The organism is Granulicella sp. dw_53 (assembly GCF_018449545.1).
In the GTDB taxonomy this organism is placed as follows: Bacteria; Acidobacteriota; Terriglobia; order Terriglobales; family Acidobacteriaceae; genus Edaphobacter.
The window spans coordinates 1-57350 of the sequence record NZ_JAAVUR010000002.1; the positions used below are offsets into that span (position 1 = coordinate 1).

The following is a 57350-nucleotide window of genomic DNA, read 5'->3' on the forward strand; positions in this document are numbered from 1 at the left end:
GGGGGGGGGGGGGGGGGGGGGGGGGGGGGGGGGGGGGGGGGGGGGGGGGGGGGGGGGGGGGGGCGGGGTGGGGGGGGGGGGGGGGGGGGGGGGTGGGGGTTCCGGTGAAGATGCCCTGGCGCTGGCGGAGGGTGGGAACGGTGGAGATGCGGGTGATTCCGGCGAGGAAGCGCTGGCCCTGGAAGCCGCCGAAGAAGAAGAGCTTGTCCTTGAGGATGGGCGCGCCGACGGTGCCGCCGTACTGGTTGCGGCGGTACTCGGGCTTGGGGGTGGGGGAGCGGGAGAAGTAGTTGCGGGCGTTGAGGTCTTCGTTGCGGAAGAAGTCGTAGAGGGAGCCGTGGATCTGGTTGGAGCCGGAGCGGGTGGTGAGGTTGACGACGCCGCCGTTGAAGCGGCCGAACTCGGCGGGGACGTTGTCGGCTTCGACGGTGAACTCGCGAATGTTGTCGATGATGGGAAAGAAGGCGACCTGGCCGGGCTCGGGCTGGAGAGCGGAGATGCCGTCGAAGAGGTACTCGTTGGTGCGGGGGCGGCCGCCGTTGATGCGGGGAAGGAGCGTGCCGGGGGGAAGGGAGACACCGGGGGCGAGGGCGGCGAGCTGGACGAAGTTGCGGCCGTTGAGCGGGATCGCGTTAATGGTGGTGGAGGGGATGACGGTCTGGATGTTGCTGGTCTGGGACTGGAGGAGCGGGGCGTCATCGGTGACGGTGATGGTCTCGTTGGAGGCTCCGACGGTGAGTTGGAGATCGAGGCCGATGGTGGTGCCGGTGGTGAGGGTGATGCCGTCACGGATGAGGTGCTGGAAGCCAGGGGCGGAGACCTCGACGCGGTAACGTCCGGGCTGGAGGGCGAGGAAGCTGTAAGAGCCGCCGGAGGTGGTCGAGGTGGTGCGGGTGGCGGTGGTGCTGAGCTCGGTAGCGGTGACTTGCGCGGAGGGGATGGCGGCGCTGGAGGGATCGGTGATGCGGCCTTTGAGGTCGGAGGCGATCTGGGCGTGGAGCGTCGTGGCGAAGAGGAAGAGAGGCAGGAGAGATTTCAAGAGGCGTGGCACGGGGTCTCCAGGGATTTTTCGACAGGCGTGCGTCGGGATGCGGAGCTTTAAGTCTTTATACGAATCTATGCGAATCAAATCGTATGGTCAAAGATGTGCGCGATGGGGCGGGAGGGGTGTTGCGGAGGGATTTTGCGAGGCGGCTAGACGAGCTCGATCATGACATCGGTAGATTTGACAAGGGCTGCAGCGGTGTCTCCACGCTTGAGCTGCATCTCGCGGACGGCGTCTGAGGTGATGATAGCGGTGACACGCTGGTCGCCTATGGCCAGAACGACCTGAGCGAGGAGGCCGTCGATCTTGAGGTCGAGGACTTTGCCGACGAGCTGGTTGCGTCCGCTGACTTTGCGATATCGCTCACGAGAGCGGATGGGAGGGGCTTCCTGTTCGCGCTTGAGGAAGGGCTTGAGTGAATCGGCGGGGATGCGGTGGTGGCCACCGGGGGTGGGAGTAGTTGCGATCTTGCCGGAGAGGATCCACTGCTTGATGGTGGGGTAGCTGACGTTGAGCATGCCGGCGGCTTCGCGGGGAGTGAGGAGGGATTGGGTTCTTGTTGGTCTGGGGGGCATGGTTTTTTTCCGCAATAAAGTTAGATGCCTCCTTATGGTAATGGGGCTTTCGCTTGAAGGTTTAGTTGTCGAGGTGCTGGAACAGGGACCGTTCTATTCGGGGGATTGTTTAGAGGCTTTGCAGATGAGGGTTCGCGCTTGAATCAGGCGGTGTCCTTATCCTTTACTTCCAATCGGCTCCCCATCATTTGGGTGAGGTAGTCGTTCTCGTTCAGATCGTATTGACGTATAACGCCAGCCGAGTTCTGGCATATGATCTCTTTGCCTTGTGTGCCCCATCGCTTTAGTTTCTGTTGCGCCTCGGTATGGTAATCCCTGGCTTGACAGGCGACGTTGAGCCAGCAGTCGATGATCCAAAAGTTATTTCTGTAGCGCTTACCCTCGTTCATCATGAATGGGATTTTCGTCCAGTTCGGTCTCGTGCCGTCCACGGAGAGAGCAACAAATACGTGGTCTCCGGGCTCGTTTACGGAGATGTAGTAAATTTTCTCGAACTTGGAGCTGAAGGCCGAATCTTTGCGGCACAAAGACATTACGACTGACGCCATCTCTACGCAGTTTCCTGCTGCGAAGTTACTGCTGAAGAGTATGTCTCCGTATTTTGGACGAGTTTCTTCTTCGAAGCGGTCCCTTTGCGTGTTGATGAGAGGGTTAATTCGATCGGCGTTGCTATTTCTAGCAGCGTACTTCGGACTGGAAGTATCGATCCCCGCGGCATTCAGTTTCTGGATGTTGTAGACCTTGTTGGAGGACTTCTTTTGTATGTATTTGTAGAAGTTGTACTTTGGTGAACTTCGGTCTTGCTTCGCGTCTTCGGATCCCTCTCCCTTGTAGAACATCCTTGCGCGAAGCAATAACGCACTCACATCCTCTTTCGTAATGAAAGAGGCGTTTTGCAGCGTGGGGGTTGCGCTACCGTCATCTTCTGATTCAGGTGAAGGACTACGAGAAGAACCTGGAGGCATGCTTTTTTCCGATCAGCCCTGGTGGCGAAAAGTATCTCTACGACCTCCAGGAAGAAACACATCAAACTGACCGTTTATTCCGATCTGGTTGCTCTTGAATTTCGTTGTTGGCGTAGCGAGGCTTCGCCGTGTGAGCTCCGTTGGGTCTAGAAGTGGTAGAGGTGGTCGGCGCCGAGGATGAGGCCGAGGGTGATGATGGCGATGGCGATCTCTCCGAGGGCGCTGACGATGAGGGGGCTTGCGCCTTGTTTGAAGAGGTCGCGGAGGTTGGTGCGTAGGCCTACTCCGGCGAAGGTGAGGAGGAAGGCCCAGCGGCTGAGGTTGCCGAGGGCGGTGAGTTGGGGCTTGGTGAAGCCGAGGGCTGCGAGCTGGGGGTTGGTGCTGTTGCCCAGGGTCGCGAGGAGAGAGATGAAGAGGAAGCCGAGGACGAACTTGGGGAACTTCTGCCAGAGGAAGCGGCCTTTGTGCTGAAGCTGGGATTGGGTCTCGGCGTTGGCGAGGCCGCGGCGTGCCCACTGGAGGGCGTAGGCGAGGACGACGAAACCGATGAGGGCGTTGCGGCAGGTCTTGGCGAGGACGGCGTACTTGCCGGCGGCGTCGGAGTAGAGGGCTCCGGCGGCGGTGGCTTCGGCGGTGTTGTCGACGGCGAGGCCGGCCCAGAGGCCGTAGGCGTGGTCGGACATGTGGAGAGCGTGGCCGATGAGAGGGAAGGCGAAGAGGGAGATGGCTCCGAGGGCGAGGATGGCGGCGATGGCGGTGGAGGAGTCCTCTTCGTCGGCGTCGATGGCTCCCTGGGTGGCGATGATGGCGGAGACTCCGCAGATGCTGGAGCCGACGGCGAGCAGGGTAGTGAGTTTGGGGCTGAGGTGGAAGGCGCGTCCGAGCCAGGTCATGAAGGCGATGGAGAGGACGATAGCGACGAAGACGAGGAGGAGGGAGAGGCCACCGAGTTTGAGGATGTCTCCGAGGATGAAGCGAGCGCCGAGCAGGATGATGCCGGTCTTGAGCCAGAACTCGTAGGTGGCGACGCCGGGGCGGAAGATGCGAGGCAGGCCGACGGTGTTGGAGATGAGGACGCCGAAGAGGATGGCCCAGAGGACGTACTCGATGTTGGGGAAGGTGATGTGGTGAGCTTTGGTGTAGGTGTTGATGGCGTGCTCGACGAACTTGCCCGCGTAGCCCACGACAGCGAGGAGCGCGATGCCGGGGAGGAGGCCAAGGAAGGAGGTGCGCTCGACGGGGACGCGGCCCGGGGCGTGGGGTGGGTACTCGTCACGGAGGTCGGGGAGGGTGGAGTTGGTGGACATGGGGCTGCTCCGGAACAGGGGCTAGGGATTAGGGGTTAGGGGTTAGCTTGCTTTGGGCCGCAGCTTCGGCTTACCAGGGGATGGATTTTATTAGGCCTATGCGGATGAGGGCGGCGAGAGCGAGGGCCAGGAGGACGGCCCAGAGGTCTGTGGAGAGGCGAGGTGAGGTCTTGGCGGGTGTGGATGGCATGGGTTACTCCAATGGGTACGAGTGGCGTGGGCATGGCTGCGGTGGACGAAGCTATGTCTTGCTTGGTGTCTTCTCGATTGTTCGGGTAAGCGCACGGGGTGCTGTTCTATCGACTCTATCGACGACGACAGCGGGGGGACATGAGGTTCAGGGTTGCGGGTTGGCAGAGGACCGTCATGTGCGGTCCAGTGTACAGGAACTCTTTTCGCGATAACACAAACGACGTAGGAAGTTGCGCACAACGACCGGAGTGGGAGGGTGTTCTTTAGAGTGTGGCTTGCATCCTACAAAGAAGCGGCCCGGGAGGTAGTTTATGAAAGGCACAAACGTAAAGATCACGAAACTGATTGCGAAGCTGATGTCGGTCGGTCTGTTGGCTGGAGCGTTTGTGGTGGCGGCGCCGACGACGGCACAGGCTCAAGTTGCTGTGGGCGTGCAGATCGGATCTCCGCACTATGACTACGTTCGCCAGGGCTACTACAACCATGCGCGATTCGAAGAGGAGCGCCGCGAGATCGCACGGCAGGAGGCCTTCGAGCGCCGGCGTGCTTTTGAGGAGCATCTGGCGTGGCAGCGTGCGCACGATCTGCGATTTCATGGACGGGACGACCGTTTCCGGGGCGATGACTTCGGACGGCGTTAGATAGATTTCAAGGCCGAGTGTGCGTAGCTTGGCGATGATGTTCACGAGGCCGGTCAGGATTTTTCTGGCCGGCTTTGTTGTTGGTTATCGGGTGATCGCGGCTGAGAATTTTGGCGGTTGGGTTGGCTGACGAATGGGTTTATTTTCTCGTCTAATGTTGGGTAAAGGACGCTGCGGATCGACTTGCAGGTGGAGTCAACCCTTTGTTGTGCGGTAACATCTGAAACCCAAGACTATATGAACTTCAAGGCAAAGCGCGAAGGAAGGCGGCTCAGCACAGGGTGTCATGGGCTGGATTTGATTCTGCAGGGTGGCCTGCCGGCGGGGCAGATGTATCTGCTGGAGGGCGACCCGGGGACGGGCAAGACGACGCTGGCGATGCAGTTCATGCTGGCGGGAGCAATGGAGGGGGAGCAGACGCTGTATATCACCCTCTCGGAGAGCATGGAGGAGCTGCAGTCTGCGGCGGCGTCGCATGGATGGGGTCTGGAGAGGGTGCCGATCCTGGAGTTGACCTCGGATGAGTTGGCCGGGGACGAAGATACGCAGTACACGGTGTTTCATCCCAGCGAGGTGGAGCTGGTATCGACGATGCGTCGAATGCTGGCTGAGGTGGAGCGGGTGAATCCGCACCGGGTGGTGTTCGACTCGCTCTCGGAGCTGCGGCTGCTGGCGGGGGATTCGGTGCGGTACCGGCGGCAGTTGCTGGCGCTGAAGAGTTTCTTCGCGCAGCGAGCGATCACGGTGCTGATCCTGGACGACCGCACGGGAGACGGCAAGGACAAGCAGTTGCAAAGCATCGCGCATGGCGTGCTGCGGTTGCAGAAGCTACCGCGCGAGTACGGCGTGACGCGCCGCAATATCGAGGTGCTGAAGCTGCGCGGATCGGCGTATCGAGAGGGCTTTCACGACTATGCGATTCGTACGGAGGGAGTGGTCGTGTATCCGCGGGTGATTGCGTCGGAGCATCGAGACAGCTTCGTTGCGGAGATGTTCACCAGCAATGTACCGGAGCTGGATGCGTTGCTAGGGGGTGGCCTGCAGCGCGGGACGAGCAACCTGGTGATTGGGCCTACGGGCGTCGGGAAGTCGACGATTGCCGCGCTGTATGCGGCCGCCGCGACCACGCGGGGCGAACGGGCGGCGATCTTCACCTTCGATGAATTGGTGGGTACGTTGAGCCGGCGATGCACGCAGTTGGGCGTGATCATTGACGATATGACCGAGCCTGCGAAGATGTCGGTCGAGCAGATCGATCCGGCGGAGCTCTCGCCGGGGGAGTTTGCGGTACGGATTTTGAAGATGGTGGATGAGCAAGGGCTCCGGGTGCTGGTGCTGGACAGCCTGAACGGCTACATGCAGTCGATGGCTGGGGAGCAGGAGTTGATCCTGCATCTGCATGAGCTGCTGGGATGCCTGAATCTGCGAGGTGTGACGACGATTATGACGCTGGCGCAGAGTGGGCTGGTAGGAAATATGCAAGCGCCGGTGAATGTGAGCTATCTGGCGGACTGCGTGATTCTGATGCGGTACTTCGAGGCGTTTGGAGAGGTGCGGCAGGCGATCTCGGTGTTGAAGAATCGCAGCGCGGAGCATGAACGCACGATTCGGGAGCTGAGCTTCAAGGGCGACAAGATTACGGTGGGGGATCCGCTGCACTCGTTCCAGGGGATTCTAACGGGTGTGCCGAATCTGGTGGACGCGACGATGCCGGGGGCTGCGGTCGTCGGGGCAGCGAGGGAGTAGATGACCGGCGAGGGGCGTGAGGACGATCGGGTCTTGGTTGTCGCCCCGACGGGACGCGACGGTGAGTTGCTAAGCAGCGTGCTGGAGGAATCGGGCATCGCGGTGGAGATATGCAGCACGGTGGGTAAGGCCTGCGAGACGGCGCGCAAGGGCGCTGCGGCGCTGCTGATCGCGGAGGAGGCGTTGGGCGGCGAGGATCTGCTGGAGCTGAACCGCATTTCGCAGGAGCAGCCGGAGTGGAGCGACCTTCCGATTCTGCTGCTGGTGACGGGCGGGCGAGAGACGATTCAAAGCAGGGAGCGGGCGCGGGAGCGGGCGAATCTTCAATTGAACAATCTGACGCTGCTGGAGCGGCCGATCCGGGTGGCGACGATGGTGAGCTCGCTGCGGATGGCGTTGCGGTCGAGGGCGAGGCAGTATGAGATGCGTACCAGCCTGGAGCAGCGGGCGAACGTCGAGGAAGCCGTGCGGAGGAGCGAGAAGCTGGCAGTGGCGGGGCGGCTGGCGGCCTCGATTGCGCACGAGATCAACAATCCGCTGGAGTCGGTGACGAATCTGCTGTACCTGATCTCGGGGAGCAACGACGTTACGGAGATCAAGCAGTTCGCAGTGACGGCGGAGCAGGAGCTGGCGCGGGTGAGCGAGATTGTGACGCAGACGCTGCGGTTTCACCGGCAGCAGTCCAAGCCTATCTCGGTCTCGCTGGAGGAGATCATCGAGTCGGTGCTGGCGCTGTATGGGCCGCGGATGCAGGGAGCCAACATTCAGGTAAATCGAAGGTATGGGCCGACGGAGAAGCTGTATGTCTATGCGGGCGAGATACGGCAGGTGCTGGCGAACCTGATTCAAAATGCGCTGGACGCGATGCCGAACGGCGGCCAGCTGGATGTGCGGCTGAGAGCGGTGCAGCACGATGCGAGCTCGGGGAGGGCGGGGGTGCGGCTGACGGTGTCGGATTCAGGCGCGGGGATTCCAGAGAAGATTCGCGGGACGCTGTTCGAGCCGTTCGTTACGACGAAGGGCGCGACGGGTACGGGGCTGGGGCTTTGGGTGAGCCGCGAGATCGTGGGGAAGCACTATGGGACGATGCGGTTCCGGAGCTCGGTGTCTCCGAAGCAGCATGGCACTACGTTTTCGATCTTTTTGGCGGGGCAAGAGGGAGAGCGGGTAGAGAACGAGCAGGCGGAGATTGCGGGCGGGGTTCAGGTGGTCTGAAGGCGAATGGGGGTGTCGTCGACGGGTTCGGTGATGGCTACCTGCTGTTTGGTGACGGTGGCGGTGCAGAGTCCGCAGGCAGGGCAGGCCCGGCCCTTGCGATGCAGCACGGCGGAGACGATGAAGACTTTGCCGCAGGAGGTGCAGGGGACGGCGGCGTTGTTTCCGTACCAGTCTTCGTGCTGGCCGAGGGCGTTCTTATCCAGATAGCGCATTGAAGCTCCAGGGATGATTTTAGGGCTTCAGGGGCTATTGGGCTTCGGAGTCGGAGTTGTCGCCTTCTTCGATGAGGGAGGCGGAGCCGATGACGTCGAAGGTTAGGGGCTCTCCGGCGGTGGGCTGGAGGGTGACGCGGAGGGGCAGGCGCTGCCACGTTGCGGGCTGGCAGACGGGGATGAAGTGGTTGGCCTGGGGCCAGGGTCCGACGAGGCGCTGGAGGACGGGCCGGCGGGCTCCAAGCTGGGCGACTACGGCGACGAGGCCGCCTTTGGCGGTGGTGGCGATGCCGCAGTAGGCGGCGTAGTCGCGGAACCAGACGGCGTTGGAGATAGTTGGATCGAAGTCGGGGAGGTGGAGGGCGGTGATGTGTCCGGTGGCGCGGTCGACGAGGAGCCAAGGGCCGGGCTGCCAGGTCCAGTGTGGAGCGGACTCGGTGGGGAGGGACTCGTTGAGGTGGATGGCGCGGCGGATGGTGAAGCTACGGTCGGTGACGTCGTGGGGGTCGCCGGTGGTCCATTCCTTTTGGCGGTCGTCGACGAGGAGAGGACGGACTTTGAGGGTGGAGGTCTCGTCGGACTTGGAGTCGGGGGTGGCGTCGGGTTGGGTGTACGGTACGCGACGGACGGATCCGAGGGTGACGGTGTGGACCTTGGGGGCGGCGGCGAGAAGGGGTTGAGCGCAGGCGCAGAGGAGCACTAGCAGGAGCACAGGAGCGGAGCGGAAGATCTGCATTGAGGCAGAGTACGGGGTAGGCGATTGCAATTCAAGAAGCAAGCTGAAAATAGCCGATGTGAGAGCGATCGAAATGAAGGTGGGAAGAAATGGGTGATAGAAGGATAATTTCTACTGCGAGTAGGACGGATTTTCCAGAGGAGAACACTTTAAGTGAATGATGACGCCGAGATTGTTGCATCCGAAGCTCTCCACAGGGAAGGCCAGAGTAGTATGGTGAAAAGAGAGCGCGGTACCGAGTCCGGGGTGCAGAATCGCGTTCCCCCGCGTTATATCCCAGACGAAAACGAAAGGAAATGATCAATTTATGTGGAAACCAAATCAGCCCGGCAACAACACTCCCTCGAGCCCCGAGCCGGTGCGTCCGGTGACGCCAACGGGAACAACTTTTGAGGCGACCGCGGCACGTCCGACGGTCGGTGCAGGTGCAGCCTCGGCGGTGCCGACGGGTGAGCAGGCGACGATCGGCAAATCGCTGATCGTGAAGGGCGAGCTTTCAGGTTCGGAGTCGCTTTACATCGACGGTAAGGTAGAAGGCGCGATCAATCTGCCCGGCAACCGGGTGACGATTGGCCGCAATGGCCAGGTGGCGGCGAATATTGTCGCACGCGAGATTGTGGTTTTGGGCAAGGTACGCGGGAACTGCCAGGCGAGTGACCGCGTGGACATCCGCAGCGAAGGTTCGCTGACCGGCGATGTGATCGCGGCGCGAATTTCGATCGAGGATGGCGCGTTCTTCAAGGGTGGCATCGATATCCGCAAGCCGGGTGCAGAGGCCAAGGGTGCTCCGGCGCCTGTCGCTGAACCAGTGAAGGTGGAAGTTTAAGCTTTCGGTTTCCTTTTGTTGTGAAGTGGCTCCAGCTTCGGCTGGGGCCATTTTTATGGCAGATTCCGGATGATGGTGAAGATGGCTGAGATGGCCAGGAGGGAGTAGATGGCGTAGCCGGGAGGTTGCTGTCGTTTCGGTTGCCGGGATTGGTATGCGATGTAGAGCAGCGCTATGGGGATGAGGAGGGTGGTGAGGGGATTGAGGTGGAAGGCTTCGCGTAGGTGGCCGTGGAGGAGCGCGGCCAGGGCGCGGGTGGCACCGCAACCGGGGCATTGCAGGTGGAAGAGGGTGTAGACGGGGCAGCGTGGATAGAAGGGGTAGCGGTCCGGCGGGAAGCGGAGAAGGAGTGCTGCGACTGTAGGTATGGCAAACCAGGGTGCAGCCGCGCTCGCGAAGGTTGCGATGCGGCTGCGGGTTGGCAGGATCACAGCGTTCCCCGGTAGCGGAGGGTCTGCTTGGCTTCGTTGACCTGGTTGAGCTTGTACTGGAAGTAGATGCCTCCGAAGAAGAAGGTGAGGACGGGGCCGATGCGAAGGCCGACGGGCTCGACGCCGTTGTAGTGGCGCTCGAGGTCCTCACGCAGGCTGTAGCGGGCGATAAGCCGGATGATCCAGGCGATGACGATGGTGATAGCGCCGATGTAGTTGGGGCGGACGGGCTGACGATGCATGACGGCGAATGCATTGCCGAAGGAGGAGCCGAAGTTTGCCAGGAGGAAGACGGTCGCGATGATGTAAAAGATCAGTGCCTTGCTGATGGGTTCGATCCTCTTTGCCCAGGCGGCGAGGATGAGGTTCCAGACGATCTGGAAGAAGCCGCAGGTGAGGATATCGAAGAGGAGCAGGAGGCCCCAGTTGAGGTTAGGCGGATCGGGGTAGACGCCTAGCGGGGCGGCGTAGGCGACGGGTGCGATATACGGCTGGGTGGGGATGGCGGCGCCGGAGGCTGCGAGCAGTTGCGAGACGGGAACCCAGTTGGGTGGATCTTCGGGCTGGGATACATCGTGGGCGAGGTCGGTGGGGAGGACGTTGCCGGTGGCAACGTAGCGCTGGAGATCTTCGAGGGTGTAGGGACCGTAGAGCTGACCGTTGCGTGATACCTGATAGGACATCGTGACTCCTGAAGTCGGTGGGGCGTAAGTGTCGTAGACCGATGAAAACACGGCGCTGGATTCTAGACAACGGCTTTCGGAGTATCTGGTGGTGGAGCATGGGGTCGGGTCTTTCCAAGAGTCGAGTATTCCTTTATGGAAATAGTTTCCAAACGATACTTCAGCCCTGTATAACGGCTGCGGAGAGGTATGAACGATGGAGCGACTTGTACGAGGAATGGGATGGGCGGTTCGAGGGGTCGTGGCGTTGGGGATGTTCGCCGGTGTTGCTGGCAGCGCGCAGGAGTTGCCGCGGCTGGTCCAGGAGCAGGGACGGGCGACGCTGATGGTGGATGGCAAACCGTATCTGGTGCTGGGGGCGCAGGTGGATAACTCCAGTGGCTGGCCCGAGCGGTTGAAGCAGATATGGCCCGCAGCGGAACGGATGCGGCTGAATACGCTGGAGGTTCCGGTTTACTGGGAGCAGATGGAGCCGGAGCGTGGGCGGTTCGACTTCAAGGTGGTGGACGATGTGCTCGCGCAGGCTCGGGAGCATAAGGTGCGGCTGGTGCTGTTGTGGTTTGGGACGTGGAAGAACGGCAAGATGCACTATGTGCCGCAGTGGGTGAAGCAGGATGTGGTCGGGTATCCGAGGATGAGGACGAAGGAAGGCAAGGCGATCGATGTGCTGAGCCCGAATGCGGCGGCGAATCTGGATGCGGACCGGACGGCCTTCAGTGCGTTGATGAAGCATCTGCGCGAGGTGGATGCACAGCATACCGTGGTGATGATGCAGGTGGAGAACGAGTCGGGGTCATTGGGTTCGGTGCGCGACTTCGGGCCGGCAGGGCAGCAGGAGTTCAAGGGACCGGTGCCGGCTGAGGTAGTGCAAGCGGCGGGGAAGAGTGCGGGTAGCTGGACGCAGGTCTTTGGGGAGGATGCGGACGAGACGTTTGCCGCATGGAGCGTGGCTCGGTACATCAATGCGGTGACGGCTGCGGGCAAGAAGGAGCTGGCGCTTCCGATGTATGTGAACAACTGGTTGAAGAGTCCGAGGGCGTATCCGGTGACGACGATTCCGGGGGAGGACTATCCCAGCGGCGGGCCGACGATCAACATGATGGCGGTGTGGAAGGCTGTGGCTCCGGCGATCGATGTTCTGGCTCCGGATATCTATGTTCCCAACAGCGAACGGTATCGCGGGGTGATGAAAGATTTTCATACGGCTGCGAATCCGCTGCTGATTCCGGAGAGCCTGGGGTTCGAGCCGTTTCCGGGTGCGAGCGGATATGCGCGGTATCTGTTCTACGCGGTGGGGGATGGGGCGATTGGGTTTGCGAACTTCGGGTTGGACCGGGTGCATCTGGACGAGCCTCTGAACGCGGAGATGATGGCGCAGATTGAAGGGTTCCGGCTGCTAGGGTCGTTTGATCGGGAGCTGGCTGTGCTCTCGTTTGCGGGTAAGGTGCAGACGGCGGTGGAGGAGAACGGGATTGCGCAGCGGGAGCTGGCGTTTGGGACGTGGCGGGCGGTGGTCTCTTATCCTCCGGCTTATGATCCTCCGGCGTCTCCGGTCTCGACAAGCTCAGATACGACGCAGTTGCGGGTGGGACGGGCAATGGTCGCACAGCTTGGGTCGGATGAGTTTCTGGTGGCGGGGATCGATTGCCGGGTGCAGTTTGCTGGGTCGATTCACTCCGGCAAGCAGGTGCAGTTGCTGCAGGTAGAGGAGGGGCGCTACGAGGGGACGAGGTGGATTCCTACGCGCCTGTGGAATGGGGATGAGACGGACTACGGATTGAACTTCGGCGGCAAGGGATCTTTGCTGCGGGTTAAGGTTGGGAGTTATTGATGAGACGGTGTGTAACTAGTTTTGTTGCTTTTATGGCGATCGGATCGGCGGCGCAGACCGCTAGTGCGCAGGCCTGGCAGACGCTTCAGATGCCGACGGCTGCGGCGGTGCAGCGGGTGTGGACTGATCCACCGGCGGAGTATGGGCCGGAGCCCTACTACGGGCTGAACGGAGCGGTAGATGAGGCGGTGATCCGGCGGGATCTGGATACGATGAAGGCGCTGGGGTACCGGGCGGTTACGGTGCAGTATGGCTATGGGTCGAAGTATGTGTATCTGTCGGCGGAGTGGTTCCAGTTCTTTCGGACGTTTGTGGAAGAGGCCAAGAGCCGGGGGATGCGGGTCTGGATCGTGGACGACGCCGGGTATCCGAGTGGATTTGCGGGAGGCAAGTTCACGGAGTCGAAGCCAGAGCTTCGGATGCAGGCTTTGGTGGCGGCGGAGAAGATTCCTGCGAGTGGCGGGGAGACGATTACGCGGAGTTTGAAGCCGGAGACGGTCGCGGTGACGGCTTTGAATGCGGCGGATGGTAAGAGTGTAGCGATTCCGGTCACAAACGGAGCGATTGCGTGGACGGCTCCGGCGGGGAAGTGGACGGTGGTAGTAGTCGAGCATCAGTTCAGCACGTCGCCGACGCGGAGCGATACGAATCCAAAGCGGGTGAAGGATGGGTCGCAGTCGCTGGAGGACTATCTCAATCCGGAGGCGACGAAGCAGTATCTGGCGTTTACGCACGAGCAGTACAAGAAGTATGTCGGCGATGAGTTTGGGAAGACCATCATGGGGTTTCGCGGGGATGAGCCGGACTATTCGATTCGTGGGCTGCCCTGGACTCCGGGGTTCTTCGATGAGTTTCAGCGGGTGAAGGGGTACGATCTGCGGCCGTATCTGGCGGGCTTTTTTGTGGCGAAGCCAGACGAGATGACCGAGGTGGAGCGGAGGGTCAAGGCGGACTACTTCGATGTGTTTGCGCGGATGTTTCGCGATGGGTTCTTCAAGGTTCAGGGAGATTGGTGTGCCGCGAATCACCTGGAGTATCAGGTGCATTTAAACCATGAAGAGATGGAGATGCACCTGGTGCAGAGCGAGGGTGAGTTCTTTCGCGATATGCGTTATGTGCAGGTGCCGGGGATCGATTCGATCTGGCACCAGATATGGAAGGACACGGTGTCGGACTTTCCGAGGCTGGCGAGTTCGGTGTCGCATGTGTACGGCAGGCCGAGGGCGTTTACGGAGAGCTTCGCGGCGTACCGGCCAGAGCCGGATGTGGAGATGGCGCGGTATGTGTTGAACGAGCAGTTCGTGCGCGGCGTGAATCTGGTCGAGACGATGTACTTTCCGGCGAGCTCGACGGCTGGGCGGCAGCCTTCGCCTTATATGCGTGAGGCGGGGTATCCGGAGTTGTTGAGCTATGTGCGGCGGATGAGTTATCTGCTGTCGATGGGGAGACCTGCGGCGAAGGTGGCGTTGTATCTGCCTTCGAGCGCGATGTGGCTGGGAGATGAGGCCGCGGATACGGCTTTTGTTTCGACGGAGAGGATGCTGTCGGAGAGGCAGATCGACTTCGATGTGGTGAGCGAGGATGCTCTGGCTGAGGATCTGAAGTTATCTAAGAGCGGGTTCGAGACGCTTAGCGGGAGTGCTTACTCTACTGTGATTTTGCCGGGAGAGAGTGTGCTCTCGGAGGTGGTGCTGACGCGGCTGAAGGAGTTTGCTGCGGGTGGGGGGAAGGTGCTGTTTCTGGGGAGCACTCCGAAGTTGATTTCGGGTGAGACGTATAAGGATGCACGCGCGGCTACTGCTGCTGATTTTGTGTGGGCGAAGGTGGAGGTGTCGGCCCAGTTGCCGGCTACGCCTACTCCTCCCGCACAGCCGCCTGCGAGTGCTCCGGAGCCGCTGGTGGTGCCTGCGGCGATGGCTGAGGCAGTGCGCGGTATCGGTGATATCTCTCTCGATACCCAGGATGTCGCGTTGCGGGTGATGAAGCGCAGGCTGAAGGACTCAGATGTGTATGTGTTCTTCAATGAAGGGCCGACGGCGATGTCGCACCTGGTGACTTTGCATGGCGACGCGCAGATGGTGGAGGAGTGGGATCCGGCGACGGGGACCGTGCGGGCGATCAGCGCTCGGCGGGAGACGGAGGAGATGTCGGTTCAGTTGGAGTTGAAGCCTTATGAGCTGCGGGTGTTGATGGTGCGGTAGTGTCATCCCAAAGAGTTTGTTGCGTCGGTCGAGGCCCGTTTCGACAGTAAGGTTGCGATGTTTTCCGCGAGGAGATTCGCCCAGGCTTTGTATAGATTTTCGCCGGGGTGGAATCCGTCTTCCGCCATGTCCTTTGGGTTCGAGGCCCATTGAAGCGAGACGTAGGTCAAGTTTTGTTGGAGAGCAGTCCATCGCCGGAGATGCTCGTCGAGGAGATGTGCGTATCTCCCCAAGTACCATCGCAGCGGTTGCGGAGCTGCTGACGCGATGTGCAATGGAGGGAGGCCGCTGATAGCGCCAAACCTTGCTCCGGTCTGCTTCGCGACCGCATCGACTAAGTTTTTGTAGTCTGCGATGAACTTCAGAGGTGCGGTCTGAGATGTAACGTCGTTGGTTCCAAGAGCTGTAATTAGTACATCAGCGGTTGGGATCTGATGGGCTCTCACCAACTCCAATGCTTGTTTGGTATTCACACCTGATTTAGCCACCATCTGCCAATGGATAGATCGGCCGAGGCGTTCGGCTAGATTTGCCGCCACTTGGGGTGCGAGGGCCGCAGATTGATGCCTTGCGCCGACGCCTGCCATCGTGGAATCACCTACGAAGAGCAGCTTCAGGGGTGATTGAGAACCCTCAATCGTAACGATGCCGCTTCTCTCACCTTCGGCTTCCTTAAGTCGCAGAGCGGTGCGTCGAAGTCTTCGACCCTGCGCCAGGAGCACAGGGCCGAGCAGCAGCTTATAGAGCGTAGTCAATCTCATCGCGAACCTTTTGAGTCTCTCTAACGACTTGCCAAGTGTATTGCCTTAGGGATAGTGCTACGAAAGTTTGCGAAGGTGAACGTCGACGCTACGGGCTCCCGCTTTGGTTGTGGGGGTGTTTCTCATGCGAGGTTGAGAATCTTTTCCCATTTCGTGTTCGAAGGTTTGCGGCTACGTTGGTTGAGCTTGTGGTTCGTGTATATCCGCATAGTGAGGGCTTCACTTGTGGCAACCGTCTTTTGCTCCTTGAAAGGTAGAAGCAATGAGAATCGGATTCAGAGTTTTATTCGCCGTAGCAATCGCAATCTCTTCGATGGCCGCCTATGCGAGCCCCATTGTGTATCACGTCGACTACCAGAATAACGGTGTTCTCCTGGTTGGAACGATCACGACCGATGGAAAGCTGGGGAAGCTCGCTTCGGAAGATATCGTTGACCTTCATTTGATCGCCTCCACTACCGGTTTGCCGGGCACTGTGATCTATCCGTTGGGCTATTCCATTGTGACGATCCATTCGATGTCGGTGACCGCGACGACAGAGGGGCTCTTCTTCGACACGACGGATCGTGGTGGATCTCTGATTATTACGGAGAACCTCCACGACACGACCGAGGTCGTTCTGCGAGGCAACAGCATGGCGATCTATGGGGTGAGTGAACCGATCTCGGGGAACTACGAGTTCGCGTCGGCCGCTACTCCGCCGCCGGTGCCCGTGCCTCCGATCCGGTTCCACGCGTCGGCCAGTACGATCTCCGGCACTGTCACGAAGACAATTGAGGGAAGGTCGCCGGTTATCAGGACGATCGGTGCGTCCGATACAGCCACGGCCGCTACGGACCTGAACACTGTCACGGACCAGGTTCCGAATCCGGGCAATTCGCAGACGGTCTTCGATGTGCCGATCTACAACCTGCGGAATATTGAGAACTCCGCAACGACCGACTACACCATAGCTTTGGATGACGGTATCGCCGAAACAAAGACCGGGCCGGGCAGCTTCCTGAATGGGCTCGTCTACTGGCAGAGTAACGATGACCGATTGTCCTGCAAGGGAGATGCCGCCATTTCGAACCGGGTGGACTGCACTTCCACCGAGATCCTCTCTGGGCTGCTCATCAACCGGGTGGGGATTCATGCTGGCAAGTATCCGGCGGGAACCTCGTTTCCAGTCTCTGGAAAGATCAACGACCCCAATTGCGCGATTCTCGGCGTGGAGACGTTTAGCGGATATCTGATTCTGCAGGAGAGCCGGATTACTGGTCTAGGGACCGGCGGCGTCACCGCAGGGTTGGCAGGGCTGCACCTGGTCGGGACTGCTTCCTGCGTCTCTGTATTGCCAGGGCGCTCTTTTACCACTCAATACGACATGACGGCAGAGAACGTGTCGCTTCCGAACTATGACACCGGCTCGGGGAACTCTGCCACTCCCTATACTGCTTTTTCTCTGCAGATACAGTGAGGGGCAGAGTTCGACTCTCGGCTCTAGGCGTCGATGGAGACACCTAGAGCGATTGGTTGTCGGCGGTGGCGAGCTGCGTGTCTTTGGCGGCGCGGCTGAGGGCGATGCGTAGATCGGCGACCTTGTTGAGGGTGAAGGCGGCCGGGTTGGTGGGGGCGGTGACGGCGATGAAGTCGGCGCGAGTGACGTCTTGCAGGAAGAAGGAAGGGCGCGGGTCGGGGTTAATGGGGGCGACCTCTACGTGGCTTAGTTCGAGGTTGCGGACGTGGCGAAAGAAGAAGCCTGCCGCAGGCATGGGGCCGAACATGCCGGGGTCGGGATACTTCTCGATGTTCTCTGGCGGGACGACTTTGACGAGGTCTGCGTAGGCTCCGCCCTGGTGCTGGATGTAGACGTTGGAGAGCTTGATGTCCTTGATGTCGTAGCCGGGGATGCCGGAGAGGATGGAGCAGACGCGGGAGTTGGTGTTGTAGCTGACGAAGTTGTCGACCATGACGCGCTGCAGTGTGCCGACGACCGTACTTTGATTGCCGGTGCCCTTGGGGCCGCGCAGGCGAACGCCGAGGCGGAAGAAGAGAGGCGCCTCGATGACGTCGCGCTGCGTGATGTTGGAGATGGTGATGTCTTCGCAGAGGGCTCCGTCTTCGGACTCCAGTGCGAGTCCCTGGCAGCCTTCGAAGACGCAGTTGGAGATGGTGATGTTCTTGAAGCCGCCGTTGGACTCGGTGCCACACTTGATACGGCCGGTGCGGGGGACTTTGGCGTCGTCGGTGAACTTCTTGAAGGTGCCGTCGAGGACGGTGCCTAGCTCGTAGTAGCCGGTGACGTGGCAGTTGGTGATGGTGACGTTCTCGGTGGGGCGGTTGTAGCCGAGGGCGAAGCTGGACTTGGGACAGATGGCGTCGTCCCAGGGTGAGTTGACGGTGCAGTTGGAGACGCGGACGTTCTTGCAGCAATCGATGTCCATGCCGTCGCGGTCGGTGTCGATCTTGAGGTTATCGATGGTGAGGTTGTCGACGCCGGTGAGGAGCAGGCCGAAGTGGCCGCCCTTGAGGATGGAGAAGTCGCGGAAGATGACGTTGCGGCAGTTCTTGAGTGCGATGGCTTTGTTGCCGACGCCGGGCTGCTCGGCGCGGTAGATGGGGTAGTTGCCACGGGCGGCGCGTGCGGCTCCGAAGCTGAGGCCTTTGCCATAGATGAGGCCGGGACCGGTGATGCTGAAGTCGTGGATGTCCTCGCCCCAGAGCAGGGAGTTGTGCCAGTGGTTGTGGCCGTAGTCCTGGAAGGCGTCGTAGGAGGTCTTGGGCTCGGCTGCGTCGTAGGTGCCGCCCATGTAGCCGGTGGTCTGGTTGGGGAGCGGCGAGTCGGCGGCGAGGATGGTGCTGCCCTGTGAGAGGTAGAGGTGGACGTAGCTCTTGAGGTGGAGGGAGAAGCAGAGGTAGGTCCCGGCAGGGAAGACCAAGGTGCCGCCGCCAGCGGCTGCTACGGCGTCGATAGCCTTGTTGATGGCGGGGGAGTCGACGGTCTTGCCGTCGCCGGTGGCTCCGTAGGTGCGGACGTCGAAGAAGAGCGGAGAGGTTGCGGGTTTACCCGCGGCGAAGGCAGAGGGAGCCGCAGTGGCTGCCGCGGCGAGGGCGAAGGGGCTGAGCTTGAGGAGGTCGCGACGGGTGGAGCCTAAGGTGGTCATGGTTGGTGATGCTAGCAGAGCTGATATACGGATTGGAAGAGTTTCCCTTTGGGAATATGCAGAAGGCGTAACGGTGATCCTTGGGATAACTGTTGATAAGAACGGGTTGATTCTGCTGATCGTTTTCAGAGGCCTATCGTCTTTAGGGTTTTATGGGAGCGGTGCGGTCCAGATCGAGGTTGAGCTCGAGGACGTTGACGCGGGGTTCGCCGAGGAAGCCCAGTTGACGTGGTTGAGTGTGAGCGGCGACGAGGCGGTTGACGGCGTCTTCGGAGAGGTGGCGCTGGCGGGCGATGCGGGTGACCTGGAAGTCGGCGGCGGCGGGGGTGATATCGGGGTCGAGGCCAGATCCGGAGGCGGTGACGAGATCGATGGGGACGGCGGTGTCGGGGTCGTCGTGCCGGTTGGAGGCTACGTCCGAAGTGATGCGGTCGATGAGCTTCTTGTTGGTGGGGGCATAGTTGGAGCCGCTGGAGTTGGCGGCGTCGTAGCCGTTGCCGGCCGCGGAGGGACGAGAGTGGAAGTAAGCGGGCGCGGTGAAGGGCTGGCCGATGAGGTGGGAGCCTATGAGTTGAGGAGCTGCTCCGCTGGTGGCCTGGGTGTAGATGAGCTGTCCGTTGGCTTTGTCCTTGAAGAGGAGTTGGGCTATGCCGGTGACGACCAGCGGATAGACGAGGCCGAAGAGGATCGTAGTGGCTACGGTGTAGAGGACGGCGGTGAGGATGTTGCGCTTCATGGTTTGTTCCTTTGTTGCTGTTCAATGTGGTGAGGGTCTTGCCCTGGAGAAAACCGCAGGTCCTTCGACTACGCAGATCACGATAAGACTGTGATCTGCTTCGCTCAGGATGACACTTCTAAATAGATCCGATCATTACAAGATTTCCTTATGCAAGATGGACGGCGGTGATGATCATGTCGATGAGCTTGATGCCGAGGAACGGGGCGACGAGGCCGCCTAGTCCGTAGATGAGCAGGTTGCGGCGAAGCAGGGACTCGGCGGACATGGCTTTGTAACTTACTCCTCGGAGAGCGAGTGGGATGAGGCCGATGATGATGATCGCGTTGAAGATCACGGCGGAGAGGACTGCGGACTGCGGCGTCTTCAGGTGCATGATGTTGAGCGCGGTGAGGACGGGGAAGACTCCGGCGAACATTGCGGGGATGATGGCAAAGTATTTCGCGACGTCGTTGGCGATGGAGAAGGTGGTGAGAGCGCCGCGAGTCATGAGGAGCTGCTTGCCGATCTCCACGATCTCGATGAGCTTGGTGGGATTCGAGTCGAGGTCCACCATGTTGCCCGCTTCCTTTGCGGCTTGCGTGCCGGAGTTCATGGCGACGCCTACGTCTGCCTGGGCGAGCGCGGGTGCGTCGTTGGTGCCGTCTCCGGTCATGGCGACGAGTTTGCCGTCGCCCTGCTCGCGCTTGATGAGGTCCATCTTGTCCTTGGGCTTGGCTTCGGCGAGGAAGTCATCGACGCCTGCTTCGCGTGCGATAGCGGCGGCGGTGAGGGGGTTATCGCCGGTGATCATGATGGTCTTGATCCCCATGGAGCGGAGTTGAGCGAAGCGCTCCTTCATGCCGCCCTTGACGATGTCCTTGAGATGGATGACGCCGAGTGCGGTGCGGTTTTCAGCGACGACGAGCGGGGTGCCGCCGGAGCGGGCCACGAGTTCGACGGATGCGCGCACCTCGTCGGGAAGTGTGCCGCCGTTCTCATTGAGGAACTTGGCGATGGCGTCGGTGGAACCTTTGCGGATGATGCGTGCGACGGTGTTGCCACTGCCGGTGATGTTGACGCCGGACATGCGGGTGACGGCGGAGAAGGGAACGAACTCGGCCTGGAGATCGGAGATCTCGCGTCCGCGCAGACCATACATCTCTTTGGCGAGTACGACGATGCTGCGGCCCTCGGGCGTCTCATCGGGAAGAGAGGAGAGCTGCGCGGCGTCGGCGAGCTGGTCCTTGCTGACGCCGGGGGCGGGAATGAACTCGGAGGCCTGACGATTGCCAAGGGTGATGGTGCCAGTCTTGTCGAGCAGCAACGTGTTGACGTCGCCCGCGGCTTCGACGGCGCGGCCGGACATGGCGAGGACGTTGTGCTGGACGAGGCGGTCCATGCCTGCGATGCCGATAGCGGACAACAGACCGCCGATCGTCGTAGGGATGAGGCACACGAGCAATGAGATGAGGACGAAGACGGACTGCGGTGCCGTCGAGTAGATCGCAATGGGCTGCAAGGTGACGACCGCGAGCAGGAAGACGATGGTGAGGCCGGCGAGAAGGATATTGAGGGCGATCTCGTTGGGAGTCTTCTGACGCTCCGCGCCTTCGACGAGCGCGATCATGCGGTCGAGAAAGGTCTCGCCGGGATTGGAGGTGATGCGGACCTTGATCTGGTCGGAGAGCACGCGGGTGCCGCCGGTGACAGCGGAGCGGTCGCCGCCAGCCTCGCGGATGACGGGGGCAGACTCGCCGGTGATGGCCGACTCATCGACCGAAGCGACGCCTTCGATTACCTCGCCGTCTCCGGGGATCATGGAGCCTGCGATGCAAAAGCAGAGGTCGCCGGAGCGGAGGTTGGCGCTGGGGACCTCTTCGGTAGAGCCGTCGGGACGGAAGCGGACGGCGGTGGTCTCGGACTTGGCGCGGCGAAGGGCGTCGGCCTGTGCCTTGCCGCGGCCTTCGGCCATGGCTTCGGCGAAGTTGGCGAAGAGGACGGTGAACCAGAGCCACAGAGTGATCTGGAGGTCGAAGCCGAGAGAGGTGCGGTGCGCGATGATATCGCGGACGAGATAGATGGAGGTGATGACGCTGCCGATCTCGACGACGAACATGACGGGATTCTTCATCATGGTGCGGGGAGAGAGTTTAGCGAATGCCTCGACGAGGGCGCGGCGAACGATCTTGGCGTCGAAGAGGTTCTTTGCTTTGGAGCTGCGGTTTGCCATGGTGATTTTTTCCTGACTTGCCTAAAACAGAACTGGGAGAGACGGAGTTAGAAGGTCTTTCCGGCTTGCATGAGAAGGTGCTCGAGGATCGGGCCGAGCGAGAGTGCTGGGAAGAAGGTGAGCGCGCCGACGATGAGGATGACTCCGACGAGCAGCACGGTAAAGAGCGGTGTGTGCACGGGGAAGGTTCCAGGCGATGGCGGGACGAGTTTCTTCTCTGCGAGGCTGCCGGCGATGGCAAGCATCGGGACGATCATGAAGAAGCGTCCGATGAGCATCGCCGCGGCGAGCGACAGGTTATACCAGTGGGTATTCGCGCTGAGGCCTGCGAAGGCAGAGCCGTTGTTGCCCGTCGCGGAGGTGTAGGCATAGAGGATCTCGGAGAGGCCATGAGGTCCGGCGTTCGCAAGCGATGCGAGACCAAGGTTCGGCATCATAAGCGAGACGGCGGAGAAGCCGAGGATGGAGAGCGGAAAGATAAGCACGTAGAGCATCGCCATCTTGACGTCGAAGGCTTCGATCTTCTTGCCGAGGTACTCGGGAGTGCGACCGACCATAAGACCGGCGATGAAGACAGCCAGGACGACGAAGATCAGCATGCCGTAGAGACCCGCGCCAACGCCGCCGAAGATGACCTCTCCGAGCATGATGTTGACGAGCGGGACGAGGCCGCCGAGGGGCATGAAGGAGTCGTGCATGGAGTTGACCGCTCCGCAACTGGCGTCGGTGGTGACGGTGGCGAAGAGAGCGGAGTTGGCGATGCCGAAGCGAACCTCTTTGCCTTCCATGTTGCCGCCAGACTGGGATGCGCTGACGTGCTGATCGATGTGCATAGCTTGCATGCTGCTGGTGTGGAGGAGCGGATTGGGCTGGGCTTCCGCGTAGTAGGCGACAAAGACACCGGCGAAGAAGAGCACGGACATGGCAGCGAAGACAGCCCAGCCGTGTGCGGGAGAGCGAGTCATGCGTCCGAGGGTGACGGTGAAGGCCGCGGGGATGAGGAAGATGGAGAACATCTCCATCAGGTTCGAGAGTGGAGTGGGGTTCTCGAAGGGATGGGCGCTGTTGGCGTTGAAGAAGCCGCCGCCGTTGGTGCCGAGCATCTTGATGGCCTCCTGCGAGGCGACCGGGCCTTGTGCGATGGACTGGGTAGTGACGGTCGTCGTCGTGGTTTTACCATCTGTGCCGGTGGCGGTTACAGTCTGCGGCTGGACGAGCGTGGCCTGATCGTAGGGCCGAAAGTTTTGGACGACTCCCTGCGAGACCAGAAGCAGCGCGTAGATCAGGCAGGTGGGAAGCAGCACCCAGAGAGAGGCGCGCGTAGTGTCGACCCAGAAGTTGCCGAGGGTCTTCGACTCTTTGCGGGAGATACCCCGGATGAGCGCGACTGCGAGGGCCATGCCGACCGCCGCGGAGAAGAAGTTGTGATACGCGAGGGTGAGCATCTGGGTGAGATAGCTCATGGTCGCTTCGGGTACGTAGGACTGCCAGTTGGTGTTGGTGGTGAAGGAGACAGCAGTGTTGAGGGCGAGGTCCGGCGCGACGTTGGCGAGGTGCTGCGGATTCAGGGGCAGGAGGTGCTGGAGGCGCTCGATGGCGTAGGTGGCCAGCAAGGTGACGAGGCTGAAGATCAGCATGACGATGGAGTATTCGGTCCAACGCATCTCGTGGGTCTCGTCGATACCGCAGATGCGGTAGAGGAGACGCTCGATGGGACGGAAGAAGCGGTCGGCGAAGGTGTGCTGGCGCTCGAAGACGCGGGCCATGTAGATGCCGAGTGGCGTCGCGCAGGCGAGCACGAGAGCGAAGAAGATTGCGATTTGAAACCAGCCGTTGGCGGTCATGGGTCGAATTTCCCTTTAGTAAGTGGAGCTAGAACTTTTCCGGACGAAGCAGAGCGAAGACGAGGTATCCGAGGAGCGAGAGAGTAACGAGCGAGAGGAGGATGGTTTCGATCATGAGCGGGCCTCTTTGTTTCCGAGGCGATCGCAGCCTGCGGTGTATGCGGTAGCGAGAATGAAGAAGATTGCCGTTGCTGCGATGCATCCGATGTCCCACATGAAGGCGACCTTTCTGAGTTGAAGAAGTTCTGTTGGAGGCCGCTCGCGGGAGCGGTCTTGAGACTGAAGCGCGATACGCGATCGAAGCATCGAACAGGAGGGATGGCGTACAGGCGTGCAACGGCAGACTCTCTGACTTTGGGGAGGGAGTCTGATTGGAGGTCTTGTAGTTGCTGCCGGCGAGCTTGCCGCGATCCGGGACGTCGAAGGTGAAATCTTCAGTCACGAATACGATTCCAACAGACGCAGCATAAAGAGTGCGTAGGGAAGTCGTAAAGAAGTAGTAAAAGACTACAAAACGTCAGTGCCGGTGGGACGAAAGCGGTACCCGATCCAGGGTTCGGTGAGAATGTAGCGTGGCTCTTCGCTGGTCTCGATCTTCTTGCGAAGCTGGCCGATGTTGACGCGAAGGTACTCGGGCTGATCCGCGTTGCTGCCCCAGACGGCGTGAAGCAGGGCGCGGTGGGTGAGCACCTGGCCGGGGTGTTGCGCAAGGACGAGCAGCAGGTCGAACTGCTTCGGGGTGAGATGGATGTCCTGACCGCGTACGATGACGCGATGCTGAGGAACGTCGATGTGGAAGTCTCCGAGATCTAAGACCTGTGTGTCTTTGGCATCGGGAGCCGCCGCGGTATAGCGGCGGAGGTGGGCGCGGACGCGTGCCTGAAGCTCCTGGATGCTGAAGGGTTTGGTGACGAAGTCGTCGGCGCCGGCGTCGAGCGCTTCGATCTTCTGGCGGTCCTGGTTGCGGACGGAGAGGACGATGATGGGGACTTGGGAGATAGCGCGAATCTCGCGGGTGAGTTCGACTCCGTCCATCTGCGGCATGGCGAGATCCGTGATGACGAGATCGGGCTGAAACGCCTCCAGAGCGTCGAAGGCTTCGACTCCGTTGGCCGCAAGGTGAAGGATGTAGCCCTGTGTGGAGAGGGCGGTGCGAAGGACACGCGTGATCTGGGGCTCGTCATCGACGATGAGGATTTTGGGTGGGGAATCGCGGTCGGGGGATTTCACTGACGCTCCGGGTTTTGGGTGACGATGTGGACGTCGACGTTGGGGGCCTCTTTGAGGAAGTGCTGAATGGCCCAGTAGTAAAGGTACTTCCGCCATCCGCTGATCGCCGTGCGCCCGAAGATGATGTGGGTAATGTGCTTCTCGCGGACGAAGTCGGCGGCGGTATGGGCGATGCTCTTGCCGGGGATGACGAAGACCTGCGCGTTGAGATTGCGGGCGAAGTCGAGGTTCTGGGCGAGGGTGCTCTTCTCGTCGGGATCCTGGTCTTGCTCGCCGCTGGTCTGGATGTGCAACACGAAGAGCTCTCCTCCGACGCCCTCGGCGATACGCGCCCCGCGAGCGATGAGTGTCTGCGCGGCGCTGTCGGAGCTGATGCAGACGACGACGCGCTCACGGACGGCCCATTTGTCTTCGATGCGCTTGGCGTCCATGTAGGCGGTGAGGGTGCGGTCGACGGCCTTGGTGACGTGCTGGAGAGCGAGTTCGCGAAGGGCGATGAGATTGCCGCGGCGGAAGAAGTTGGAGAGGGCCTTTTCGGCACGGTCGACGCCGTAGATGTCGCCACGGCGCATGCGTGTCTGCAAAGCCTCCGGGGTGAGGTCGGACATGACGATCTCGTCGGCGCGCTGGAGGAGCCAGTCTGGGACGACCTCGCGGATCTGTATGCCGGTGACGCTCTGTACGGTAGGCGCGACGCTTTCGATGTGCTGCACGTTCATGGTGGCGACGACATCGATGTTCGCGGCGAGGATATCGAGGACATCTTCGTAGCGTTTGCGGTGCTTGCTGCCTTCGATGTTGGTGTGGGCGAGCTCATCGATCAGGACGATCTCAGGATGGCGCGCGATGATGGCATCGACGTCCATTTCTTCGAACGGAACGCCTTTGTAGTCGATCCGTTTGCGGGGGATCTCTTCGAGCTGTTCGGCGAGTTCGGCGGTGCGAGGGCGACCGTGAGTCTCGACGACTCCGATGAGGATGTCTTCGCCGCGCTGTCGACGTCGGATGGCCTCCGAGAGCATGTTGAAGGTCTTGCCGACGCCAGGCGCGTAGCCGAGGAAGATCTTGAAGGTCCCTTGGGTCTTTTCGGGCGCGACCTTGTCCAGCCACTCTTCAGGGCTCTTCGCAGCGGGGTTGGATGGATTTCGGATGGCCATCTTTGGAGTCGCTCGGTCTACTATATGGGAGTGCGACGATCTCCTATACGAAGTGTAGTGCGTTACAGTGTTTCGACCGCTATAGTCGCTGCCATTGTAGCCGTGTACTTCCGGTGGCTGCATGTCAACGAGACGACTGTGGCGCTGTCGCTGCTGATCGCGATCCTGGTGGTGGCGGCGAACTGGGGCCTTCGCCAGTCGATCTATCTCTCGATTCTCTCCGCTGCTGCGTTCAACTTCTTCTTCCTTCCTCCTGTGATGACTTTTACGGTCGGTGATGGGCGGAATTGGGTGGCTCTGCTGGCGTTCCTGGTAACAGGCATCGTCGCCAGCCGATTGGCGGAGAGAGCGCGGACGCAGGCGAAGATCGCGCGTCGGCGGCAGAAGGAGGCGGAACGGCTGTATGAGTTCAGCCAGAAGATGCTGGTGACGGGAAACGTGATCGATCTGCTGAACCAGTTGCCGCAGATGATAGCGGCTAACTTCAACCTGAGTGGCGTTGCGTTGTACCTGCGGGAGAAGGACAGAGTTTACCGGTCTAGTCCGAGCTCCATGGACGTTACATCGGCGGAGCTGCGGGATGCGGCGTTTACGCGGGATCATCGGCGCGACGAGGCGCGAGGCGTAACGCTGGTGCCGATTCTACTGGGGATGAAGCCGATTGGAGCGCTTGGCATTACAGGTGAGGCGACTTCGCCTGAGGCTTTGGATGCTGTGTGCGGACTAGCGGCGATCGCTATCGAGCGTGCAGGAGCGATGGAGTCGCTGGCGAAGGTGGAAGCTTCGCGGGAGAGCGAGCGGTTGAGGAACGCGTTGCTGGACTCGGTTGCGCACGAGCTGCGGACTCCGCTGACCTCGATCACTGCGGCGATTACGAGTCTTCAGTCCAATCCGCTGCTGAACAGTGAGCAGAGCGCGGAGCTGATGACGGTGATCGAGGAAGAGGCAGGAAGGCTGGATCGTCTGATCGGACAGGCGATGGAGATGGCTGAGTTGGATGCTCATGCGATCAAGCTGGAGATGCGACCACACTCGATCCGAGAGGCTGTAGAGGTTGCGATGGAGGCTTTGACGGTTCAGCTTCGCGGACATCTGGTGGATGTTCGGTTGGCTGACTCGCTGCCGATGGTGGAGATGGATCTGGAGCGGATCGCGAAGGTGTTGCAACATCTGCTGGAGAATGCCGCGAAGTATTCAGCGGAAGAAGGTCCGATCTTCGTGAGCGCTGAGGTTGCGCGAGGACGTTTGATTACGAGCGTCGCGGATCGAGGCGTTGGAGTGGACGATCTGGAACGGATGATGATCTTCGATAAATTTTATCGAGGGCAAGGGCAGCGGTACCGGGTGCAGGGGACGGGGATGGGGCTGGCGATCGCCAAGGCGATTGTGGAGGCGCATGGCGGGGAGATGGAGGTGACGAGCCAGCCGGGGCAAGGGTCTGTGTTCTCGTTTTCCCTTCCGCTGCGGCGGTGAGTCGAGATGATGGCGGACGGCTAAAGAGAGGAAGACGGTCGTGCTTCGCACGATACCCCACCCTATTTGCGATGAGACTGCAAAAGGGTGGGGCACCCGCGGTTGTGCTGCTTCTATGGTTCTTACGGTTTGTTGGGTGGGTCTGGGATGTGTGGGTTTTTGAGGGCGATGAGGAGGCCTTCTCCGGCTTCGAGGATGGTGATGCCGCCTACGTCTGCGCCTTCCCCGTCGAGGATGGTAGTGAGGAGGATGTGGCCGGGCTCGCTGGTGACGCGCTTTATATCGTCGGTCAGGTTGAGGAAGATTTGAAACTGCTGGTCTCCGAGGATTCTGCGGTAGGAGAGGACTCCGGAGTTGGACTGGACGTAGCTGATGGCGCCTGCGTGCAGTGCAGGGTGTTGGCGACGCAGGGCTAACAGCTTGCGGTAGAGGTTCAGGATGGAGCGCGGTGCGTCCGGACTGGATTGGGCGGCGACGTTGCGCGTGGCTGCGCCTTCGTTGACGGGAAGCCAGGGTTGTCCTGAGGTGAATCCGGCAACGGGGGAGTTGTCCCAGAGCATGGGAGTACGTTCGGGGTCGCGTCCCATGCCGATGCCGGGTTGGTTGAGCTCGGCGGGATCGCGGACCTGATCGGGATGGATGGAGCCGTCGGTCATGCCGAGCTCGTCGCCGTAGTAGAGGGTGGGAGTGCCGCGCAGGGTGAGGAGGAGCATGGCGGCGACGCGTGCCTGGTACTCGCCGAGGCGCGTGGCGATGCGGGTCTGGTCGTGGTTGCCGAGGACCCAGTTGGGCCAGGCTCCGGTGGGGAGTTGGCCCTCGTACTCGCGGATGAGCTGGGCGATGCGATCGGCGTTCCACGGGGTTTGGATGAGGTGGAAGTTGAAGGGCATGTCCGCGCCGCGCAGATCAGCGGTGTTGGGGTCGAAGCCGTAGTAGGCGACCAGGTCGCGGAGGGGCAGATAGATCTCGCCGATGAGGACGGCGTCGCGATTGGGATAGGAGGCCATGACGGCGCGCATCTCGGCGACGACCTCGTGGGTCTCGGGGCGGTCCGCGGTGTAGAGAGGCAGCACGCGGCCGAAGGAGGATCCGCCGCCGGACCAGTCGGGGTTGAGCGGATTGTCGCGGAACTGATCGTCCTTGATGAGGAGCCAGAGGACGTCCATGCGGAAGCCGTCGACTCCGCGGTCGAGCCAGAAGCGCATCGCGGCGTAGATGGCTTTGCGGACCTCAGGGTTGCGCCAGTTGAGGTCTGGCTGCTGGCGGAGGAAGGAGTGGTAGTAGAACTGGCCGCGCTCGGGGTTGTAGGTCCAGGCGGGACCGCCGAAGTGGGACTGCCAGTTGTTGGGCGGACGTGACTCGGGAACTCCTGCGCCTGGAGCGGGGTCGCGCCAGAGATACCAATCTTGTTTCGGGTTGTCGCGGGAGATCTTGCTCTCGAGAAACCAGGGGTGTTGGTCGGAGGAGTGGTTGGGGACGAAGTCGAGGATGACGCGGAGGCCGCGTGTGTGGAGCGCGTCGATGAGGCGGATGAAGTCGGGGAGGGTGCCGAATATCGGATCGACGTTGCAGTAGTCGGCTACGTCGTAGCCGAAGTCGGCCATCGGCGAGGGGTAGAAGGGGGAGATCCAGACGGCTTCTACGCCGAGTGTGGCGAGGTAGTCGATGCGGCTAAGGATGCCGGGCAGATCGCCGATTCCGTCTCCGTTCGAGTCTTGGAAGGAGCGCGGGTAAATCTGGTAGATGGCCCCGTCCTGCCACCAGAGGCGGGCTGAAGTTTTCATAAATGCAGGTGTCTCCTGGGGGGTTGGATGCCTGGCGTGGCGTTTCGATTGGAGACGACGGAGGAAAAACGGAATGGCGAAGTTTTGCATCCAAACTTTTCGATGGATGGGTCCAGGTGTTCCCTTGATGGGTCTTTGGAGAGATTTTTCTGCTGGACGGTAGCAGTTGTGTTGGCGGTGATGGTTGCAATGCCGACGCAGAGGGCCTTTGCGGGCGTGATGGTTCTGGTGGGGGAGCCGTTCGGTCCGTTTGGGACGATGATGCCGGTGGGACATACGGCGGTGTATCTAGACCGGGTGTGTGCCGACGGTCCGCTGAAGCTGAGGCTGTGCGAGCCGGGTGAGCCGCAGGGCGTGGTGATTGCGCGATACCACCGGGTGGGGAAGATCGATTGGATCGCTTCGCCGGTGATGGAGTTTCTATATGCGTCGGAGCGGGCGGAGGATATTCCGACGTTCGTGACGCAGGACCTTGCGTGGGAGAGGCGGCAGCGGTATCGGCGACAGTATTTGAGCGAGATGGTTCCGGATGGGACGGAGAAGGATAAGCAGACGGACGAGTGGTGGGAGTCCGCGGGGGTGGCGTTCAACCGTAGAGTGTGGGGATATGGCCTGGAGACGAGCCGGGAGCAGGATGAGCGGTTCGTGGCGACGATGAACGCGCGGCCCAATGTGCATGCGTATGCGGTACGGAAGCGGAACTGCGCGAACTTCGCGGCGGATATGGTGAACCTGTACTTTCCGGGGACGGTGGAGGTGGATAAGTGGGCGGACTTTGGGTTGATGACTCCCAAGCAGGTGGCGCGCAGCGTGGCGGCGTATGGTGAGGCGCATCCAGAGGCGGGATTGCGGGTGGTGGAGGTGCCGCAGATTCCGGGGACGCTGCGGCGGAGCAGACCGGTGCGAGGGACGGCGGAGGCTGGACTGAAGACGAAGCGATATCTTGTGACGCTGCTGATGATCCAGCCGGAGGTAGTGGCGGGGTGCGCGATCGCGTATCTGAAGCATGGGCGGTGGAAGGTGGGCGACGGCGCGGTGGTGGCGGAGCCGGAGCTGTTCCAAGGCTCGATGCAGAGTGCAGCCGTGGGTGGGGCTGGGGTGGCCGGGGGCAGGGGTGCGCTGCGGTGATCTCCCGGTAGCGTGGTACGCGGTATGTATGTGGTTGACTGCATGACTCCCCCTCCCCCTTGACTGTGTGTAACGCGATTAGAATCAGTTGCTTGCGGGCCGTTTGGCGGGCTAGATTCCTGATAGTAAAGGGGTTACTTCCAAATATGTGTCTGCGAAGGAGTTAGTACCTCCTTCGCGTTGGTTCGCGTTGGTTAAACGATAAAGGCCCGGGTATCGGCGCCGGGCCCTTTGCTTGATGTCTGTTTTAATTTTAGTGGATTGGGTAAAACTAAAGTGCCACTTTCCCGGGGTTTATTTTTGCGGGGCTAAGTGTTTTTTTCGATGTGGGTTAGGGTGGGCGGAGCTTTGAGTTTTTCGCATGATGGGGCTTGACAGGATTTTGGAGGCAACGCTCGGCTGGCTTTCTTCCGGCCGGATGCAGCGACGAATTAGAAGCCGAGGTATGGAGTGTTTGTCGTTGAGCGCATCGGGCTGGCTATCCATTACTAAGATTTTGACTTCGGTTGTTCGTTATCTATCAAGATGTGAGATTCCATCTCGCCACAACAATCGGCTGGTAGTAGCCGCTCTTGTCTGGCATGAGCCACTGCACGTCTTTGAAGCCCGCAGACTCGAGTTCGTTTGACAGTTCGCTGCGCAGGATACATCGGTATTCAGAGACGAAATGATGTGTGGTCCAAGTGTGATTCGATTTTTCGGTGATGTAAAGGTGAACGATATATCTTGCGGGATCGATCCAATCCCAGACCTGGTGCACGATGCGCCGTTCTTCTGGGGCTCCATAAAACGCAGGCTGTTGCATGCCAGGTCTTTGATTGAGGAGTTCGTCATAGTCCCGGATGCTTGCGATGAACAGACCGTTTTGCCGGAGCTTAGAACCAATGACTCTGAGTGCGCGTTGAAGCTGCTCGTTGGATAAATGCGGTAGAGCGTTATCCATTGCAGCCACTACATCGAAGTTGTCTTCCGTAATCTCCAGCATCGATGTCATGTCTGATACGAAGAAGGAGATTTCCATGCCGCGAATTTTGGCTTCGTGTCTGGCGCGCATTACCGCCGCTTTGCTTAGATCCGATGCAGTCACCTTATGGCCAGACGTTGCGAATCCAATCGCTTGAGTCCCGATACCGCACGCGCAATCCAGAATTCTGAGAGGCCGGCCAGGGAGTTGAGCTCTCAATAAATGATCAAGAACTTTCGCTTGACGGTCGATCGCCCGATCCCAGTCTTCGAAGATCAAGTGGTAATGGGTCGCAAGCGATTCATAGAAGTCCAGAACTTTGTGATCCAGAATGCCTCCTGATGTTTCCTGCGTCCGAGAGACCTATTCGATGTGTTTCATCCTATCGTGATTGGCAGTTTGTCTCTCTTTCGGCGGCGCATGTCGAGGTTTGGGTCGGTCGCCAGCGATACCGGAAGTAGCACGGCTCAAGCTAAGTTAACGCATCGTCGCTGATGGGTCAGGTTGTTCGGTTAGGGAGACGTGCGTGGCCTCTTGTCCGCAATTGAATGCAGGGTGAGTCCCTGATGCTGTCGCTTAGTCGATCTCGAGAACGGGCCGGTGGGCGGCTGCAGACAGCGTGACAAGAAGCACCATCGCTCCTGCGATGATGAAGGTGCCCGATAAGCTCCACTTCAGCGCGATGCCGGCGGCTGCCAGCGAAAAGTCGCTTCTCGGAAGGGACGGTCTTATCAGCCGCGAAGCAGAGGCCAACATCGCCGCAGGCCGTCGACGACGAAGAATCCTTGGAGCAGGAGAAAAATTATCGGCGTGAGGCTGAAGGCCAGCATGAAGGCTATCGCCATTGTTGATGACCCATCATTCAGCTTGGGCCAGTCCATTCCAAGTGCGGCAGTGATGAAGAGTGCCACCAACACGAGGCTGAGTCCAAAGTGCCACGTAGCCGCTTGTGCACTCCAAGGGATGATCCGAATGGAGTAAAGGAATGCGAATAGGCAAAACCATGTGGCTACGCCAAAGCACAATATTCGATAAGAGATGAGGTAGGTTGTTTTCGGCAGCGTGAGGGTCAGTCCGGTTGAAAGATCGAGCCGTAAACCCAGACCTAAAATGAGGGCAACCGCTGCAATCGTTGCGAAAAGTGTCGGAAGGCGTAGCATTATAAACCTCCGTCGATCGTACTTCTCCAGAAGGTTACACCCCGTAACGGATTTTCTGAGCTAGCTGTTTTCGACGCGTGCTTTTATATCTGAGTATGCCGTATCGATGAGCTTGCTTAGGGCTGCGGTGTCGGTGGTTGTTTCGGGTTTCAACTTTACGTGGCGCATGAATTTACCGGTGCCTTGTAGTAGGTGGGCTGGGTCTGGCAGGGCTGCACCTTGAAAGAATCCTACGTTTACGTGCGAGGTGAATACGTTGACGTAGCCGAAGGGCACGTCTCCCAGGCATGCGACTGGGCAGCCGTCGTGCAGGAGCTCGCGGACTTCGTCTCCGCATCTTCGCATCGCTTCGAACCAGTGGTGCGCGATGGCTCCTAGTTCCTCTGCGTGGGCTTTCATCCATGCGTCGATAGCGGGGTCGCGCTCGACGGCGCCGTTGAATCGCAGCAGTTCCGTTTTCATCGTGGCTACGTCTTTCTATTTTTCTGCTTGTTTGAGTTTCTTAGCGACCTGGTTTTTGTACGGATTTTTTTATGGGGTTTTGAGTAGGGTTCGCTGGCTCCAGGGAGCGACACTTTCTTCGTACTCCATGGGGTCGCCGAAGCCTTCGCTTTGGACGCCGAGTTGGCGTAGGACGTCCAAAGCCATCAGCCGGCGATGGGCGTTGAATGTCATGATGTGGGCGAAGACGCCGCCGAAGGTGAAGGTCTCGGCGGGTTCGCAGAGGGCGTCGACGAAGGTATCGTCCCAGGCGGAGCGGTTTCGGACGTTGGTGAAGATGCGATGCATCTCGGTGTCGGTCTTTTCGAGGCGCTGCAGCATCGCTTGCGGTGTGCGCTGCGACGCAGGAGGGCCGTTGATATCCATGTCTGCTCCGGAGAGTGCGGCGGTCCAGACTTCTTTGGTGAAGATGATGTTTTCTAAGAGATGCCTTAGAGTTTTATTTGATTCGCGCCAGGGCAGCAGCTCTACGACCGTGGGTAGGGGCCGATCCAGTTGTTCGTCGGTTAAGGTACTCGCGTATTCCAGGAGTTGCCGCGTGTGCCAGGAGTCATTGCCTGCAAAACGATCGAATAGGTCCATGTCGCTTTCTCCTTTTGTACTTGATGAACTCGGGGCAAAAAAATGAATCTTGTTGGGCGCGGGTAAGTGAAAGTGCGGATCGCGCATGCGCCGGTAGAGGCTGGGAGAGATTCGAAAGGCTTTGCGGAAGGCGCGCGTGAACGCTTCTAATGAACCGTAGTTGGCGTCCAGGGCGACGTCTGTGACCGACACTTCGGTGTGCGTCAGTTGATAGGCTGCTCTTTCCATCAGCAGCCGACGCCGCATGCTTGCTGGGGTTTCTTCGACTATGGTTCGGAATAATCTGTGGAATTGCGTGCGGCTTTGGTATGCCTGACGCGCCAGATCCTGCGTCTTCACTGGAGTGTCCAGCGAGTTCGTCACAATTGCGGAGAGGCGGTCTGCGGTGGGATGACGATCCGCTTTATCCATGCGTCCGGTTCCTCTTGTTTGAAGGAATCATAGACAAAAGAGGGCTGCATCTGCCTGATCCTTCGTACGAATCTGCAATTTGTGGTTCTTCCATGGCGATCTTTTCATCTAGATCTATGAGACAGGGTAAAGAGGAAGGAATAGACCACGGTTCCCCTTGTTTTCTTTGCGACGGGAACGTTTATTCAAGAGATTCACGGTGGACTGTGGGAAAGACGGAATTTAATGTCGAGAAAATTTATAGCGGCGTTCGTGTTTTTAATGATTGGTTCGGTTGGATTTGCAGCGTGGAGGTCTACGCCGGAGCGCAGTGCTTCGTTTATTCCAAGTACGCCGCAGCTTGCTGTGGGAGAGCATAACGCTGAGCTTCATGGGTTGAAGTTTCATTATTATGTGGCTGGGCATGGTCCGCTGCTGGTAGTGCAGGCGCCGGGGTGGGGGATTGGGTCGCCGTATTTGCAGAATGGTCTTGCGCCGCTGGAGAAGCGGTTTACGCTGCTGTTTTACGATCCGCGGGGGAGCGGGGAGTCGAGCCGTCCCGCGGAGCAGACGCAGATGAGCACCTCCGACATGGCGGACGATCTGGAGCAATTGCGGGTGTACTGGGGGCTGAATTCACTGGATCTGATCGGGCACTCGCAGGGCGGATCGATCGCGGTGGAGTATGCGGCGCGTTATCCGACGCGGGTGCGGAAGCTGGCGTTGGTAGAGAGCTCTCTGGCGGGGTTCGATTCTTCGGCTGCGTTCAAGAAGTTTCTGGATGCGCGGCGGGACGATCCCCGGTACAAGAGTTCGGTGGCGCGGCTGAAGGATAGCTTCCAGACGGATGAGGAGTTCAAGCGGTACTTCGAGGATGTGCTGCCGTTTTATTTGTACAATCCCGCGAAGAGCATGCCGAAGCTGCAGAAGACGATTACGAATACGCCTTCGGTGTGGGCGTACTTCGGTCTGCGTAACTCGAATAGTTTGCACCCGATCAAGCAGGAGGATGAGCTGTCGAAGGTGCAGGCGACGACGGTGATTCTGACGGGAAGTGCCGATCCTTTCTCTCCGGCGGTGGTTTCGGAGCGGCTGCATGCGGGGATTCCGCAGTCGGAGATGGTGGTGCTGGAGAATTCGGGGCAGTTTCCGTGGGTGGAGCAGCCGGCGCGATTCTTCGACAGCATCGCTCATTTTTTCGAGGAGTAGGGAGAATCGCTGGGGCCGAGGAATCACTTGGGGCCTGGAACTCATCGAATTCAATGTAAATGGAGCGCCCTATGGCCGCCGGTGAGGTAGGTCGATTTGGTCCGGCCCCCAAAGACCCATAAGGCTCGATCCGATTATGTGGCGTTTGTTGGCGGGGCGCTCCCTGAGGTGATGTATGCGGCAGGAGAGTTATACGTGTGATGTGTGCGGCGGAATCAAGGGTGCAGGGAACCGCTGGCTGATGGGCTGGGTGGTTCGAGGCGGATTTGCGCTGGTGGACTGGGGTTTTGCGGCGGATGGCGTGGAGCGGGTGTATCACTTCTGCTCGGAGGCGTGTGCGCTGGCGGAGCAGAGTCATCATCTGCGGCGAGACCGTAGGCTCGAAGAGGTCCGCCAGTCTGAGGTCATGCAACCGCGGGTAAGGTCGGCGGAGGGTAAGCCGCCGGCGGTGGCGGAGATTCGGATGATGCCGGTGGGAACGTTTCGTTCGATTTAAACGCCGCCTGACCGGGTCAGGGCTGGTTGAGTAGGCGATATCCTACGCGCGTGCGCAGGTGGTATTTTTGCAGATTTTTTCCGGCCAGCTTTACGTTGATCGCACGCCATCCGCGGTTGGGGTTTGGTTGGGGGTAGTAGCTCAGCGTGTAGAGGTGGGCGAGGTCGTCGCGGATGGAGGCGAAGGCCTGTTTTTGATCGCGCCAGTTGCGGGAGAAGTAGGCTTTGCCGCCGGTGGCTTTGCTGACGCGCTCGAAGACGGCGGAGGAGATGGGCTCTTTCTGCGCCTCCTGGGTGCTGATCATGTAGATGATGGTGCCGGTGGATTGGGCCAGTTCGGCTACGTCTTCGGGAGGGACGAGGCTGGCGTTGTCGGGGCCGTTGGAGAAGACGACGATGGCCTTGCGGCCGGTGAGATGGGCGGCGTCTTTTACGGTGAGCAGGAGGCAGTTGTAGAGGGCTTCGTCGTCTCCGGCTACGGTGCTGCGAACGCTGCGGAGGATCTTGGAGCGGTCGGAGGTGAGGGTGGCGACGCGGGAGAGATTTCGGCTATAGGAGTAGAGGGCGACCTGGTTGACGCCTTCGAGGGAGCGGACGAAGTCGGCGATGGCGTCCTGGGCGAAGACGAACTCTTTGTACATGTAGTTGCTGGTATCGAAGAGGATGAAGACGTTGGCACCGGCGTATTGCGAGGTGGGGATTCTGACCGGATCGGAGGAGGCGGAGTCCGGTTTGCCGGGGTCGGCGGGTACGGAGTTGTCAGAGGTGGACTCGGACATGATGAGGCGGCGGGTGGGTTCGCTGCCTTCGTCGAAGGTGGAGATCTTCTCGGAGATGTTGTCTTCGGTGACGACGAAGTCCTCGGGACGGAGGCCGCTTACGTAGTTTCCGTTGCGGTCGGTGACGGCTACGTTGACTTGTACCAGGACGACGTTGACGTGGATGCGGGACGCGTCTTCCTGGGCCGATGCTGCGGTTCCACCTGAGGAGATAGGGAGCGAAATCAAACATAGAAGCAAGAGGTGATATTGCTTTGCCATGATCCTCCTTAGCGCACGTCTGGTTATTTTTCCGGCCGCTCTGCCGCCGGGGGTTCGGTTCGAGAGATTGTCGTATTCGAGAGAGGAAGCGCGGCGACCTTGCCCTGGCGAAGCTCCTGTCCGGTCTCCTGCATGGCGCGGAGCATGGCTGGCCAGTCCTCCAGTTCGGTGGCGAAGATCTTGGCGGTCATGCGGAGGGTGAGCTCGGGCACGAGGCGGTTGAGCATGACGGGTGGATAGCCGAGCTCGTCGGCGAGGCGGGCCCAGTAGAGGTTTCCGGACTCCCACGATTCGCCGAAGAGGCGGCTGGAGTAGCCGCCGAAGAAGGGGACGGGTTCCATGTTGAGCAGCTCGCGGGCGTTGGTTCGGGCGAGGGTTGGATGGGGGACGCCGAAGTCCCGGGAGAGGCGATTCCAGCCGACCTCGGCGGGGTAGCGTTGGGAGAGGGTGTCCAACTCCAGGCCGGGCTTTCCGAGGGAGGCGTTTTCGGTAGGGAACCGCTGGCGAAACTCTACGGCGAGGTAGAAGGTCTCGGCGGGCATCATGCGGGGGAGCATAACGGCTGGCGCTTCTCCGCGCTGGAGGGATTGCGAGATGCGGTCCAGGCGTTGGGGGGCCATGCGGTCGGAGAGGATGTCGATTACTTTCTCACGCAGCGGCGGGTCTTTGACGGCTGCGATCAAGAGTTCTTCGCCGCCCTTTTGGTAGAGGGCCACGGCACGTAGCTCGTTGGGGCTTACTGTCCACCATCGGGGGAGGGTGGCGCTGACCAATAAGGCGGGGGCGAGCTCTTTCCAGATGAGAGCCTGTACGTTTTCTGGGGCGATGAAGTCCTGCTCGGTCATGGCCAAGGCGTAGGAGAGGTCTGCCAGAGAGCCCATGAGGTAGGCGCCGCCTCCGGCTGGGGTTCCTACTCCCATCAGGACTGGAGCGCGCCAGGGGCGATCCGCGCCGATGATGGACATTCCGGAGAAGTCGTGGGAGCGGACGAAGAGAGGATTGTTGTGAAGCACCTGCGCGCCGGGTGGTTCGTAGTAGGCGTAGTTGAGGCCTACTAGGGTGTCCCTGAGGAAGGGGATTAGCAGGCCGCGAGCGGAGTCCAACTGCGAACGCGAGGCGGATCCTTTGATCACCTTGGTGAGGTCGGTCTTGACCTGCAGCTCGGCATGGTGGCTGCTGTAGACCTTGGGGGCCCAGCTAATCTTCTCGCTCTTGGTGAAGATGGGGCGAGGCATCTCAAACTCGTGCAACTCCGCGGCGAGGGCGAGCAGCCTCTCGCTGGTGGCTCCGCCGGGCTTCATCTCCTTGAGCCCGTCGCTGAGGGCGAAGAGGGTGTCGAGGGTGGCGAGGCGCTGGTCGTTGAGGACGGAGCGTATCTTGACGGCCATCTCCTGATGAATGCGTTGTCCGTCTGGGGTGTCTTGCGGAGGGCTGGCGAGGAGGTCGACGATCTCGTCCTGAGAGCGGTTCGGCTTTCCGCTGGAGGCGAGAAGGATCTCTCCGAGAGAGGCGTGGACGGCGTCGAAGAGCTGCGTGGGGGATGAGATGCGGGCGAAGGGCTCCATCATCTTCTGCCAGGAGGCGTTGATCTGGGCGCTGGGGATTTCCCCTTGCCGGGCGAGGATCTGCCAGAGGCCTACGTTGGCCTGGAAGGTGCCGAGGGCGTTTCCGCGCAGGGCCAGGTTGGAGATCCCCTCCATCGAGGAGGCCAGGGTCAGGAAGCGGGAGATGGAGGCGTCATTCAGGTCGGGGAACTCGGAGAAGACGAGATACCAGTCTCCGAACTCGGAGAACTTATTGGCGAGCAGGCGGACTGTCTCGGCGGAGAGGCGATTTTCGGGGGAGCGTTCCTTATCGAGCTCGCTGAGAGTGAGATAGATCCGGACCGGTCCGCTCTCGTTCTCTACGCGGGAGAGGGCGGTCATGCCTTCGAGGAGCTGCTCGGGTTGGTTCCAGGAGCGGGCGCGCTTGGCCCAGTCATGAACGGTCTTGGAGTTGGACTTCTGCTGGAAGATGTCTTTCCAGACCTCCAGACCTCCGGGGACGCGAAGCTCGCCGTCGGGCTGCCACTCGAGGCGGGTGAAGAGGACGAGGAGGTCGGGGGCTTTGCGAAAGACTCCCCGGGTCGCGGTCAGATCGAGGTCGGGGTCGCGGAAGGCTTCATAGAGATGCTTCAGGCGCGGCCCCTCGGTGAGGTGCACCTGTTGCTTGCGATTGACGCGGGCCAGTACGTCGAAGTATGCGGCGAGCCAGCCGACGTCCTTGGCGAGCAGGTGGGTGACGAAGTCTCCCGGGGCGTCGGGGCTGGCGCCTACGAGGTCTTTCCAGGCGGCGTCGGTGGCGGGTGCTCCGGGAGTGATGACGCGGCCTGAGCGGATGCAGATCTGGCTTCCGTAGAAGTCGAGGGTGGGGGCGAAGGGAAGCAGTTTTCTGAGCCCCACGGAACGCTGCAGGGCGACCGAGGTCTCGGCGTCGTTCTTCGTCAAGGCCCAGTAGAGGCGGGCGATGGAAGGGTTGCTTAAGAGGATGTCCAGGAGATTGCCGAAGGTTCGCCTTTCGCCTGCGTTGAGGGAGACCCAATCGCTCTCGCGATAGAGGGCCGGGACCTGGGTGGCGGGGTAGGGATAGGTGAAGGGGGTTCCTGACTGGAGGGCCTCTTCGAGCTCGGTGAGGGGGAAGCCGGAGTCGATGGTGAGGAACGCCCGCTCGGGGTTTGCTGTTTCGAGGAGGACGTTTTTCTGGCCGCAGCCTTGACGTAGGCGATAGCCGAGAATCTGCACCAGGGTTCCGGCGTCGTCGCAACTGGCGACTCGGATTGTGTTGTTGGAGCCGGCGAGGATCTGGAGTTCGCGGGCCTGATGGACGTAGCGGTCCAGGAGGATGAGGTATTCGGTGGGGACGCCGCCGCGATAGCCCTGCATGTAGATGTTTCGAGCCAGCAGGGGAAGGACGTCTTCCGGCGAGACCTTCTGGCTGATGCTGGCGAGGCGCATGAAGGAGCGGAGCGGACCTGGGATGGTGACGGTCGCGATGGGGGGAGAGCTGGTGTCGGCTCTGGCCGTTGACTGCGCGGTCTGGGCCGCATCGAAAGGTACGCAAAGGCAAAGGAATAGGAGGACTTCCAGAAGAACAGCGAACGGACGAAGAAGACACTTCATCACAGAACACTCCTTCAAACCCTTCCTCCACCGCAGGAGCATCCCCGCGGTTGAAGCAGGTCGCATCCCAAGGTGAAGCCGTGGGATTTTCGTACCGCAAATCCAGCATGTCCGTGCTTTGGGCCCGGCTAGCCGTTCTATGTCAATCCTTAGCCTTCTCGGGACAAGATGCGTTGGGTCACGTAGTGCGCATTTCAGAGTTCCCTGGAGACCAGTCCCGCCCTGGTTAAAATCCCCCATCCACTCGGCCGGGAGCCAATACTCTACTCCCGCTTTGTGTGGAATTGCTAGATAAGAGTGAAGGAGGGCGAGAAAATTTTAGAGAGGTGGGTGTCGGGATGTCTTGCGGATTTGTTGTTGGGCTGCCAAGTCCTGCTAGTGGAGGAATTGGGTGGCGGCGTAGCGGAGGAGCGCGGCATCTCGGTTGCGGGCGGCTACGAGCTGGAGGCCGGCTCCTCCGGGGTGAGGGAGAGTGACGGCTGGAGCTCCGGCGAGGGAGATGGAGGTGGTGTAGCGGAGGATGTTGCGGCGGGTTTGGGTGTGGTCTTCAGTGGCGCGGAGCTGGCGCATGGGGGCGCAGGGGAGAAGGAGGAGGTCGTGTTGGGTGAGGATTGTGTCCATGGCTGCACGGAAGGAGGCGTGTCGCTGACGGAGGGCAGCGATGGCTTCGGGGGTGAAGGTTTCGCCCCAGGTGAGGCGCTCGGCGATGCTGGGCTCGAAGACGGCGAAGTTCGGGGAGCCGAAGGCGGATAGCTTCTGGCGTTGGATGGCGGCGGCTTCGTGGGCCTGGATGGGGGCGAAGATGTCCATGGCTTCGGACCAGAAGGCGGTGTCGATCTCGTGGAGTGTGGCTCCGGAGCGACGCAGGGTCTCTTGCTGGGTGGCGTAGGCGGCGAGGACCTCGGGTTCGCAGTCGTGGAGGAAGGATTGAGGGACTGTGGCGATGGTGGGGTTGGTGATGGGCGCGTCGGGAGGAGCGAGGTGGAAGATGGCCTCGGCGAGGATGGGTCCGTCGCGGAGATCGCGGAAGAGGAGACCGAGGGTGTCGAAGGAGGGAGCGAGATGGACGGCTCCGCGCCAGTCTCCGATGCCGATGGAGGCCCGGTATCCGGCGAGGCCGCAGAGGGCTGCCGGGACACGGATGGAGCCTCCGGTGTCGGTGCCGATGGCGGCTAAGGCGGAGCCTTCCTGAACGCTGGCTACCGCTCCGCTGGAGGAGCCTCCGGTGAGGAGGTCTGGATCCGCGGGTTGGAGGCAGTCGCCGAAGTCGGCGTTCTGACCGGTGATTCCGTAGGCGAGCTGGTGCATGTGGGTCTTGCCGGTGATGATTGCTCCGGCTTGCTTGAGCTGCGATGCGAGCCAGGAGTCTTCGAGGGCGGGAGTGTTGTGGTCGGCGTAGAAGCGGGAGCCGCAGGAGGTGGTGTAGCCGCGGAGGTCGAAGCAGTCTTTGAGGGAGATCGGGATGCCGTAGAGCGGCGGGCGGAGGTTGGAGGTCGTTCGGGTTGCAGCTTTCGCTTCTGTTGTTACTCGTGCAGAGTCCTGGGTGAGGTAGACGTTTTGGCTGGCGTTGGTGTTGGAGCGGGTGAGGGCTTCGGCTGCGACTCGTTCGGGGGTGATGTCGCCTGAGGCCAGACGTTGTTGGAGCAGGCTCAGAGGCGAGGGGTTTTGCATCGGCTCATTTTATGTCTTGTATGGCTTCATTTTTTAGCAGTACGGTCATTTGCAGTTCGACGAGGGCGTTGCGGGGCAGGGCGTTGACTCCGACGGCGGCGCGGACGTGGCGGCCAGCGTCTCCGAAGATCTCGACGAGGAGGTCGGAGGCTCCGTTGATGACTTTGGGGGAGTCGGGGAAGCCGGCGATGCAGTTGACGTAGCCGTTGACGGAGAGGATGGAGTCGACATTTTCGAGGGTGCCGGCTTCGCGCTGGATGACGGCGAGCTGGGTGAGGGCGCAGGCGCGGGCGGCTGTGTAGCCTTCTTCGATAGTTTGATCAATGCCTACGGTTCCGGTGATGACTCCGTCGGTGTTGGTGGAGACGACGCCGGAGAGATAGAGCATGGAGCCGATACGTTTGGCGGAGAGGTAGTTCCCTCCGGCGGTGGGAGGCGGGGGAAGAATTACTCCGGCTGCGGTGAGCCGTTCGGCGATGGACATGATGGGAAGAGGCTTTCTTATGGTTGAACTTATTTTGATCGTAGCGCGATGAGTAGGATTTCGCATATCGCCGAGTGTGAAGATATCGTTAGGATTATGCGTATGAAGCGAGCCAAACTGATTGGTGTGGTTGCACTTGGTGCGGTACTGGGATGCGGGTTGTTCTCGGTTTCGCGTGTGTCGAAGGTTGCGGCCGCGGAGGGTGGCTCTCTGCTGCATGCAACGCGAGAGAGCCGTACCGACCTGGAGGTGAGCTGGCCAGCGTCGAGCGGTTCGGCTGCCGTGCATGGATTTGTAACTTATAAAGATCTTTTGGGGCTGCCGCAGGTTACGGCGACGAAGGATGAGAACGTCACGGTGTTGTGGCATACGACCGGCGTGAAGGTGACCGGCGTCGCGGTGGAGGATTTGGAGCGCAGGCTGAAGGTTCCAGCAGGTGAAGACCTGCTGATGGCGCGATGCACGGATGGGTACGTGGGGATGCTGCCGGCGGCTTATGTGGCGGCGCATCGGCCGATCCTGGTGTTGGCGATCGACGGCGTGCCTTTGGGGGAGTGGGCGCGGAAGGCGGGAAAGATGGATCTGGGACCGTACATGATCAGCTATGCGGATTTTGTGCCGACTGGGCAGGTTCTTGCGCACAAGGAGAATGCGCAGATTCCGTTCGGGGTGGTGGAGCTGGAGTTCAAGAGGAGTCAGGCTGTGTTTGGGCCGATTACTCCTGCGGCTAAGTTTGGAGAGGGCTCGCCGGAGCGCGCCGGGTTCGCGATTGCGAAGCAGAACTGCATGCGCTGCCATAACGCGGGGCCGTATGGAGGCATCAAGGCGGGTTGGTCGTGGGAGACGCTGACGCTGGTGGCGAAGACGGATGGCGCGACCTTCACAAAGTATGTCCACGATCCGGTGAGCGTGAATGCGAAGGCGCAGATGCCGGGCAACCCGAAGTATGACGATGAGACTGTGGCCGCGCTGCGGGCTTACTTTGCCAGTCTGGCGAAGGAGTAGAGCGGCATGATGACTCGGGTTTCGAAGTGCTTGCTGCTGCTGGCGGTGGGTTTCTACTCTCTCCTGGTGGTGTTCAACAATACTACGGACTACGGCTCGAACTACCAGTTTGTGCACCATGTGCTGATGATGGACTCGACGTTTCCGGGGAACTCGGGGATGTGGAGAGCGATCAACTCGACGTGGGTGCATCATGCGTTCTACGACTCGATTATTGCGTGGGAGATTTTGACGACGGTGCTTGCGGTGTGGGGCGCGGCGCGGCTGGCGGTGAAGCTGCGTGCTCCGGCGGCGGAGTTCAATGTGGCGAAGCGGATGGGGATCGCGGCGCTGACGCTGAGTCTGCTGATGTGGCTGGGAGCGTTTTTGAGCGTGGGGGCGGAGTGGTTCCTGATGTGGCAGTCGAAGATGTGGAACGGGCAGGAGGCTGCTGGGCGGATGTTCGACGTGGTGGGGGTGGTGCTGATCTATCTCGCCATGGCGGACCGCGAGGAGCAGGCCTGAGAGTGGTCTGACCGAGAGCCTTGCCTGTGGTTGGGTGGTTCGCGTAGCATCCTGCGCATGAAGAAAACCTTGTCTCGACGCGATTTTGTTCGCTCCGGTGCGCTGCTTGCCGCCGCAGCTTCTGCTCCTTCTGCTGCTTTTGCCTCTGCTGCACCTGTCGCTGAACCGGGCCCGGTGCAGGCTTCGCCGTTCAAGCTGGGTGTGGCGAGCTACACCTTCCGCAGCTTTACGCGGGATAAGTTGATCGAGAATCTGAAGCAGTTGAAGATCAGCACGGTGAATTGCAAGGATATTAAGGACCATCTGCCGTTCGCCGCGGCGGATGAAGCTGTGGCGGTCGAGGCTTATAAGGCTGCCGGGATCAAGATTACCGCTGGCGGGACGGTTACCTTCAACAAGGACGAGGATGAGGATATTCGGGCTAAGTTCGATTACCTGAAGCGGGCTGGGATCGCAGTGGTGGTCGCGGGTGGGCCGACTCCGGCGATTATGAAGCGGATCGAGAAGTTCGTGAAGGAGTACGACATCAAGTTTGCGCTGCATAACCATGGGCCGGAGGATCCGATGTGGCATTCGCCCCTGGATGTGCTGAAGGTGGTGAAGGATATGGACCCGCGGATGGGATGCTGCATCGACGTGGGCCACTGCGCGCGGGCGGGAGTCAATCCGGTGGATGCGATCAAGGAGGTTGGGCCACGGGTGTTCGACCTGCATGTGAAGGATCTGGCGAACTACCAGAGCCGGGATAGCCAGGTAGATGTTGGCGACGGCATTCTTCCCTTTAAGGGGATCTTTGAGGCTCTGCTGGCGATTCAGTACAAGGGGTATGTGGATCTGGAGTATGAGATTCATGCGGATGACCCGATGCCCGGGGTAATCAAGAGCTTTGCGTATATGCGTGGGGTTTTGGCGGGGATGGGTTATAAGGCTTAGCTTTTGCTCCTTCTGGGGGCCTCCACCCCGGTGTTCTTCGGCATCCGGAGAGATGAGGTCGGGATAAGAGGGCGGTCGTGCTTCGCACGATACCCCACCCTATTTGCGGTGAGACTGCAAAAAGGGTGGGGCACCCGGATTTGTGCTGCTTCCGGATGTAGGAGTGGAATTTATACTGGACGGATATGTCCGCTTCCTTGTCTGAGAATGAGAATATGTCCGTTTTTTTTCCGTCGCTTGAAGAGCAGCTTGATCTGATTACGAAGGGCGCCGCGGAGATTTTGCCGCTGGAGGCGCTGAAGGAGCGCATTACGCGGTCGATTTCGACCGGGGTGCCGATGCGGATCAAGGCGGGGTTCGATCCTACGGCTCCGGATCTGCACCTGGGGCATACGGTTTTGATTCGGAAGCTGCGGCACTTTCAGCAGTTGGGGCATGTGGTCATCTTCCTGATCGGGGATTCGACGGCGCTGATCGGCGATCCTACGGGGCGTAATGTGACGCGTAAGCCACTGACGCGGGAGGAGATCGCGGCGAATGCGGAAACCTATAAGGAGCAGGTGTTCAAGATCCTTGACCCGGTGCTGACCGAGGTTCGGTACAACTCGGAGTGGCTGGATACGTTGGGCTACTACGACATGGTCAAGCTGATGGCGCAGTTTACGGTGTCGCAGATGCTGGAGCGGGAGGACTTTCACAAGCGGTTCAATGAGGAGCAGCCGATCGCTCTGCATGAGCTGATCTATCCGATTGCGCAGGGGTATGACTCGGTGGCGCTGAAGTGCGATGTGGAGCTGGGGGGGACGGACCAGAAGTTCAACCTGATGCGTGGGAGGGATCTGCAGAAGCACTTCGGACAGCCGCAGCAGAGCATTCTGATGATGCCGATTATTGAGGGTTTGGATGGCGTGCAGAAGATGTCCAAGTCTCTGGGGAATGCGATCGGGATCAAGGAGTCGCCGGCGGAGATGTATGGGAAGCTGATGTCGATCTCGGACGAGCTGATGTGGAAGTACTGGGTGTTTTTGACGGACTTGCGGGGCAGCGAGATCGAGCAGATGAAGGCGGACGTGGCAAGTGGCGCTTTGCATCCGATGCTGGCGAAGAAGAATCTGGCGCGGGTGATTACGGCGGACTTCCACTCGGAGGAGCTGGCGGAGGTGGCGGCGGAGAGCTGGGCTACGCAGTTTCAGCAGCGTGGCGTGAGCGAGGATGTGCCGGTGGTGCGGGTGTCCTGGGACGAAGACGGGTTGGTCGATGTGCTTGGGGACCTGGGTGGTGGTGTTCGAATGGCGAAGCTGCTGCACTTCGCGGGCCTGGCCGCGTCGACGGGAGAGGCGACACGCAAGATCGCGGAGAACGCTGTGAGTATCAATGGGGAGAAGATCAGCAGCCGTATCGTTTCGAAGCATCAGCTTGGAGACTCTCCGATCCTTCGGTTGGGGAAGAAGAGTGTTCGGGTGGAGTGGGTTGGGTAGTTCGAGGTTGAGGAAGACGGTTGTGCTTGCGCACGATACTCCACTCTATTGCGGTTAGGCTGCAAAAGGCGGTGCACCGCATTGGTGGCGGGTTTGTCGGGTAAGTGACGCAGGGGCGTGGGATAGGGGCATTAGCCAACCCTTCTTTTATTGGCGGGCGTCTCATTAATTGAGGTGTGCACGGTGATGAAAGCGAAAGCCTCTTTTGCAAGTAAATTTTGGGTGGGAGTGTTGGTTTTCTCGCTCTGCGCGTTGGCTGCGCGAGCGCAACAACAGGAATCGCAGGATGCGAAGGCGCAGGAGATGGTGCGGGTCGCAATGAAGACGGAGCTGGATGCGAGCCGGGACGACCACTCGCACTGGGAGTACAAGGACACGTACCGCAATGCGGAGGGTGAGTCGATCTTTCGGGTGGTGGAGACGGCGAAGGGTGCGCTGAAGAAAAAGATCGAACACAATGGGCGTTCGCTGAACGATGCGGAGTTGAAGCAAGAGGATGCGAGGATCGAGACGTTTGTGCACGATCCGGCGCAGCAGGCGAAGCAGCGGAAGGATGGAGCCCAGGATGATAAGCGGGCGGAGGATTTGTTGCGGATGCTGCCGGACGCCTTTCTGTGGAAAGTGGTGAATGACTCCGGGGAGGCGGTGACGCTGGGGTTTGTGCCGAATCCGGAGTTCAATCCGCCGACGATGGAGTCGCGAGTGTTTGCGTCGATGGCGGGAGAGATTGTCGTAGATAAGGACCAGCACCGGATTCAGACGATCAAGGGCAAGCTGACGGACGATGTGAAGTTCGGGTTTGGGCTGTTTGGCCGGATGAAGAAGGGTGGGACGTTCGAGATCGAGCGACGGGAGTTGGCTCCGAAGATCTGGCAGATTACGGAGTCGCATGTGCACATCGAGGGAAAGGCGCTGCTGTTCAAGACGATTGGAGAGCAGGAGGACGATGTGAAGAGCGAGTTCCGGAGGACTCCGGCGGAGACTACGCTCGAGCAGGCGGCGGAGAAGCTGAAGGGTGAGCCGGTTTCTTTGAGTGCTCGGCGGTGATGGTTGAAGCTAGGCTTCGTTGGCTGGCTTCATCGATTGGGGCCGGTTTGGAATAGTTGAGATCCCACCCTTCGCAAGGCGCGAAGGATGAGGCGCCCGGGCGTTATTGCAGCGGGATAAAAACTGACAGCGTGCGGAGTTGGTGGGTGCGCGATATGCTCAGTATGAGATGGCGCAGACACCGTATCCCCAGAGTGATCGTGAGATTTTGAGGTTGATTCAGCGCTCGGCGGGGCATCGAGCCGGGTACAAACAGCTGGTGCGGGAGCTGGGGTTGGGTGGGGGGCGGGAGCGGCGGCTGTTGCTGGAGCAGTTGGCTCGGATTACGGTTCGGGGAGAGTTGGTCAAGACGGCGGATGAGCAGTGGAGTCTGCCGGCGGCTGCGCCGGAGAAGACGGCTCGTGCGGGGAAGAAGATGTATGACCGGCGAGGCGTGGAGATCTCTGAGAGTGGTGCGGCTGGCAAGGAGTTGCGGGCTACGCGGGACCGGTTGCTGGCGGGGCGGCTGGATCTGCATCGGGATGGGTATGGGTTTGTGCGCCCGAACGGGAGTGTGGACCGAAGCGACGACCTGTTTATTCCTCCGAATGAGCTGAACGGCGCGATGCAGGGGGATGAGGTGCTGGTGGACGAGGCTCCGCCGGGGCGGGACGGGCGGAGGAGCGGGCGGGTGGCCCGGGTGTTGACGCGGCGGAATCCGACGGTGGTGGGGATCTTTCATTATGCGCGGGGGCATCGGAGGGGTGGGGCGTGGGATCGGGAGCCCATTATCAATGGGAATTATGTGACTCCGCTGGATGAGCGGATGACGCAGCCGGTGCTGATTCCGGAGGGGATGGAGATTCCGGTGGTGGCTCCGGAGACTCCGCACCGGGTGCTGGGGGAGGAGGCTCGGGTGCAGCAGTTGGATTGGATGGACCCGACGCTGACGCAGCCGCTGGAGGGGCTGGCGGTGGATGTGGAGATTAACGACTTTCCGGGGGTGGGAAGGCCGGCGAAGGGCCGGGTGATCGAGGTGTTGGGCGATCCGGATGGGTTTGGGGTGGATGTGGAGATTATTATCCGCAAGCATCATCTGCCGCATGTGTTTCCGGCGAATGTGCTGGCGGAGGCGACGGACTCGGCTGCGCAGACGGTGGATGTGCTGGATGCGGAGGAGCTGGAGTTACGGCGGGACTTTCGCGGGCTGCCGATTGTGACGATCGATGGGGAGACGGCCCGGGACTTCGACGATGCGGTGTTGGTAAGGGAGCTGGAGAACGGGAACTGGGAGCTGCAGGTGCATATCGCGGATGTGAGCGCGTATGTGCGGCCAGGGACGGCGCTGGATCTGGAGGCGAGGCTCAGAGGGACGAGCGTTTACTTTCCGGACCGGGCGATTCCGATGCTGCCGCCGCAGCTTTCGAGTGGGATGTGCAGTCTGAGGCCGGATGAGGATCGGCTGGTGCTGAGCTGCGTGATGGAGATTGACGGGCGCGGCGAGGTATTGGGGTACGAGGTGTGCGAGGGGATCATCCGCAGCGCGCGGCGGATGACGTACACGCAGGTGCAGGGCGTGATCGATGGGAACGCGGAGACGCGGGCGGAGTTTGCGGAGCTGGTGCCGGAGTTTGAACGGATGCTGGAGCTGGCGCTGAAGCTGAATGCGAAGCGGCGGCGGAGGGGATCGATCGACTTCGATCTGCCGGAGCCGGTGATACGGTTCGATCCGAAGGGCAATATGGAGAGCATCGTGCGGAGCGAGCGGGGGTGGTCGCACCGGCTGATCGAGGAGTTCATGCTGAGCGCGAATGAGTGCGTGGCGACGTGGATCGAACGGCAAGGGGTGGCGAGTGTGTACCGCATCCATGAGACGCCGGACCCGAAGCGGATTGTGGACTTTGAGGAGACGGCGGCGGGTTTTGGATACTCGCTGGGGATTGGGAATCTGCCGGTGAAGCGGATGACGATGAAGAGCGACCGGCGGGATGTGAGGCGGGGCGGCTCCGGCGGCGGGGGCGGGGGGCAGGTGAAGCAGCATGAGGTTCCGGATGCGATTCCGGTGACTCCGCAGATGTATCAGAGGCTGACGGCGAAGATTGCGGGAAAGCCGGAGGAGCGGATTCTGGCGTTCCTGATGCTGCGAAGCTTGAAGCAGGCTCGGTACAGCGAGAAGAATGTGGGGCACTTTGCGCTGGCGAGCCCCAGCTATACGCACTTTACTTCGCCGATTCGGCGGTATCCGGATTTGATTGTGCATCGATTGTTGCGGGAGCTGATTCGGGAGGGCAAGGATACACGGGGTGGGGCGATTTTGAGCGACGATCCGCAGCCCTGGCAGATGGCCGTCGATGCCGCGGCAGGGAAGAAGACGGAGCGTGGGGCGCGGGGTGAGCGGGTCGAGTTAGAGGGGCCGATTCCGGAGGCGGAGCTGGCGGCGATTGCGACGGAGAGCAGCCAGAGCGAGCGGCGGGCGGACGATGCCGAGCGTGAGCTGATGGAGTGGAAGAAGATCAAGTTCATGCAGGACAGGGTGGGCGAGGACTTCAACGCGATTGTGTTGAGCTGCACGAAGTATGGGTTCTTTGTGGAGCTGGATGACCTGTTTATTGAGGGGCTGGTGCCGCTGAGTTCTTTGCAGGATGATCGGTACTACTTCCGCGATACGGACCGGACGATCGTGGGGGGGATGAACGGCCGGGTGTTCAAGATGGGGCAGCGGGTGCATGTGCTGCTGGACAGGATCGACCGGCAGCAGCGGCGGTTGCAGTTTGCTTTGCTGCCCTCGGATGAGGAGGTGCAGACGGCGAGTGGGATGGGGTCGCTGCGGGGGCCGAAGAAGGCGAAGAAGACTGCGGTGGGGGAGGATGGGCGGGTAGTACATAGCTCGCCGGACCGGTCGGGCAAGGCGCGGAAGGCTAAGGGTGGGAAGACGAAGGCGCGGTTGAGGGATAAGAAGAGTAAGGGGAAGCGGAAGTAAGGGGACTTTTGTATGTACGTTGGCTCAAAAGTGACTTATGTAGTGTTCATTTTGTGCTCTGCGCTTGGCACTGTTTTCTACTGTCTTCAAGGTCGGAGGCTTGGTAATCGGGTTTCATGACTACCATCTTTCCGCCTTTTTGCTGAAGCTCTCGAACGTCGCCATCACCGAGTTCCGAGCGCCATTTGAATCCTGACGGGTAATCGCCCTCCACATAATCGAAGGGCCGATGGGGATGTATCCGGGACATGTTTTCTCCAAACTTATTAACGTGGCGTTTTAGAATTACGCACGGCTGGCTTGGTTTGGGAGTTTGTGCGGAAGAAAAAGCGGAGAACGCAACAACGAACGCCAGCCATCGTTTCGTGTCTCTCACAAGTTTGTCTCCTGCTGTGATGCCACCATCATATGCTCTTCAACACACATTGCAGGCACTCCCCGGGAGTAAGAGGCGTTTCTTTTCTCGGGGTTGAGCGGTGATAATGGAAGGTAGAGTTCGCTTGCGTGCGAGTGAAGAAGGGGATACACAGAACCGATGGCATTGAAGGTTTTTATCGACGGCGAGGCGGGGACGACGGGGCTGCAGATTCGTGACCGTTTGCAGGGGCGGACGGATCTGGAGTTGATCTCGATTGATCCGGCGCTGCGTAAGGATGCGAAGGCGCGGGCGGAGGCGTTGAATGGCGCGGATGCGGTGATTCTTTGTCTGCCGGATGATGCTGCGAAGGAGGCGGTGGCGCTGATCTCGAATGACAGCGTGCGCGTGATCGATGCTTCGACGGCGCATCGGGTGGCTCCGGACTGGGTGTATGGGTTTGCGGAGATGAGTGAGGGGCAGCGGAAGGCGATTGCCGAGGCCAAGCGGGTCTCCAACCCTGGTTGTTTTGCTACGGGTGCGATTGCGCTGCTGAGGCCGATTGTTGAGGCCAAGTTGCTACCGGCGAAGTTTCCGGTGTCGATCCATGCGGTTTCGGGGTACAGCGGCGGGGGTAAGGGGTTAATTACGGAGTTTGAGATGGCTCCGTCGAATGGAACGAGCGATGCGTTCCGGGGGTATGGGTTGTCGCTGGCGCACAAGCATCTGCCGGAGATTCAGAGGTATTCGGGATTGAGCCATGCTCCGGTCTTCTCGCCTTCGGTAGCGCGGTATGCGCAGGGGATGATCGTGGAGGTTCCGCTGCAGTTGTGGGCGCTGGGGAGCGATGTTACTCCGGCGGAGCTTCGCAGGGTGCTGACCGAGGCGTATGCGGGGTCGAAGTTTGTCGAGGTGGCCTCGGATGAGGAGACGGCGGAGTTGCAGATCGCTCGGACGACTGCGAGCGGATATGTTGGGGCGCTCGATCCGGAGAGCCTCAATAATACCAATCGGATGAGGCTGTTCGTGTTTGGAAATCCGGATAAGCAGCAGGCCCGGTTGATTGCGGTGCTGGATAATCTGGGTAAAGGTGCTTCGGGGGCGGCGGTACAGAATCTGAATTTGATGCTGGGGCTGGACGAGGGTACTGGGTTGTAAGCAGGCAGCCGAGATCGCTTCCAAGAGGGTCTACGCCAGGCTGCGCGGTTTTTGTACCAGCTACAATCGGGAGAGGAGAAATACTGCGATGGCGCACATGGTTTTCGATACGCGATTCAAAACTGAGATGGAAGGGCTGGATGAGCCGCCGTTTGACTCGGACTTTGGGCAGAAGATCTTCAAGAATGTCTCGAAGAAGAGCTGGGGCGAGTGGGTGGAGCGGCAGAAGATGCTGTTAAATGAGTATCGGCTGCAGCCTTGGACCCAGGAGGCACAGGATTTTCTGGTGGAACAGATGAACGAGTTTTTCTTCGGCGAAGGCGGTGCGTTGCCGAAGGAGTATGTGGCTCCGACGCAGTAGTTGAGTGGGCGAGGCCTGCCGGTGGAGGGCAGGTCTCGTGTACACTTGGAGATGCAGGATACCCCGCCGTCGCCCTCTCGGGCTGACGGGCCAACACAAGTCGGGACGTGGCTCAGCCTGGTAGAGCGCACCCTTGGGGTGGGTGAGGTCGCTAGTTCGAATCTAGTCGTCCCGACCATTTATTCCAATCACTTAGCGTTAGCGGAGTCTCTCTTCGGGTCCAAATGCGGGTCCGATCTGGGTCTGTGCTGTTTTCCTCACTCCGGCTCACTCTTCATCTCCTTTCCAATCACCATGGCCGCAATGGCATCCTGTGCCGCTCTCTTGTCCGCAGTGACAGCTTTTGCATAGACACCCAGCGTCATCATCGGCGAAGAGTGGCGCAGTAAATCCTGCGTGGTCTTCACCGATGCCCCCGAAGAATGAAGCAGGGTCGCCAGGGTTCGTCGGAAGCTGTGCCATCCGATCGTCTTGGTGATCCCTGCCCTTTCCGCCGCAGGCCGTATGTGACGTTTGAGAACTGCATCCGGCCAATAAGGTCTTTCGCCGATCGCCCGCGGACTGGCGAATATCCAATCGTTCGGTTTGGGGAACGCCGTCGTCTTCCGCCATTCTTCAAGAGCTGTTGCCAGTTCTGTGGATAGCGGCAGAGGGCGCCGCGAGGCCAGGGTCTTCGGGGGACCTTCAACCTGATCGACCATCGACCGTACTACTTTCATCTCAGAGTCGGCGAAGTTGATATCCGCCCACTTCAATCCAAACAACTCACCCCGGCGAAGGCCTGTAACAGCCGCAAGGAGGATGAGGGTGAAAAAAGGATCGCGTAATTCGTCCAGGAGCGCTGCTACCTCTACAGGTGCGAGAACAATCTCTTCCTGTTGAGGTAAAGAACCCTGCCGAACGAGCCGAATGGGATTTCGTGTCATCCATTCATAGCGCATGGCGTGTTGGAAGAGCACGCTCATGACGCCCTTAGTTTTAGCCTTGGAACCGGGAGCTCCGGGCCTCCCATTCAACCAATTCTCAACCGCGACGGGCTTTATGTCCTTTAGCCGATGATCTCCCCATGTAGGAGAGATGATGTTCACCAGCTGGTGGACGTAAACCTGTTTGGTTCGAGTGGTCTTTCCGTTGCTGTCTGCCAGTTCCACTCTCCGAAAGTGTTCAATGAGCTGGTTCACCTTCATGGAGCTGAAACTCCAGCCTCCCGCTTCATCGTTGATTTCGAGTCGTAACCCTTCTATCGCCTTGAGCGCTTCAGCTTTAGATCGAAGCTCTGACTTCTGTCCGACGATCTGCTTACGGCGCGAGAGATGTCCGCTCTGATCTTTCTCCCACCAACGGTAAACCCAAACCGGAGAACTTTTACTTCTCCGCTCAATTGTCAAAGAACCTTGCTGATAGCGTGCTCGTTGTAAGTTCATGTGCCTTCTCCTTTACGGTTGGGCGACACGAACGGCGCTGTCAGTGTAGAGCTTTGTTTGCCAGAAATCGAGTTCAGATTTGCGGAATTTGACTCTTCTTCCCAACCTTCGATGGGGAATGCGCCCTTCTCTGGCCCATCGAAGAATAGTAACTGGGTGAATCCCGAGGAGTCTTCCCGCGTCATTCGCTGAAATCAGCGGCTCAAATGTAAATGTATCTGTTTGCATTTTCGTCACCTTATTTGAGGTTCAGTCAGACTGTCACGAGATCATCACCGAAGCTCAAGGCATCAATGAATGCTTTTTCTTACCACTCATTCCATCTGAGGCAATAGTACGAGGACATGCATTGGTGTACCTTTGCGCGGCGTGATTATCGTTAGTACGTCTGAAGTGAGTGGCTGACGAATTGACGAAGCGATCCTCCTGCTGTCTGTGAGTTCCTGTCGCTTTGGCAGTTGTAGCTTCAGTGTCACTGCATAGTTTCCCTCACCGCCAGCAAAATCGTTGGAAACTAGAGACCGTGAATTTCAGATAACGATCCCCGCTCTCTACCGACTAAACCGAACCCGGGTCCAAGTGGCGATTGATTGTTACTTTTTCAGACTGATTATTTCAGCTGAGGCAATAATCCAGAGATACGCCTTGCCGCATCGCAAACTGGTTGACAGGTAAACCTGGTCGGCATTTATTTATGCCCGCGATGAGTAACCGGGAGACGAGTGACATCGAAGCGATTCTTAAGGTCCTTTCCCTTGGGAGCGAAAGCGATCGTTCAACGTAAAGGAATGGAGACCCTAACTTTATTAGTGCGATTCGGTCCCCTGTCCCAGGGCAGACTTCGTCCTGATTCAATCAAAGATGGATTTCTGCTTGTCGATGGCCACAAGTCCCACCTGGACGGCTGTATCAGTACATAAATTTGCTCCAGTCTGGAAAATACAAATTATGCATGCAGATGAGTGACTTATATCGAACTGGCGATTATTGCCTCAAATGAAACGATCTGCCTATGAAAGAAATAATCGGTACCCTCCTTCTCGCTTATGTTGAGCAGGTGGATGCAGAGACCGAGCTCGGGCAGATGCGATACTTCCTGGCGATTGCCGAGGGGCACAGCTTTACTCGTGCCGCTAGACGATGCCATGGGGCGCAGTCCTCTTTGTCGAGGCAGATCCGCGCTATGGAGGTTTGTCTAGAGACGCGACTCCTTGATCGTCTTCCAAGGGATATTCAACTGACTGACGCAGGCAAGATATTCGAGAAGGAAGCAAACAAAGCTTCCCCTGAAAAGTCGTGGCGTAGGATTACATCTACTCTGTTTTGAATCCTTGATCGCAGTTCTTCCCCACAATCATCCCCTGGAAAAAAGGCCGATCGTCCGGTTGTTCGAACTGAAAAAAGAACAGATCGCAATCGTCTCCCGGCGGGTCGATTCTGGATCAGCCAGTGTGGAAGCAAATGCTTCAGAGAGCATGGGCCGACGCGTCTTCCATCGCATATGTCCCGAACTTGATCGAGTTGCTGGATTACGTCGCTCTTCATCGCAGTATCGGCCTGATCCGAAGCTCTGCGGGGCGTCTCCTGCGAAAGGACGTCCTGTACAAGCCGCTTGCCGATTCGGTCCCGCTTGAGACCGCACTGTCATGGAGGGCCGAGAATCGCAGCTCACGTATGCTGTCATTCCGAGACGCGCTGATTGCATTCGGGCAGACAGCCCAATTCAGAACCAGAGTCTAACTGCAGTTGGCATTGCAGAATTCGCAGGGGGATGCAGATTCTGCAATACCCGGAATGACAAACAAATTTATGCCGCGCTCGACTACTTTTCGCCCGAATTCCTTTATTTTCGACTGTTTCGCAGAGGTTCAAGGCCCATGCGCAAAATGTAGTGTGCTTGAGACTGAATATTCCTTTCGGGCCGCGAGCAAAATCTACAACACAAATGATCAATGGCTTAGGCGCATTTATCAGCTCATGCAGAAACTGCATATCCCTGTTCGAATTTGCATGAGGGGAGTGCGGGTTTCTCGCTTAGGTTGAGGAAGTGCAGAGCGAGATCGAGTTGCGGCAGATGCGATACTTCCTGGCGGTAGCCGAGGAACGAAGCTTCACTCGTGCTGCCAGGCGATGTCATGTCGCGCAATCCTCCCTATCGAGACAGATCCGCCGGATGGAGATCGATCTGAACGCTCGGCTTTTCGATCGCCTTCCCCAAGATATCCGGCTGACCCCTGCTGGAAAGATATTCAGAAGTCAGGCAAGCAAAGTCTTGGAGCACAGCCGACGGGCGATCTCGCTTGTGCATGCATTGGAGCGAGAGAAGGATCGGAGATTGAAGGTAGGACTCTCCACTCTCTGCGATCTGCCACGCATGCGAGTTCTCGTTGAAGCGGCACAGAGATCAGCGCCACAAACCACGGTCGAATGTACGACGGCATATACGTCAGAACTATTGTTGGGTTTGCTTCGGGGAAGGCTGGATCTTGCGATTGTCGATCTCCCCATCCGAACTCGGGGGATCAATGCTTTTCCTCTTTCTTCTGAGCCATTGATCGCAGTCCTTCCCCACCATCATTCTTTGGCGCAGCGACCAATGATGCGGCTGTTTGAACTGAAGAAAGAGCAGCTCATCATCGTTTCGCGGCAGGTCGATCCCGGATCGGTCGGTGCGGAGGCCATGTTGCGGAAGACAGGTATAGAATCGTCATCGATCAAATTTGCTGCGAACCTGATCGAGTTGCTGGATGAGGTGGCGCTCCATCGCAGTATCGGCCTGATGCGAAGCTCTGCGTGTCGCCTCCGGCGAGAGGATGTCCTGTACAAGCCACTGGCCGATTCCGTCCAGCTTGAGACCGCGATTGCATGGAGAGCGCAGAACCGCAGCTCTCAGTTGCTGTCGTTCCGGGATGCGCTGATTGCGTTCGGTCCACGGTCCTTGAGTGCTTAGCGGACATACGTTGCAATGTCTGTGAAACTGGTTTAACTTGATTGCCGCTTCTCATCGTTGACGTCTACTCCAGCAGTAGGTGTTCTCCGCTGACTCGGGCACGCGCTCGGGGTCTCTCCGGCGTCCTGCGGCACGGCGGACCTCTGCTTTTCTGGTTCCTCCCCAAACAAAGTTCCTGCAGAGAGCGCGAGAACTTTCTTTTAGGTCCCTCCCGAAAAGCGGTCCTGGGCGCTTGGAAGCCGGACCCACTCGCTCAGCTGCGCATGGGTGCCCCGAGTCATCGGGAGATCACCTACGGAGTCACATCATGCAGACGAATCGAACCGGCCAACTCTCAGTTCCCATCAACGCAGTTCTTCACGGCGATTGCATCTCCATCATGCGCAGTTTGCCAGTTAACAGCATCGACCTTATCCTGACCGATCCACCCTATCTGGTTCGCTATCAGGACCGGGAAGGACGATTCATCCAGAACGACAGCAACGCAGACTGGCTGATACCAGCATTTAGCGAAGCCTATCGCGTTCTCAAACAGGATCGTTTCATGATCTCTTTCTACGGCTGGACGCAGGTCGATAAGTTCTTCCACGCCTGGCGTAGTGCGGGATTTCGCATCGTTGGCCATCTGGTCTTCCGCAAAAAGTACACGTCAAAATCGCGCTTCCTCAAGTATCAGCATGAGCAAGCTTATCTGCTGGCGAAGGGAAATCCGACTCTCCCACAAACTCCGATCGCCGATGTCATCGACATGCCCTACTCTGGCAACAAACTCCATCCCACCCAAAAGTCGGTGGCTGCGCTGAAGCCGCTGATTGATGCTTTCACGCAACAGGGAGACGTTGTGCTGGATCCGTTTTGCGGTTCTGGCTCTACTCTGCTGGCCGCGAAGATCCTCAACCGCCGCTATCTCGGGATCGAACTCGATACTCAGTACCATGCAGCCGCTACCACGCGGCTGCATGGTGGTGGCATTCGCGCGTCTCAAAGAGTTTATGCGCCACAAAAAGAGCAGGCGTCAAGGCCGGTGCCGCCGGTCAGCGGTGCGCTGGGATCTTCATTAGCTATTATCAGGTTCGCAGCCTTGACTCCTGCTTTTGCGGTGCTCTCTTTCCTGTCATCGCTCGAATGCCAATCTGTTCAGACACTCCAAACGAGATCACTAATCATTAAGTGAGAGTCTCGCCTCTTGGGCTAAAGTCTTTTGACTGCAAATTCCTTCAAGCGCATCTCGAACGTTCGGAGAGTGAATTGGCAATTTACCACTCGTTGAGAAAGCGGTAACGAGCCAATTAGCCGTTATCACTCGTCCGGATAGCCGGTTTAGTCCAGTGGGCTGGATTTGTAAACACCGGCCGACCTCCGAGGACTGACTCGCCCGTCCGAGAACGGCCGGCGATAGCGGTCGCCTACGAAATGTTCAGCGGCCTGATAGAAACGTGGGT

The 57350-nt window shown here is 59.6% G+C and carries 48 protein-coding genes and 1 tRNA gene; 23 read left to right on the forward strand and 26 right to left on the reverse strand.

Annotated elements, in window-relative coordinates:
• From HB393_RS02960 to HB393_RS02975, 4 genes are all read right to left on the reverse strand, one after another.
• Nucleotides 1-1051: carboxypeptidase-like regulatory domain-containing protein (locus HB393_RS02960; protein ID WP_345945002.1), on the reverse strand; the 1051-nt coding region annotated here is incomplete at its 3' end.
• Nucleotides 1052-1194: 143 nt separating this feature from the next.
• Nucleotides 1195-1620 carry a TOBE domain-containing protein gene (locus HB393_RS02965; RefSeq protein ID WP_213803677.1) on the reverse strand — a complete coding sequence of 142 codons (426 nt, stop codon included), beginning with the start codon at nt 1618-1620 and terminating at the stop codon, nt 1195-1197.
• Between the two features lie 143 nt (nt 1621-1763).
• Nucleotides 1764-2585 (reverse strand): hypothetical protein, encoded by an 822-nt coding sequence (locus HB393_RS02970; RefSeq protein WP_213803678.1) that lies wholly within the window; start codon nt 2583-2585, stop codon nt 1764-1766.
• 146 nt (nt 2586-2731) lie between these two features.
• Nucleotides 2732-3892, reverse strand: a complete 1161-nt coding sequence (locus tag HB393_RS02975; RefSeq protein ID WP_213803679.1) for a putative sulfate exporter family transporter — start codon at nt 3890-3892, stop codon at nt 2732-2734.
• Nucleotides 3893-4395: 503 nt separating this feature from the next.
• Between HB393_RS02975 and HB393_RS02980 the strand changes: the two genes are divergently transcribed.
• The 3 genes from HB393_RS02980 (at nt 4396) to HB393_RS02990 (ending at nt 7686) form a co-directional block, all read left to right on the forward strand.
• Nucleotides 4396-4725, forward strand: a complete 330-nt coding sequence (locus HB393_RS02980; RefSeq protein WP_213803680.1) for a hypothetical protein — start codon at nt 4396-4398, stop codon at nt 4723-4725.
• A 237-nt stretch (nt 4726-4962) separates the two neighbouring features.
• Nucleotides 4963-6471: an ATPase domain-containing protein gene (locus tag HB393_RS02985; RefSeq protein WP_213803681.1), complete on the forward strand. Its 1509-nt coding sequence runs from the start codon at nt 4963-4965 to the stop codon at nt 6469-6471.
• Complete coding sequence (locus HB393_RS02990; RefSeq protein WP_213803682.1) at nt 6472-7686, forward strand: ATP-binding protein; 1215 nt, start codon at nt 6472-6474, stop codon at nt 7684-7686.
• On the opposite strand, the gene HB393_RS02995 is transcribed toward HB393_RS02990, so the two are convergent.
• Both HB393_RS02995 and HB393_RS03000 read right to left on the reverse strand, forming a co-directional pair.
• The gene (locus HB393_RS02995; protein WP_213803683.1) at nt 7674-7901 is read right to left on the reverse strand and encodes a hypothetical protein; all 228 of its coding nucleotides are present in this window, start codon (nt 7899-7901) and stop codon (nt 7674-7676) included. The genes HB393_RS02990 and HB393_RS02995 overlap by 13 nt on opposite strands.
• Before the next feature lie 34 nt (nt 7902-7935).
• Nucleotides 7936-8637: a hypothetical protein gene (locus tag HB393_RS03000; RefSeq protein WP_213803684.1), complete on the reverse strand. Its 702-nt coding sequence runs from the start codon at nt 8635-8637 to the stop codon at nt 7936-7938.
• A gap of 307 nt (nt 8638-8944) precedes the next feature.
• Here HB393_RS03000 and HB393_RS03005 point away from each other — a divergent pair, with 307 nt between their 5' ends.
• Nucleotides 8945-9463: a polymer-forming cytoskeletal protein gene (locus HB393_RS03005; RefSeq protein WP_213803685.1), complete on the forward strand. Its 519-nt coding sequence runs from the start codon at nt 8945-8947 to the stop codon at nt 9461-9463.
• Between the two features lie 53 nt (nt 9464-9516).
• On the opposite strand, the gene HB393_RS03010 is transcribed toward HB393_RS03005, so the two are convergent.
• Both HB393_RS03010 and HB393_RS03015 read right to left on the reverse strand, forming a co-directional pair.
• Nucleotides 9517-9894, reverse strand: coding sequence for a DUF2752 domain-containing protein (locus HB393_RS03010; protein ID WP_213803686.1), 378 nt, complete (start codon nt 9892-9894; stop codon nt 9517-9519).
• Entirely contained in the window at nt 9891-10577 is a 687-nt protein-coding gene (locus tag HB393_RS03015) for a DUF4339 domain-containing protein (RefSeq protein ID WP_213803687.1), read from the reverse strand. The genes HB393_RS03010 and HB393_RS03015 overlap by 4 nt, the downstream gene beginning before the upstream one ends.
• A gap of 196 nt (nt 10578-10773) precedes the next feature.
• Between HB393_RS03015 and HB393_RS03020 the strand changes: the two genes are divergently transcribed.
• Together HB393_RS03020 and HB393_RS03025 are read left to right on the forward strand one after the other, a co-directional pair.
• A complete protein-coding gene (locus HB393_RS03020) occupies nt 10774-12408 on the forward strand; it encodes a DUF5597 domain-containing protein (protein WP_213803688.1) in 1635 nt (544 codons plus the stop codon).
• A complete protein-coding gene (locus tag HB393_RS03025) occupies nt 12408-14609 on the forward strand; it encodes a glycosyl hydrolase (protein ID WP_255550763.1) in 2202 nt (733 codons plus the stop codon). Before HB393_RS03020 ends, HB393_RS03025 begins: the two co-directional genes overlap by 1 nt.
• 2 nt (nt 14610-14611) lie before the next feature.
• Here the strand turns inward: HB393_RS03025 and HB393_RS03030 are convergent, their stop codons facing one another.
• Nucleotides 14612-15370, reverse strand: a complete 759-nt coding sequence (locus HB393_RS03030) for an SGNH/GDSL hydrolase family protein (protein WP_213803689.1) — start codon at nt 15368-15370, stop codon at nt 14612-14614.
• A 262-nt stretch (nt 15371-15632) separates the two neighbouring features.
• Between HB393_RS03030 and HB393_RS03035 the strand changes: the two genes are divergently transcribed.
• Nucleotides 15633-16829, forward strand: a complete 1197-nt coding sequence (locus HB393_RS03035) for a hypothetical protein (protein WP_213803690.1) — start codon at nt 15633-15635, stop codon at nt 16827-16829.
• A 43-nt stretch (nt 16830-16872) separates the two neighbouring features.
• On the opposite strand, the gene HB393_RS03040 is transcribed toward HB393_RS03035, so the two are convergent.
• From HB393_RS03040 to HB393_RS03070, 7 genes are all read right to left on the reverse strand, one after another.
• The gene (locus HB393_RS03040) at nt 16873-18516 is read right to left on the reverse strand and encodes a glycoside hydrolase family 28 protein (protein ID WP_213803691.1); all 1644 of its coding nucleotides are present in this window, start codon (nt 18514-18516) and stop codon (nt 16873-16875) included.
• Nucleotides 18517-18658: 142 nt separating this feature from the next.
• The gene (kdpC, locus tag HB393_RS03045) at nt 18659-19252 is read right to left on the reverse strand and encodes a potassium-transporting ATPase subunit KdpC (RefSeq protein WP_213803692.1); all 594 of its coding nucleotides are present in this window, start codon (nt 19250-19252) and stop codon (nt 18659-18661) included.
• 148 nt (nt 19253-19400) lie between these two features.
• Complete coding sequence (gene kdpB / locus HB393_RS03050) at nt 19401-21464, reverse strand: potassium-transporting ATPase subunit KdpB (RefSeq protein ID WP_213803693.1); 2064 nt, start codon at nt 21462-21464, stop codon at nt 19401-19403.
• Nucleotides 21465-21511: 47 nt separating this feature from the next.
• Nucleotides 21512-23308: a potassium-transporting ATPase subunit KdpA gene (kdpA, locus tag HB393_RS03055; protein WP_213803694.1), complete on the reverse strand. Its 1797-nt coding sequence runs from the start codon at nt 23306-23308 to the stop codon at nt 21512-21514.
• Nucleotides 23309-23336: 28 nt separating this feature from the next.
• Nucleotides 23337-23750: a K(+)-transporting ATPase subunit F gene (gene kdpF / locus HB393_RS25605; protein ID WP_213803695.1), complete on the reverse strand. Its 414-nt coding sequence runs from the start codon at nt 23748-23750 to the stop codon at nt 23337-23339.
• 65 nt (nt 23751-23815) lie between these two features.
• On the reverse strand, nt 23816-24538 hold the full coding sequence (locus HB393_RS03065; protein WP_345945003.1) for a response regulator transcription factor: 723 nt from the start codon (nt 24536-24538) through the stop codon (nt 23816-23818).
• Complete coding sequence (locus HB393_RS03070; RefSeq protein ID WP_213803697.1) at nt 24535-25695, reverse strand: histidine kinase; 1161 nt, start codon at nt 25693-25695, stop codon at nt 24535-24537. Before HB393_RS03070 ends, HB393_RS03065 begins: the two co-directional genes overlap by 4 nt.
• A 57-nt stretch (nt 25696-25752) precedes the next feature.
• On the opposite strand from HB393_RS03070, the gene HB393_RS03075 reads away from it, so the two are divergent.
• Nucleotides 25753-27168 carry an ATP-binding protein gene (locus HB393_RS03075; RefSeq protein ID WP_213803698.1) on the forward strand — a complete coding sequence of 472 codons (1416 nt, stop codon included), beginning with the start codon at nt 25753-25755 and terminating at the stop codon, nt 27166-27168.
• A 122-nt stretch (nt 27169-27290) separates the two neighbouring features.
• On the opposite strand, the gene HB393_RS03080 is transcribed toward HB393_RS03075, so the two are convergent.
• Nucleotides 27291-28952 carry an alpha-amylase family glycosyl hydrolase gene (locus HB393_RS03080; protein ID WP_213803699.1) on the reverse strand — a complete coding sequence of 554 codons (1662 nt, stop codon included), beginning with the start codon at nt 28950-28952 and terminating at the stop codon, nt 27291-27293.
• Between the two features lie 189 nt (nt 28953-29141).
• On the opposite strand from HB393_RS03080, the gene HB393_RS03085 reads away from it, so the two are divergent.
• Nucleotides 29142-30080 (forward strand): DUF4105 domain-containing protein, encoded by a 939-nt coding sequence (locus tag HB393_RS03085; protein WP_213803700.1) that lies wholly within the window; start codon nt 29142-29144, stop codon nt 30078-30080.
• A 520-nt stretch (nt 30081-30600) separates the two neighbouring features.
• Here the strand turns inward: HB393_RS03085 and HB393_RS03090 are convergent.
• Nucleotides 30601-31323: a class I SAM-dependent methyltransferase gene (locus HB393_RS03090; RefSeq protein ID WP_255550765.1), complete on the reverse strand. Its 723-nt coding sequence runs from the start codon at nt 31321-31323 to the stop codon at nt 30601-30603.
• Between the two features lie 340 nt (nt 31324-31663).
• Here HB393_RS03090 and HB393_RS03095 point away from each other — a divergent pair, with 340 nt between their 5' ends.
• Nucleotides 31664-31858, forward strand: a complete 195-nt coding sequence (locus HB393_RS03095; RefSeq protein WP_213803701.1) for a hypothetical protein — start codon at nt 31664-31666, stop codon at nt 31856-31858.
• Nucleotides 31859-32264: 406 nt separating this feature from the next.
• On the opposite strand, the gene HB393_RS03100 is transcribed toward HB393_RS03095, so the two are convergent.
• Together HB393_RS03100 and HB393_RS03105 are read right to left on the reverse strand one after the other, a co-directional pair.
• Complete coding sequence (locus HB393_RS03100; protein WP_213803702.1) at nt 32265-32666, reverse strand: DUF1801 domain-containing protein; 402 nt, start codon at nt 32664-32666, stop codon at nt 32265-32267.
• Between the two features lie 69 nt (nt 32667-32735).
• Nucleotides 32736-33698: a helix-turn-helix domain-containing protein gene (locus HB393_RS03105; RefSeq protein WP_213803703.1), complete on the reverse strand. Its 963-nt coding sequence runs from the start codon at nt 33696-33698 to the stop codon at nt 32736-32738.
• A 225-nt stretch (nt 33699-33923) separates the two neighbouring features.
• On the opposite strand from HB393_RS03105, the gene HB393_RS03110 reads away from it, so the two are divergent.
• Both HB393_RS03110 and HB393_RS03115 read left to right on the forward strand, forming a co-directional pair.
• Nucleotides 33924-34886, forward strand: a complete 963-nt coding sequence (locus tag HB393_RS03110; RefSeq protein WP_213803704.1) for an alpha/beta hydrolase — start codon at nt 33924-33926, stop codon at nt 34884-34886.
• A 175-nt stretch (nt 34887-35061) separates the two neighbouring features.
• Nucleotides 35062-35382, forward strand: coding sequence for a hypothetical protein (locus HB393_RS03115; protein WP_213803705.1), 321 nt, complete (start codon nt 35062-35064; stop codon nt 35380-35382).
• Between the two features lie 16 nt (nt 35383-35398).
• Here HB393_RS03115 and HB393_RS03120 read toward each other — a convergent pair whose 3' ends face one another.
• The 4 genes from HB393_RS03120 to HB393_RS03135 all read right to left on the reverse strand — a co-directional run bounded on the left by HB393_RS03120 (nt 35399) and on the right by HB393_RS03135 (nt 41734).
• Complete coding sequence (locus tag HB393_RS03120; protein ID WP_213803706.1) at nt 35399-36421, reverse strand: VWA domain-containing protein; 1023 nt, start codon at nt 36419-36421, stop codon at nt 35399-35401.
• Between the two features lie 23 nt (nt 36422-36444).
• Entirely contained in the window at nt 36445-39579 is a 3135-nt protein-coding gene (locus HB393_RS03125; RefSeq protein WP_255550766.1) for a hypothetical protein, read from the reverse strand.
• A gap of 375 nt (nt 39580-39954) precedes the next feature.
• Nucleotides 39955-41250: an amidase gene (locus tag HB393_RS03130; RefSeq protein ID WP_213803707.1), complete on the reverse strand. Its 1296-nt coding sequence runs from the start codon at nt 41248-41250 to the stop codon at nt 39955-39957.
• A 4-nt stretch (nt 41251-41254) separates the two neighbouring features.
• Complete coding sequence (locus tag HB393_RS03135; protein ID WP_213803708.1) at nt 41255-41734, reverse strand: RidA family protein; 480 nt, start codon at nt 41732-41734, stop codon at nt 41255-41257.
• A gap of 102 nt (nt 41735-41836) precedes the next feature.
• Between HB393_RS03135 and HB393_RS03140 the strand changes: the two genes are divergently transcribed.
• The 6 genes from HB393_RS03140 to HB393_RS03165 all read left to right on the forward strand — a co-directional run bounded on the left by HB393_RS03140 (nt 41837) and on the right by HB393_RS03165 (nt 49660).
• On the forward strand, nt 41837-42739 hold the full coding sequence (locus HB393_RS03140; protein WP_213803709.1) for a hypothetical protein: 903 nt from the start codon (nt 41837-41839) through the stop codon (nt 42737-42739).
• A gap of 6 nt (nt 42740-42745) precedes the next feature.
• Nucleotides 42746-43243, forward strand: coding sequence for a DUF2165 domain-containing protein (locus HB393_RS03145; RefSeq protein ID WP_213803710.1), 498 nt, complete (start codon nt 42746-42748; stop codon nt 43241-43243).
• A 57-nt stretch (nt 43244-43300) separates the two neighbouring features.
• A complete protein-coding gene (locus HB393_RS03150; protein ID WP_213803711.1) occupies nt 43301-44176 on the forward strand; it encodes a sugar phosphate isomerase/epimerase in 876 nt (291 codons plus the stop codon).
• Between the two features lie 215 nt (nt 44177-44391).
• Complete coding sequence (gene tyrS, locus HB393_RS03155) at nt 44392-45654, forward strand: tyrosine--tRNA ligase (protein ID WP_213803712.1); 1263 nt, start codon at nt 44392-44394, stop codon at nt 45652-45654.
• Nucleotides 45655-45876: 222 nt separating this feature from the next.
• Complete coding sequence (locus tag HB393_RS03160) at nt 45877-46701, forward strand: hypothetical protein (RefSeq protein ID WP_213803713.1); 825 nt, start codon at nt 45877-45879, stop codon at nt 46699-46701.
• A 169-nt stretch (nt 46702-46870) separates the two neighbouring features.
• Entirely contained in the window at nt 46871-49660 is a 2790-nt protein-coding gene (locus tag HB393_RS03165; RefSeq protein ID WP_213804094.1) for an RNB domain-containing ribonuclease, read from the forward strand.
• A gap of 46 nt (nt 49661-49706) precedes the next feature.
• Here HB393_RS03165 and HB393_RS03170 read toward each other — a convergent pair whose 3' ends face one another.
• Complete coding sequence (locus HB393_RS03170; protein WP_213803714.1) at nt 49707-50036, reverse strand: hypothetical protein; 330 nt, start codon at nt 50034-50036, stop codon at nt 49707-49709.
• 159 nt (nt 50037-50195) lie between these two features.
• Here HB393_RS03170 and argC point away from each other — a divergent pair, with 159 nt between their 5' ends.
• From argC to HB393_RS03185, 3 genes are all read left to right on the forward strand, one after another.
• A complete protein-coding gene (argC, locus tag HB393_RS03175; protein ID WP_213803715.1) occupies nt 50196-51173 on the forward strand; it encodes an N-acetyl-gamma-glutamyl-phosphate reductase in 978 nt (325 codons plus the stop codon).
• 88 nt (nt 51174-51261) lie between these two features.
• A complete protein-coding gene (locus HB393_RS03180) occupies nt 51262-51534 on the forward strand; it encodes an oxidative damage protection protein (protein ID WP_213803716.1) in 273 nt (90 codons plus the stop codon).
• 101 nt (nt 51535-51635) lie between these two features.
• Nucleotides 51636-51712, forward strand: a tRNA-Pro gene (locus HB393_RS03185).
• Nucleotides 51713-51791: 79 nt separating this feature from the next.
• On the opposite strand, the gene HB393_RS03190 is transcribed toward HB393_RS03185, so the two are convergent.
• Nucleotides 51792-52958: a site-specific integrase gene (locus HB393_RS03190; protein WP_213803717.1), complete on the reverse strand. Its 1167-nt coding sequence runs from the start codon at nt 52956-52958 to the stop codon at nt 51792-51794.
• Nucleotides 52959-55131: 2173 nt separating this feature from the next.
• Here HB393_RS03190 and HB393_RS03205 point away from each other — a divergent pair.
• Nucleotides 55132-55908, forward strand: coding sequence for a LysR substrate-binding domain-containing protein (locus tag HB393_RS03205; protein ID WP_255550809.1), 777 nt, complete (start codon nt 55132-55134; stop codon nt 55906-55908).
• Nucleotides 55909-56215: 307 nt separating this feature from the next.
• Entirely contained in the window at nt 56216-57082 is an 867-nt protein-coding gene (locus HB393_RS03210) for a DNA methyltransferase (RefSeq protein ID WP_213803721.1), read from the forward strand.
• Nucleotides 57083-57350: the final 268 nt, after the last annotated feature.

What these genes read in the sequence shown, in the direction of transcription:
- kdpA (WP_213803694.1), bottom strand. Translation starts at nt 23,308, where the DNA reads ATGACCGCCAACGGCTGGTTTCAAATCGCAATCTTCTTCGCTCTCGTG.
- HB393_RS03190 (WP_213803717.1), bottom strand. Translation starts at nt 52,958, where the DNA reads ATGAACTTACAACGAGCACGCTATCAGCAAGGTTCTTTGACAATTGAG.
- HB393_RS03180 (WP_213803716.1), top strand. Translation starts at nt 51,262, where the DNA reads ATGGCGCACATGGTTTTCGATACGCGATTCAAAACTGAGATGGAAGGG.
- HB393_RS03140 (WP_213803709.1), top strand. Translation starts at nt 41,837, where the DNA reads ATGAAGCGAGCCAAACTGATTGGTGTGGTTGCACTTGGTGCGGTACTG.
- HB393_RS03100 (WP_213803702.1), bottom strand. Translation starts at nt 32,666, where the DNA reads ATGAAAACGGAACTGCTGCGATTCAACGGCGCCGTCGAGCGCGACCCC.
- HB393_RS03020 (WP_213803688.1), top strand. Translation starts at nt 10,774, where the DNA reads ATGGAGCGACTTGTACGAGGAATGGGATGGGCGGTTCGAGGGGTCGTG.
- tyrS (WP_213803712.1), top strand. Translation starts at nt 44,392, where the DNA reads ATGTCCGTTTTTTTTCCGTCGCTTGAAGAGCAGCTTGATCTGATTACG.
- HB393_RS03115 (WP_213803705.1), top strand. Translation starts at nt 35,062, where the DNA reads ATGCGGCAGGAGAGTTATACGTGTGATGTGTGCGGCGGAATCAAGGGT.
- HB393_RS03015 (WP_213803687.1), bottom strand. Translation starts at nt 10,577, where the DNA reads ATGTCCTATCAGGTATCACGCAACGGTCAGCTCTACGGTCCCTACACC.
- HB393_RS02970 (WP_213803678.1), bottom strand. Translation starts at nt 2,585, where the DNA reads ATGCCTCCAGGTTCTTCTCGTAGTCCTTCACCTGAATCAGAAGATGAC.
- HB393_RS02975 (WP_213803679.1), bottom strand. Translation starts at nt 3,892, where the DNA reads ATGTCCACCAACTCCACCCTCCCCGACCTCCGTGACGAGTACCCACCC.
- kdpB (WP_213803693.1), bottom strand. Translation starts at nt 21,464, where the DNA reads ATGGCAAACCGCAGCTCCAAAGCAAAGAACCTCTTCGACGCCAAGATC.
- HB393_RS03120 (WP_213803706.1), bottom strand. Translation starts at nt 36,421, where the DNA reads ATGGCAAAGCAATATCACCTCTTGCTTCTATGTTTGATTTCGCTCCCT.
- HB393_RS02965 (WP_213803677.1), bottom strand. Translation starts at nt 1,620, where the DNA reads ATGCCCCCCAGACCAACAAGAACCCAATCCCTCCTCACTCCCCGCGAA.
- HB393_RS03205 (WP_255550809.1), top strand. Translation starts at nt 55,132, where the DNA reads ATGGAGATCGATCTGAACGCTCGGCTTTTCGATCGCCTTCCCCAAGAT.
- HB393_RS03210 (WP_213803721.1), top strand. Translation starts at nt 56,216, where the DNA reads ATGCAGACGAATCGAACCGGCCAACTCTCAGTTCCCATCAACGCAGTT.
- HB393_RS03135 (WP_213803708.1), bottom strand. Translation starts at nt 41,734, where the DNA reads ATGTCCATCGCCGAACGGCTCACCGCAGCCGGAGTAATTCTTCCCCCG.
- argC (WP_213803715.1), top strand. Translation starts at nt 50,196, where the DNA reads ATGGCATTGAAGGTTTTTATCGACGGCGAGGCGGGGACGACGGGGCTG.
- HB393_RS03000 (WP_213803684.1), bottom strand. Translation starts at nt 8,637, where the DNA reads ATGCAGATCTTCCGCTCCGCTCCTGTGCTCCTGCTAGTGCTCCTCTGC.
- HB393_RS03125 (WP_255550766.1), bottom strand. Translation starts at nt 39,579, where the DNA reads ATGAAGTGTCTTCTTCGTCCGTTCGCTGTTCTTCTGGAAGTCCTCCTA.
- HB393_RS03035 (WP_213803690.1), top strand. Translation starts at nt 15,633, where the DNA reads ATGAGAATCGGATTCAGAGTTTTATTCGCCGTAGCAATCGCAATCTCT.
- HB393_RS03030 (WP_213803689.1), bottom strand. Translation starts at nt 15,370, where the DNA reads ATGAGATTGACTACGCTCTATAAGCTGCTGCTCGGCCCTGTGCTCCTG.
- HB393_RS03085 (WP_213803700.1), top strand. Translation starts at nt 29,142, where the DNA reads ATGCCGACGCAGAGGGCCTTTGCGGGCGTGATGGTTCTGGTGGGGGAG.
- HB393_RS02990 (WP_213803682.1), top strand. Translation starts at nt 6,472, where the DNA reads ATGACCGGCGAGGGGCGTGAGGACGATCGGGTCTTGGTTGTCGCCCCG.
- HB393_RS02985 (WP_213803681.1), top strand. Translation starts at nt 4,963, where the DNA reads ATGAACTTCAAGGCAAAGCGCGAAGGAAGGCGGCTCAGCACAGGGTGT.
- HB393_RS03005 (WP_213803685.1), top strand. Translation starts at nt 8,945, where the DNA reads ATGTGGAAACCAAATCAGCCCGGCAACAACACTCCCTCGAGCCCCGAG.
- HB393_RS03150 (WP_213803711.1), top strand. Translation starts at nt 43,301, where the DNA reads ATGAAGAAAACCTTGTCTCGACGCGATTTTGTTCGCTCCGGTGCGCTG.
- HB393_RS03025 (WP_255550763.1), top strand. Translation starts at nt 12,408, where the DNA reads ATGAGACGGTGTGTAACTAGTTTTGTTGCTTTTATGGCGATCGGATCG.
- HB393_RS03040 (WP_213803691.1), bottom strand. Translation starts at nt 18,516, where the DNA reads ATGACCACCTTAGGCTCCACCCGTCGCGACCTCCTCAAGCTCAGCCCC.
- kdpC (WP_213803692.1), bottom strand. Translation starts at nt 19,252, where the DNA reads ATGAAGCGCAACATCCTCACCGCCGTCCTCTACACCGTAGCCACTACG.
- HB393_RS03165 (WP_213804094.1), top strand. Translation starts at nt 46,871, where the DNA reads ATGGCGCAGACACCGTATCCCCAGAGTGATCGTGAGATTTTGAGGTTG.
- HB393_RS03105 (WP_213803703.1), bottom strand. Translation starts at nt 33,698, where the DNA reads ATGGATAAAGCGGATCGTCATCCCACCGCAGACCGCCTCTCCGCAATT.
- HB393_RS03130 (WP_213803707.1), bottom strand. Translation starts at nt 41,250, where the DNA reads ATGCAAAACCCCTCGCCTCTGAGCCTGCTCCAACAACGTCTGGCCTCA.
- HB393_RS03070 (WP_213803697.1), bottom strand. Translation starts at nt 25,695, where the DNA reads ATGGCCATCCGAAATCCATCCAACCCCGCTGCGAAGAGCCCTGAAGAG.
- HB393_RS03080 (WP_213803699.1), bottom strand. Translation starts at nt 28,952, where the DNA reads ATGAAAACTTCAGCCCGCCTCTGGTGGCAGGACGGGGCCATCTACCAG.
- HB393_RS03145 (WP_213803710.1), top strand. Translation starts at nt 42,746, where the DNA reads ATGATGACTCGGGTTTCGAAGTGCTTGCTGCTGCTGGCGGTGGGTTTC.
- HB393_RS02980 (WP_213803680.1), top strand. Translation starts at nt 4,396, where the DNA reads ATGAAAGGCACAAACGTAAAGATCACGAAACTGATTGCGAAGCTGATG.
- HB393_RS02995 (WP_213803683.1), bottom strand. Translation starts at nt 7,901, where the DNA reads ATGCGCTATCTGGATAAGAACGCCCTCGGCCAGCACGAAGACTGGTAC.
- HB393_RS03110 (WP_213803704.1), top strand. Translation starts at nt 33,924, where the DNA reads ATGTCGAGAAAATTTATAGCGGCGTTCGTGTTTTTAATGATTGGTTCG.